The sequence below is a fragment of the Psychrobacter sp. JB193 genome (genome assembly GCF_002285555.1).
Lineage (GTDB): Bacteria > Pseudomonadota > Gammaproteobacteria > Pseudomonadales > Moraxellaceae > Psychrobacter > Psychrobacter alimentarius.
Map to the genome: position 1 here is coordinate 922,746 of NZ_NRGY01000002.1, position 57,671 is coordinate 980,416.

Below are 57,671 nucleotides of genomic sequence, written 5' to 3' on the forward strand. Positions count from 1 at the left end.
GTAGCATATGACTCTGCGCTGGATTGACTTCAATAAAAGTTGAGTGGGCAGCGCCTCGTGATAATGCTTCAAATCCTAGTACACCGCTACCAGCACAACTATCAAGTACATACGCACCATGAATATCAGCCAGCAGCCAATTAAACAACGTCTCACGCAAACGATCTGGTGTTGGACGTAGACCGTCAGCCTCGACGAAATGGACGATACGACGTTTAAACTGACCGCCAATGATACGTACATCGCCTGCTGCTGTATTTTTTTTGACTTTAGTGTTTCTCTTTGGCTCGCGGCCGTTTGAAGGTTTGGTCATAACAGGTCTCTTTCACCGTCTCTTACTCAGATGTTGACGCAGCAGCTGCTAGGGCTTCTTTTTCTTCTAATGCTTTTGCCTCTTTATCACGAATAGCATCACGCGCCGCCTTGTCTAATGCTTTTTGGTGTTTGATGGCACGAAGCTCATCTGCGGTTGGTGGCAAAATAGGATTGGTTTTACGTTGCAATACCCAATAATCAAAAAGCTCACGACCGATGGGGGCGGCCACGGCACCACCACCACCACCGTTTTCGACCAATACAGCAAGAGCAATCTGAGGATCATCTACAGGTGCAAAGCCATTGAACCAAGCGTGATCCCAGTGACGCGAATCTAGCGCGGCTTTATTATAACGTTTACCTTGGGCAATGGATTTGACCTGCGCGGTTCCAGATTTACCTGCTATACGATACTTTGGATTATAAGCGCGGCGTGCTGTACCACTTTTCACAGTTGCTTCCATTGCTTCATGCATGCGTACCCAGTCAGAGGGCTTACCATTATAATCAATTTTGCCATCAGGTTTGGTGATGACGTTGACTTTTGCTGCCCCGTCACTGCTTTTTAATAGGTGAGGGGTAATGTGATAGCCTTTGTTTGCCGTCATGGCAGTTGCATTGGCAATCTGTAGTGGCGTGGCTAAGAAATAACCTTGTCCAATACTGACTGAGATGGTTTCGCCAGGTAACCACCCTTTATCATAAGTGTCTTTTTTCCATTTGGGTGATGGCATGATTCCTGATTTTTCGTTGGGTAAGTCGATACCAGTCTGGTCACCAAACCCAAACCGCACCATCCAGTCATGAAGGCGCTGGATGCCCATCTCGTAGGCCAATTTATAATAATAAGTATCAACTGACATGACGATAGATTTTTTCAGATCCACCGTGCCATGACCGCCACGTTTCCAATCACGGAAACGATGTGAATCTCCTGGTAAGCTAAAATAGCCGGGATCGTAGATGGTGGTGTCCCAATTGCGTAAACCATAATGAATACCGCCTAAGCCTTCAAAAGGTTTAATGGTTGAGCCAGGTGGATACATACCTTGTAAGGCTCGGTTGTATAATGGTTCGTCAGGATCTTCTTGTAGTGCGCCGTAGTCTTTAAAAGAGATGCCTGAAATAAAAGGATTGGGGTCATAGCTTGGGTTGCTGACAAATGCCAGTACATCGCCATTCTTTGGATCAATGGCGACAATCGCACCGCGACGTCCATCTAGCTGTTGTTGAGCCACGGTTTGTAAGCCGTAATCTAAACTCAAAGTGATGTCGTTACCAGAGACAGGCGGCTTAGTATCTAATTGCCGTAAAATATTGCCGTGCGCATCAGTCTCTACAGATTGATAACCCGGCTGGCCCAATAGAATATCTTCATAATAGTCTTCGATACCAATTTTACCAATCAGGTCAGTACCCGCGTATTTGTCTTTATCAATGCGTTTGCTCTCTTTGTCATTGATACGGCCCACATAACCAATGACATGTGCAAACAACTCATCATAAGGATAAGAGCGTGTCAGCTTGCTTTGAATAGTGACGCCGCGAAAAAAAGGCTTACGCTCGCTAAACTGTGCCAACTGCGCCTCAGTTAAGTCGATTTTGATGGTGACAGGATCGTTCTTACTTTTGCTGATACGAGCCAAAATATCAGTAATGTCTTTGTCTGTCAGATCAAAAATAGGCGCAAGTAAATGTAGCGTGCGCTCTGGGTTTTCAACTTCGTCAGGGCTTAACATGGCTGTAAAGACAGGCTGATTGTCTGCCAATATGATACCGTTACGATCATAAATATAACCGCGGCTGGGCGGCGCAGATATCAGTTTAATGCGGTTGTTATCTGCCTGAGTGGTGTATTTATCGTGGGCGTAGACTTGTAAATAACCATAACGCATGATCAAGCCACCCAAACCTAAAAATATTAAAACCCCAAGGATAATAATACGAGAGGTAAAAACACTATTGGTCTGTTCAGTGTTGGGAGTTAGCGGTTTATTCATATAAAGTAAAAGCCCAAACAGTCGGTGAGTCAATAAAAGAGATACATGAGCGGGTTTATGAACCAAGGTGCGGTGAGCATAAAGGATAATGCGAAGGATTTCAATCACATAGACTGATCTTGTTTGCAATTATGATGCATTAATTAAGAGGCAGAAAAGTAGAGAAATAGGTATTGGCATTTACCCGCGGATTATAGCAGAACAAATAACAGGACGCAGTATTTGCCCACTTATTTTGTCACTGTCAATGGTTTCAGCAGGGATAGGCCATTTGAAAGCTTTATCAATACAGTTAAGCGGTAAAACTTGTCATCTCTAGTCACAACTTGGCTAGGGTCTACCTGTGCTAATAGGTAGCAAGTATGCTAAAATCAGGCGATTTATTTATAGTCATTTTTTTATCTTATAGACACCATTATGGGCGGAGCGTATTTCTTAATACGTTCTAATTTGCTAAAGATAGTTTATTAGCAATGACAATCAACCAGAGGCAAGATAAGTCATGGATGCAACTTCATTGTGGCAGACGATAGCTGAGCACCCAGAGTTTTTTGCCATGTTAACCATCCCACCAGTGACGGCATTTGTTACTTGGATACATGTATGGATGGCGCTTAAAATGCTGTTCTATCCCATCAAGTTTTGGGGTATCCGTATTCCAAATTTCCCGTTTTTTGGTTTACCGGGTATTGGCTGGCAAGGTATCGTCCCACGTAAGGCTGGTAAAATATCGGGCGTCATCGTTGATCAGACGCTATCGAAGCTTGGGTCGCTTGATGAGTTTTTTCAGGCAATGGAGCCTGAGCAAATGGCGGTATTCATTACCAATACGGTTGATGAAAATCTTGAGGTATTGATTGATGAGATCATGCTGGATCATTCACCAGCCTTGTGGGGCAATCTGCCTTACGCTCTAAAGCGTCGTGTCTACGCTCAAGCGCATCAAGAATTGCCCAATATTATGCAGTCCTTGGTGACTGACCTGACTTATCATGTCGAAGATTTGGTTGATATGCGTAAGATGATTGTCAATACGATGGAGAGTGATCGTCGTTTGATGGTGAATATGTTTTTAAAAGTGGGTCAAAAAGAGATCAATTTTATTTGGCATATCAGTGCTTTGATTGGTTTGGTTTTCGGTATTATTCAGATGTTTATCTTTTTGCTGGTGCCACAGCATTGGACGGTACCGTTTTTTGCTGCGATTTGGGGCTTTTTGACCAATTGGATCGCTATTTGGATGGTGTTTAATCCAGTCGAACCGCGTTTTATTCCTTATTTAAAGCTTTTTACTGTCCAACGCCATTTCCCATTTATTAAGCCACAGATACCGCATATCGCACAGTATCGCCTACAAGGCGGTTTTATGAAGCGACAAGAAGAAGTATCTGAGGTTTTTGCTGAGATCGTCGTCAAGGATTTGGTCACACTTGAAAATATCATGAATGAGATGATGTATGGTGAACGTGCTGCACAGACGCGAGATTTGATGAAATCGCATCTCTATAAGGTACTAGAGTCGCCAGTCATTAGTACTACATTGCGTGTGGGGCTGGGTCGCCGAGAATATGGTCAATTAAAAAATACCATTATTGATAAATCTATTATTGCAACCATGGTACCGCTGCGTGATCCTGAACTGAACGAAAGCCGTGCCAGTAAGATATTTGGTCTGTTCCGTGATCGAATACGTGCATTGACGCCCAATGAGTTTCAAAACTTATTGCGTCCCGCATTCCGAGAAGATGAGATGACTCTAATTATTTTAGGGGGCTTAACAGGATTCTTGGCGGGTTGGCTGCATCTTGTCTTGGTGTTTTTTCCATCCATGCAATAATCAATAAGTTTTTTATTTTTTACACACATCAAATACAGAGTGGATACAAAAACGTGACAAGTTAACGCTAATGTACCCTGCTGTAAGTCTCTGATATTGCTGTGGCCATCGTCAACAGCAATAGCGAATATCGGACAGTTTTACTACTCCAAATTACCAATCCCTAAAATAAACAATGACCGTACTAAGGTAAACAGGGTTAGACCGTATGTTAATCACAGAATTGGGTTATTTTGCCTTGCTAGCCGCCTTTATGTTGGCGATTTTGCAGGTGGTGTTACCGACTATTGGTGTCATGCGTGATCACGTTGCTTGGCAACGTCTTGCGCCAAGTCTTGCATGGGCACAATTTGCTGCCATGATTACTTCGTTTGCTGCGCTGATGGCAGGCTTTTATTATAATGACTTTAGCTTAGTCTATGTCACTCAACATTCTAATACCTTATTGCCTTGGTACTACAAATTATCAGCGACTTGGGGTGGGCATGAAGGCTCCCTACTGCTTTGGATGACCATTATGGCGACTTGGTGCGCCTTGGTGTCTTATTTTAGCCGTGGTCTACCGTTATCCATGCGTGCACGAGTATTGGTTATTTTAGCTGGCGTGCAGGCAATGATGCTTGCGATGCTTATTTTTACGTCTTCGCCATTTGAGCGCACATTGCCCAATTTGCCTGTCGATGGCGCAGACTTAAACCCTGTATTGCAAGATTTCGGTTTAATCATTCATCCGCCCATGCTTTATATGGGTTATGTGGGCTTAGTTGTGCCATTTGCTTTTTGTATGGCGGCATTATGGGAAGGGCGTTTGGATGCAGTCTGGACTCGCTGGTCGCGTCCATGGGCATTGGCTGCTTGGGGCTTTTTGACCGTTGGTATCGCGCTTGGTTCGTGGTGGGCTTATTATGAGCTTGGCTGGGGCGGTTGGTGGTTCTGGGATCCAGTAGAAAATGCTTCTTTGATGCCATGGCTGGCAGGTACGGCGTTGCTACATTCGCTGGCAGTCACTGAAAAGCGTGGTGTATTTAAAGCATGGACAATCATGCTAGCGATTTTTGCTTTTGCACTGAGTTTGCTTGGTACTTTCTTAGTACGCTCAGGAGTCATTACCTCCGTACACTCATTCGCTGCTGACCCAACGCGTGGTCTGGTCATCTTAGTGATCCTTGGTGTGATCATCGGGGGCGGCCTATTGATGTTTGCCATACGTGGCTGGCGTTTGACGGTTGAAAGTCAATATCAGCTGATTTCACGTGAGTCATTTTTAGTCATTAATAATGTCATTCTTCTGATTGCGACCTTGGTTGTTTTACTTGGTACGCTATATCCCATTATCGCTGACTCTTTTAATTTGGGTCAGGTATCAGTTGGTCCTCCTTACTTTAATGCACTATTTGTGCCTCTTACTTGGTTGCTATTGATAGCGATGGGCATGGGGTCTAATATTCGCTGGAAAAAAGACAGTCGCCCGCTTTTGGGTGCTGGCATGATCATCGCAGTAAGCAGTCTAGTATTAGCAGCGATTATTGCCTATTTTGTCAGTCTATCAGAGATGCTCAATATTGGCGTGACCTTAGCGATCAGTTTTTGGGTACTGCTATGGATGGTCGTCGATCTTAAAGACAAGACCAAAAATGCATCCAGTCGTTTGACAGGTTTGCGTCAACTACGTCTGAGCTATTGGGGTCAACAGATAGCGCATATCGGTGTGATTATTGCTGTTATTGGTGTGGCCTTTACAACTACGTTGAGCATTGAGCGTGATGTGGCATTGGCACCAAATGATAGTGTCCATGTTCAGGGCTATGATTTTGTCGTAAAAGGTTTCCGTGAAGTCAAAGGCAGTAACTTTGATGCCACACAAGCGGAGGTGGCCATTAGCAAAGATGGTCAAGAGGTGACTACCTTATATCCTGAAAAACGTAACTTTATTATCAGTATGATGCCGATGACAGAAGCTGCGATTGACGCCACTCTTTTGCGTGATGTATATGTAGCGCTTGGTGAGCCTATCGCCGAAAACAGCAATGAATGGGCGTTCCGTATTTACGTCAAACCGCTGATTCGTTGGATATGGCTGGGTGCGCTGATTATGGCGTTCGGTGCCTTGCTAAGTATTATTGACAATCGTTATCGTATTAAGAAAACCAAGACACCGATGCAAATCATGCCTGAAAAGTCTGGCGCTCGTCCCGTCACTGAGTCTGAAATACCCGTGACAAAGATGGGAGGCAATTGAGATGAGCACGTCAAACAATTCTTCTGATCAAAAAGCTGGGCACCATAAGGTAAATAACCCTAAAACCATGAATAAAAAGCAGCTTAGATTGTGGTTTTTGATTCCATTGATCGTCTTCATTGGTTTGATTGTCATGTTATATATGCGCCTAGGGCAACCGACTGATATTGTGACCAATACGGCGCTTGAGCGTCCAGTACCAGCGTTTGAGCTCCCTTTATTATCCGATACCAGCCGTATCATGACCAATGAGAACTTGCCTGACAAACCTTTCTTGATGAATATATGGGGCTCTTGGTGTCCCACTTGTGTGATTGAACATCCTTTTTTGATGCAGTTAGAAGAACGCGGTGTCAACCTGGTGGGCATCAACTATAAAGATGAGATTGGTGATGCCTTGGGATATCTAAACCGAGGTGGGGATCCGTTTTCAATGTCGATTCAGGATTTATCAGGGCAGTTTGCCTTAGATTTAGGCTTGACAGGTGCACCTGAAACGTTCGTTGTCGATGGTGAAGGGATTATTCGTCAACATATTATTGGTGAGATTAATGAGAGCAACTGGCAAAGTCGAATCGCGCCTTGCCTGATGGTACTTAATGATGCCAATAATAATAACGTCAGCCCAGATACGAAGCAGATTGGGGAGGTGTGTAAGTGAAAGCCAATGTGAAGCCCATTATCTTACAGCTGGCAAGCTTAATTATAGCGTGCCTGCTGAGTGCCACAACTTATGCTGCAATTGATGTCTACGATTTTGACTCTGAACAACAAGAGGCTCAGTATCGTGGTCTTATCGAAGAGCTGCGCTGCCCAAAATGCCAAAATCAAAACCTTGCAGGTTCTGATGCACCCATTGCCCAAGACTTAAAGCAAAAGACCTACGATATGGTAAAAGATGGTCGTAGTGATGGTGAAATTCGTTCTTATATGCAGGAGCGTTATGGTGATTTTATCAGCTATAAGCCACCTGTACGCCCATCAACATGGGTCTTGTGGTTTTTCCCACCATTGTTGCTCATCGTTTTGTTGATAGGATGGTTTTGGCAAAGCAAACGGCGTCAGCTTGTTGCCAGTGGAGAGAACGGAGTAAAGGTAGAAAGTGCCGCTGCTGCTCTATCTGTTGCCGAAAGAGCTCAACTTGACCGCCTCTTATCACGTACTGATAGTGGTAAAGAAGATGATCACGATACCACAAGCCTTGAGGACAAAAAATGACCCTATTCTCTACTGTTGGCCTATTCATTGCTTTAAGCTTACTTATCGCTCTAGTCTTCGCGGTAATTGCTATCATACCGTGGCTAAGAGCTTCACGTGCGCAACAAACTCCTGTGGACAATCAATTATTAGATATCAATGTTGCTGTGTTTCGCGAGCGTCTTGCAGAACTCAAAACAGATAAAGACAGTGGTGTCATTGATGACACCCATTATCAAAACCAAAAACTCGAGCTTGAGCGCCAGCTTTTGGATGCTCAGCGTGAAGTCACGCCCATGGTGGCACCTGGTATAAAAAGCCGGTTAATTATCATAGTTTGGGTGCCCGTATTGACAGCTATGGCCTATCTAATGGTCAGCGATCGTACGCCCGTATTTGAACTTTGGGCAAGCGAGGACAAAGTTGGTCAAGTTGCCGATGATTTATTGACGGGTAAAATTGATCAGCCACCAGCTTGGGCAATTGAAGATGGCACACAATTGATCAGTGCCATGCAGACTAATGTCTATCGCCATGCTGATGACCCCAATCGCTGGATGCGCTTGTCAGAGCTATTTCTGTCATTAGAAGCAACTGATTCAGCGATAGAGTCTTTATCGCGCGCGTATCGTTTATCGCCAGACAATGAAGAGATTGCCACTACTTATGCTCAGATTAGCTTCTTTGCCAATAAAGGCCAATTAGACGATAGTAGCCGCCGCGTGCTGCAAGATGTATTGGCTAAAAACCCAGACCATGAAGGGGCACAAATGCTAATGGCAATGGGAGAGGCACGTAGTAATAACTTTGAGCAAGCACAAGGCTGGATTAAGCGTCTGCGTGGTAATATTGCAGCCAAACCAGGCGACCATTCTCAAGCGCTACAAAGTTTAGATGAATTAAGCGCCAACGTGAGCGCGCAGCAGCAGCAAGCCTCTGAAGGTGTTGAGGTGACAGTGAGAGTTAATGCAAGCTTGCTGCCACTGGTGAAAGGTGATGATGTATTGTTTGTTGCGATACGTGATGTAAAAGGTGGGCCACCATTTGCTGCTAAGCGTCTACCTATCAGTGTGATCAAACAAGGTGAAGCAGTTATTAGCCTAAGTGATCTTGATGCCATGATGCCAGAACGTACCTTGCAATCTGCCAGATCTGATAAAGTGCAGTTAGCCGTTATCGCCCGCATCAGTCATAGTGGTACAGCAAGCGCAGAATCAGGAGATCTATCGGGTAACCCGGTTGTGATTAGTGCTGATCAAGACCAAGTCAATGTGGAAATTAATCAGCAAATACCATAAGATGTCTGCTGTTAATGCACATTGCGAATGCCTTGTTGCACGTTAAACGAGCGTGCAACAACGTTATATGAACAGATAAGTCATAGCAACTTATCACGGCAATCGTGAAAATACTTGAGGTTTGTAGAGTCACAAGGTAAGGTGGTTCTGCAATCAACCAATCCCAAAGTTTTATCAATCCCAAAATCTTATCTATTAAGGAGAGTCGCATAATGATGCGTATTATTTTGCTAGGTCCACCAGGCGCTGGTAAAGGCACTCAAGCTCAGTTTATTTCTAAAGAATTTGATATCCCACAAATCTCAACTGGCGATATGCTGCGTGCAGCGATCAAAGAAGGCAGTGAGCTTGGCAAACAAGCCAAAGATATCATGAATGCTGGCGGTTTGGTTTCTGATGACCTTATTATTAACCTAGTGAAAGAACGTATCGCTAAGCCTGACTGTGTCAACGGTTGTATCTTTGATGGTTTCCCGCGTACTATTCCGCAAGCCCAAGCGCTTGCAGATGCAGATGTCGCGATTAACCATGTGGTTGAAATCAGTGTTCCTGATGATGAGATTGTGAACCGTTTGTCTGGTCGTCGCCAGCATCCAAATTCAGGTCGTGTTTATCATATTCATCACAATCCACCTAAGCAAGAAGGAATTGACGATGTGACTGGTGAAGCCTTGATTCAGCGTGAAGACGATAAAGAGTCGACGATTCGTGATCGCTTGGCTACTTATCATGAGCAAACATCAGCCTTGGTTGGTTTTTATCAAGAAAAAGCTGAAGAGGGCGATGATGCGCCTAAATACAATAAGTTTGATGGTACACAAGGTATTGATGACGTTAAGCAGCAGATTTTGTCTGCATTAAAAGGCTAATATCCTACGATATAACAGCTGTCATAAAAATGAGACCTCGACTTTATACAGTCGGGGTTTTTTTATTGAAAGCTCATTGACAGTTTTTTTCAAATTTAATGTCAAAACATAACTAAAAAAAAGCCGCCTACCCAAATAGGTAGACGGCTTTTTGTCAAATGTATTGACTGTAGCAGTAATACATTAGCACATCAAGACTTAAGCATTGCCTTCAGCATCTACTTGAGCTTGCTGTTGGCTTTGTGCGTATGCTTGATCGAAGTTTACTGGTGCAAGCAATAGTTGCGGGAAACTACCCCGTGTCACGATATCACTGATGACTTCACGAGCATATGGGAATAAAACGTTAGGGCAGTATGCACCCAAAATTTGACCAATTTGATCTTCAGGAATATCTTTTAATAAGAAAATCCCCGCTTGATGGACTTCGGCAATAAATGCAGCTTCATCAGCATTTTTAGCCGTAACGCTTACTGTCAAAATGATTTGATAATGATCGTCATCAAGTTTTTCAGCATTGCTTGAAAGGTTGATATCAAGCTCTGGGTTCCACTCTTTGGTGAATACTTCAGCGCCTGGTACTTCAAGTGACATATCTTTTACGTAAATGCGTTCTAATGCCAATTGTGGTTGTGCGTCAGCCATGATAATTCCTCTAAAGTTAAATCAAATAATGGATCAAACGGTCGTTTTATAAAATAACATTGTAATATAAATCGAGAGTGTATCTCGACATTTTTTAGCATTGCCTTCTATTCATAATCTGTCCATCTTTACCTAGATGAAGACAGACAGTCAAGAAGAATGATCAATTAACCCGCTAGTAGTTCGTCAAGCTTGCCTTGCTGGTTCATTTGATTCAGCTCATCAAAGCCACCAACAAAAGTCTCACCAACAAAGATTTGAGGAACCGTACGATAGTTATTGGTTTTTTTCATCAAAGCTTGGCGCTCTTCACTGCTCATGTCGTGCATACCAATCTCTTCGTAGTTAACGCCTTTAGATTGTAGCAGTTGCTTAGCGTTTGAGCAGTATGGGCAGATAGGGGTCGTATAGACTTTAACAGATACAGTCATGATAAATCCTTATTTATAAGTTTATGAGGTAACCCTGTTGTTATAAACAATCATTGGATAAAAATTATTATAAGCCGTTACCGTCAGTTAGGTTTGTTGATACTCAGTATTAAAGTGGGGATAAGCCTTATAAATTCAAGTTAAGCGTATATAAAAGGTTGAACAGTAGCATAAATGCCACATAAAAAAAGACACCTCTTAGTAAGGTGTCTTTTTTACGCGCCTATTAATTAACTCATTAACGATCAACTCTCAAATAGCCGCTAGACAAATAACTACCAGTTAATAAACCATCAAAAAGTACGTATTCGGTGCTTTGTCTAATCATTTATGCAAACTTGGTTTGGCTTTGCCTTTATTTTTAGACGATACATCCTTTGGACCAACCAATGGCATACCAGCACCTTGCCAGCCACCAACGCCACCGTCTAAGCGGTAAACATTTTCTTTACCAATCATCTGAATCGCAGCGCCTGCTTGCACACCCATATCACAAATAATAATCACAGGCTGCTCAATTGCGCGAATCTCACTGACACGATCTTTTAGCTCAGAAAAAGGTATGTTGCGGCTGCCTTGAATATATCCTGTGGCAAACTTCTTTTTGTCGCGAATATCAATGATCTGCGCGTTTTGAGAGTTAACCATCATACCAAGCGTGTTGGGCGATATTTTTCTACCGCTACGTTTGTTCTCAATGGCAAAAAACAGTATAGCAAGCACGGCTAATATACCAAATAAAAACGGGTGGTTGCCCACAAATTCCAGCGCACGATCCAAACCATACCTCCAAAAAAATAAGTGTTCTATTAAGCTGAGAAGACAGCCTAACGAATTGAACAAGGCGCTATTATACCGATAAGGTCGTCTATAGTAAACGTGTGATGACCAACCTTGCGTTTAACCCTTAATAAAGCAATGCTTAGTAAGGCTTGGTATCCGCCTCTTCTCTGAGCGTAACCAAGTTTTCAACGCGGCGTTGCAAGACTGTACCATCAGCCACTGCTTGCCAAAGGGCGCAGCCTTTACTGTTATGAGTATGGCGACAGTCACGGAATTGGCAATCGCCAGCCAGTGGTGCAAGCTCAACGAAGCCTGAAATGATGTCATCAGGGGTTAAGTGCCAAATACCATATTCACGAATACCGGGCGTATCAACGATACCGCCTTGGGTTAAATCGTCTGGATTGAATGGTAGCAAGCGGCTGGTCGTCGTCGTATGTTGTCCAAGTTGGGAGTTTTCAGAGATGACATTGACGCTTTGACCTGAGTCAGGCAACAGCGCATTGATCAAACTGCTCTTACCGACGCCCGATTGTCCGGCAAAGATAACCAACTTTTTGTCTATGTAGCGCTTTAATTCATCGAGTCCTATTTGCTCATCATTATCAGCAATATTCTCAGGACAATCAACAGAGGTAAGCACGCTCTCATAACCAAGGGCGGCATATTGCGCCAGTAGCTCATTGGTATTGACACCATTTTCTTGTGCTAGCAGATCTGCTTTGTTTAATACCAGTAATGGCTTGACGCCAGCATGATGGCAAACGACCAAGTAGCGATCTATGAGCGTAGGAGCAGCAGCTGGCAGGGGCGCGAACACGATAGCAAGGATGTCAACATTGGCAGCAACCGGCTTGAGCTTATGATAACGATCTGGGCGCGAGACAAGAGAGGTGCGTGGCTTAACCGCTTCAATACGTCCAAAGCCCGTATTAGAATCCGCGCTCCAGCGCACATGATCGCCTGCCGCAAGCATAGGCAAGTTGGTGCGCACATGACAGCGCCAGATATCGCCCAATTCAAGAGTCTGCCAGAACGGCTCTGGATCATCAGGCGCAATCTCCGGCTGCACGGGTATCACAGCAGGCAAGCTGGTCACTTGGACTTCTAGCTGTTTGCCGTAATGCGCCATGACCACACCATCCATCAAACTGTCATCGATGCTGTCTTGACTTGCCAGCTGCTGCTTGTCGATACGACGAATCTGTTGTTTGGTGAGTTTGCGTTGCCGGATTAATGCCATGGGTTTTGACCTATTAAAAAAATATTGCTAAGTGTAGCGTGAAAATTTGCTAACATACAGCCTAAAGCGCCTATGACTGACAGTGGTTTTGTAATATTTTACTTATTCTAAACTCGTAGGCGCTCAGCAATTTTGTCTCAAACTTCATTGAACATAGGATATTTTATGACCACCGGCGACCATCCCAATAAGATTAAAATCAAAAATCAAGGCAAAAAAGGGTTGGTATGGATTGACCTAGAGATGACCGGACTCGATACCTTAAATGATGAGATTATCGAGATTGCTACCGTTGTTACTGATGAGGATTTGAATGTCCTTGCTGAAGGCCCTGTTTTTGCGATTAAGGTATCGGATCAAGTCTTAAATAAGATGGATGATTGGAATACCAAGCAGCATGGTCAGTCAGGATTGGTCGATCGTGTACGCCGTAGTACCGTGACGCTAGCAGAAGCAGAAGCGGAAACACTTAAGTTCTTAAACAAATGGGTCGATAGTGGTAAATCGCCCATGTGTGGTAACTCTATCTGTCAAGATCGCCGCTTTATGGCGCGTCAAATGCCAGAGCTTGAGAAGTTCTTTCACTATCGTAATCTTGATGTGTCTTCCATCAAAGAGCTTTGTTTCCGCTGGCGTCCTGATATTTTGAGAAGTTTTGAGAAAGGTGGCAGCCATTTGGCATTGGATGATATCCGTGACTCTATTCGTGAGCTAAAACATTATCGCCAACATTTCTTTAAATTGATGCCTTAAGACTAATAAGAAAAAAACCATTTGCAGAGATAGTAACGTATGACTGGTACAAATTTTTTTTGCTTGCTGCGGCGTTGCCGACAGAGGCTGCAAAAAATTTATTCCAGTCACACTCTCAATCTCAATCTCAATGTATCGCTTCTAAAATAAACTGGCTATCGGCTAAAAAATGGAAAGAAGCAGCCATCAAAAGAGGGTCTGTTGCATTAGCGACAGACCCTCTTTGTTTTAGATTAAATTGTGTTAGAGCAAATTATTTTGAAGTGAACGCACGCTACTAAACGATTTTAAAATTAAATTCTATTAAATCAAATTGAGCGTCATCGTTTGAGTTTCGTGGCGAAGTAATGACCCCAATCACGGCACTGACTGTTGGTTGACGTTTGTCTTTACCGAGCAGACGCCAATCACCAAGTACATAACGTTTTTTACCATTAGCGATTGGGTGAATAGCAGGTCTGTGGGTGTGCCCGTGTAGTAAGGCATCATTATTTGTCATGACGGTAGCGACTGCATCATCATTAACATCCATAATATAAGCCGCTTTATTGGCATTATTTTGCTGACTGTTTTTACGCATTTTATCCGCGATGGCCAAGCGTTTTTCTAAGGATTTGTTGAGCAAATACCACTGTGTCATACGATGACGCATGACTCGGCGAAACAGCTGATACTTTTTATCATCAGTGCACAAGGCATCGCCATGTTCTAAGCGATAGTATTGCTGTCCGACTGTTAAGTTATAAGGCTCTTCAATCAACTCACCACCGAATAAATGACAAAACCCTCGACCCAATAGAAAATCACGATTGCCATGCATAACCAGTATCTCACAGCCCTGTATGCGCAATTGTTTTAACTTAATGATAAGGGGCGTCAACCAATGCCCTTGACGTGCCTCATCTGACCTTTTCTCTTTTAATAGGGACAGATACACATCATCACCCAGCCATACCTCAAACCAATCACCTAAAATGAATAAGCGTTTGAGCGCGGGCAGAGCAAGGCAGTCATCAAGCAGTGCCAAAAAAGCCTGCACTAGGGCAGGCTCATCTAACGATAAATGCAGGTCGCTAATCAATACTTGCCGTACCTCATGAGGTCGGGTCGTGATTAAATGATTAAAACTTTGCATTCATCTGGGTCCTTATAACTTATCGGATAATGAGTATTACCCAACAAGCTTTATTGAGTAATACTCATGAATTCACAGTGGCTAAGCCGCTGCTACTAAATAACTATTACTGAGTAACGATAGTCGCTGAGTTAATAACGACTGGCTCTTTTGGCACATCAGCATGCATGCCAAAACGACCCGTTGGTACGCTTCTCATCTTTTCAATCACATCCATGCCGCTTGTGACTTTACCAAATACAGTATAGCCCCAACCTTGCATATTTTTGCCAGAATGGTTTAGGAAGTCATTGTCTTTTACGTTGATAAAGAACTGGCTAGTGGCTGAATGCGGATCTTGCGTACGTGCCATTGCGATAGTGCCTTTATCGTTCTTTAGGCCATTGTCCGCTTCGTTCTCGATAGGCGCATTGGTTGGCTTTTCATTCATTTCAGCGTCCATTCCGCCGCCTTGAATCATGAAACCATCAATGATGCGATGGAAAATCGTACCGTCATATTGACCTGATTTTACATAGTTTAAAAAGTTTTCTACCGTCTTTGGCGCTTTTTCTTCATTGAGTTCGATAACGATTGCACCCATATTGGTGTCAAGTTCTACTACTGGTGGCATGTCTACCATGAGATATTCCTTTTTTAATTGCAGTACCTTAAATGGCACTGTCGAGTGGTGGTTAAAAAATTGGTTGATAAAAAGTCATGGGTAGTCTAACGGCTTTTTTATCCTGTGTCATGTATCAGGCTGTTAATGCCTTTGCAAAAGCTGATAGAATAACGCAACTTTATACATTTCCGACCATTTTTAATCATGCGAGCAAATAGTGTGGTTTTATAACCCACTGTTTTTATGGCTCAAATTTTCATTACCATTTTATTTTTTAGCCAAAAGTTTGATTCGACTTTTCCATGATGCGTGATGGCACGTGTCATGAATTGACAATTTGCGTTAGGAGCAATACCCCATGAGTGAGCACTCAAGTAACCCCGTACAAAAAGATGAACAAAAAAACGACTTTATTCGTAATATCATTCGTGACGATGTCAATGCGCAAAAATACCAGCAAATCGTGACCCGCTTTCCGCCTGAGCCAAATGGCTACTTGCATCTTGGTCATGTAAAATCTATCTGTCTGAACTTCGGCGTGGCAGAAGAGTTTGGCGGTGTATGTAATTTGCGTTTTGATGACACCAATCCAACCGCAGAAAAGCAAGATTATATTGATAACATTGAAAGTGATGTTAAGTGGTTGGGTTTTGACTGGGTGGGAGAAGCGTATCATGCGTCAAGCTATTTTGATCAATTATATGCATGGGCTGTGCAGCTGATTGAGCAAGGCGATGCGTATGTAGACTTGCAATCACCTGAGCAGATTAAAGAGAGCCGTGGCTCGTTTAGTGAAGCCGGAACGCCTTCGCCCCAACGTGATGCTAGTGTTGCAGACAATTTAACACTCTTTAACGACATGAAAGAAGGCAAGTACGCGGAAGGCCAAGCAGTTTTGCGTGCCAAAATTGATATGGCAAGCCCAAACATGAACTTGCGTGACCCTGTTATCTACCGTGTCATGCATCAATCGCATCATCAAACGGGTGATAAGTGGTGCATCTACCCCATGTATGATTTTGCTCACCCGCTGTCTGATGCCATCGAAGGCATCACTCATTCATTGTGTACACTAGAGTTCGAAGATCATCGTCCTTTTTATGATTGGGTGATTGCAAAAATTGGCTTTGACGTGGCGCCGCATCAGTATGAGTTTAGCCGCTTAAATGTCGATCATACGATGACCAGTAAGCGCAAATTAAAACAACTGGTCGACGAAGGCATCGTCAGCGGCTGGGATGATCCACGTATGCCGACCATCGCTGGTATGCGCCGCCGAGGCTATACGGCAGAAGGCCTACGAGATTTTTGTGATCGCGTCGGTGTGACCAAATCTGATAGCGTCGTCGATTTTCGCTCGTTAGAATTTAGCGTTCGTCAGTCGCTAGAAACCACGACAGCACGTGGCATGGCGGTATTAAAACCATTAAAAGTGACGATTACTAACTTTGCAGAAGCAGTCAGCGAGTGGGAGTCACAAAAGGCTGAAAGCGTCAATGCACGCTTCGATGATGCTGCGCAAACCCTTTGGTTGACTCAGCCAAACCATCCTAACGTTGATATGGGCGAACGTGAAATTCCTTTCACCGAAACGCTATATATTGATCAAGGCGATTACGAGATTGAACCGCCAGCAGGTTATAAGCGTTTATCACCAGAGAAACCAGAAATTCGTTTGCGTAATACCTATGTATTGGCAGTGACCGAACATATTACAGATGACAATGGCAATATCGTTGAGTTAAAAGCAACGATTGATCCTGCGACGTTGGGTAACAATCCTGAAGGTCGTAAAGTCAAAGGCGTCATTCATTGGGTATCAGCGAGCCAAGGTGTGCCTGCAACCGTACGTATGTACGAGCAACTATTTAGTGTGGAAGACCCAGGCAGTGTGAGCGATTTACATCAAGCGCTCAATCCGAACTCATTGACTGAGCTACAAGCTGTGGTTGAGCCATCACTGGCCAATGCTGAAGCTGGCACGCGTTTCCAGTTTGAGCGTGAAGGCTACTTTATCGCTGATAGCGAGGATCATACCAGTGATAAGCCCGTATTTAATCAAATCGTAAGCTTACGTGACACTTATAAGCCTGCTTAATGTAGCAGATGGCTTAGAGTATATTTTAAGAAAACACTAAACAATAGTAGTTTGCAAACCAGCCCGTTTCTAGTACGCTAGGAATGGGCTTTTTTGTGGACAATTATAAAGTTATTGATAGTAATCTTTGAGGAAATAAGCATGGCGAATGCTGGACATGCCGCTGGTGGGACGAGCAAAAAGGGTAAGTTTGGTGAGTTTTGTTTATGGGATTCGGGTATGTTGGTTTAAGGTTTGTACAGATTGGAATTGAACTTTTAACAATGTTATTGCTTAGGTATAACGGGAATAACGGCATTACAATCCGTCACAAGACATTCATAACCAGTTTGTTAAGATAAAGTCAGTTTTTACGGATGTGCTCTGCACTTTTTATAGCTGAGCACATCGATGATAATAATAGAGCGCGAGGCCCAAGTGTCGATAGAAGCGTTCATCAACATAGCTAAGGAATAAAGCATGGCACATTTACGTTTAGGCGATACCGCACCAAATTTTGATGCTGCGACTACAGAAGGTAATATCAATTTCCACGAGTGGGCAGGTGACAACTGGGTGGTATTCTTCTCACATCCAGCAGATTTTACCCCAGTATGTACCACTGAGCTTGGTCGTGCAGCTGCATTAAATGGCGAGTTCCAAAAGCGCAATGTTAAGCCGATTTGTATCTCTGTCGATAGCCTAGAAGATCATAAGGCATGGGCAAGTGACATCGGTGAGACTCAAGGTACTGAGATGAACTTCCCAATTATCGCTGATCCTAACAAAGAAGTGGCTGAATTGTACGATATGATGCACCCAAATGCGGATAGCACACATACAGTGCGTAGTGTCTTTATTATTGATCCAAACAAAAAGGTTCGTTTGACCCTAACGTATCCTGCCAGCTGTGGTCGTAACTTTGATGAAATCATTCGCGTTATTGATGCGCTACAATTGTCTGATGAGTACAATATCGCAACGCCAGTAGATTGGAAAGATGGTGACGACGTGATCATTCCACCAAGCGTAAAAAACGAAGACATCGCAGCCAAGTATCCGAAAGGCCATAAAGAGATTAAGCCTTATCTACGTACAACGCCTGCGCCTAATAAATAATTCAAGTATGTATGGATATTTACTGAAGATATAGAGCCCTATAACGTAATGTTATGGGGCTTTTTACTATTCATATAACAAGTGGTAGTAAGGTTTTGCTATGATGACGAGAGCAGTGGATTTTATTTAAACAGTAGCTCTTACTCACTTGATCGTTTATCAGCTTGTCTATGAATGCATTGAGCGGTAAATGTGATACTTATAATATTAGGGTTCTCATCAGGAGTTATCCATTCTCTACATAAACTATAAAATTTAATCGTTCTAAGTTGCTTTTTTATTCCATTTTACAAGGAGTTTTTCATGAAAAAATTATACATCACTCGTACAGCGCCCAATCCACGTAAAGCCCTTATCTTGTTGGCATCAAAAGGAATTGATGTTGATGATATGGATGACATCGATGTGGTAGACATTGATTTTGCCAATAATGATCAAATGTCAGAGGCATTTACTAAAATAAATCCTATGCAGACGGTGCCAGTATTGAAGTTAGACGACAATACAATACTCAATGATTCGCAAGCAGTTTGCGAGTACCTTGACCGCGTCTATGGTGAGCGTTCTGTGATGGGCAATGATGTGGTACAACGCGCACAAGTATGTTCAATGCGCCGCATTGCTGAATTTGAAGTTTTGTATAACTATATGCTCGCGTTTCAACACAGTCATCCTTCAAAAGCGCAGCGCGTTGAACAAGTGCCAGAGTTTGTTGCGCCCTCTATTGCACGTTCAAACAAAGCGTTGGCTTATTTTGAAACCGTTTTAGAAGGTCGTGAGTACTTAGTAGGGGAGCAACTAAGTTTTGCTGATATCGTTTTATACCTTGGGTTGGATTTTGGCAAACTACTCAAAGTGGATCCTAATGCTCAAGGTGAAAATCTTGCGCGTTTTTATCAGAAAATGAACGACCGTTTTAGCATTGCAAACATGTCAAAAGCAAAATCCACAGATGAAAATAAATAAGACAAAATATTTACTTATTTGGAATTATTTATAAGTCACATCTTCATATAATGGTAATGACTCTTGATTTACTCAAGTTGACTGCACAGATAGTGGTGCCAATTAAAGTAAAGAGAATCATTACCATATGTTTATAAAATCAAACATTTTGTTACAATGACAAAAATCACTAACGATATAGTGAGTAGATTGTTTCGCCCCGAAAAGGTGTATATAACACTTTCTTGAACTATAAAGCGTTTAAATTGTAAAAAGAGCCATCGTAAGGCATGACTGTTATGAGATTATCTTTTAGGACACTGTCTTTTAAATTGGGAATATTACCAAGTATGTTGGTAGCAAGTTTGGCGTTAGGCGCTTGTCAAAATTCTACGTCGACTAATGAAAAAGAAAAGACAGAACATGCTAAAGCGGTCGATAAAGAGATCATGGCGTCTGATGCAGATGAAACGACTGATGAGCCTATAACAGACAATAAAAGTGCTGAACAAGCAATGATCTCTACTCTATCAGATCATCGATGGACGCTTATATCTGTGATGGGCAATGAGTCCCAGCCACTGAATGAGCTGGCAGCGGTTAAAGATGAAGTAAGACTGTCTTTCAATCAGTACCAAGGTCAGAACACCTTAAACTATAGCGTCGGTTGTAATACGATCAGTGCCAATTATCAATTACAAGGGTCGGTTTTAAGCGTTGATGACAGTATGAGTACTAAAATGCTATGTGCTGATCTGAATGCCGCTGAAAATAGCTTGATTGATCTGATGGAAGGCGATAGTCAAATAGTAGTAATAAAAAATGATGCTTCTCAAGAAGAACAGGCAATATTGACTCAGCTCACGAATGAAGAAACCACGTTGGTTTGGGAAGGTCAACTTACGGATCAAGCCAAATATAATAGTAAAGGTGAGACAGTATTTTGGGCCGTGAATGCCAAGAAAACGTCTTGTAATGACAGTACTTCTGGGATGTGTTTGCAAGTCAAACCCATTACCTATGATAATCAGGGAATTAAGAGTAGTGAAGGGCAGTGGGCGCCATTTGCTGGCGTTATTGATGGTTATCAGCCAGATGGTAAGCATGACGAAGTGCTACGCATACAGCGCTATGCTTTAGATGCGGACACAAATACTGCGGCAAATGATAACCGTCTAGAGGCACCAAGTGAGGCGTATGCTTATGTATTGGACGCTGTGATTGAAAGTGCAGTCGCTGAGTAAAAATATTTGGCCAGTCTATTCTCTACTACACTTATCATATTTAGAATTAAAAAACGCGCCTAGTAGCGCGTTTTTTTATGGCGACAGGCTTTTATCGCAGATTGCCGAGATCTTCTTCAGTCAAACGCCAGCGTCCTTTTTTCTTAGAAGCCCCGCGTCCACGCATCGCACTATTAAGTATCAACTTATTCATCGAATGACTGGAATGCGCATGACAGATTGCGCAGGCAAGTCCATCTGCGGCATCCGCTTGTGGCACTAAGTCTAAAGACAGTATTCGACAAACCATCTCTTGTACCTGCTCTTTGGCGGCCGCGCCATAACCACACACTGCTTGCTTAATTTGGCGTGCCGTATACTCTGAAACTTCTAAATCTAGGGCTACCATGGCTGCAATGGCAGCACCTCGTGCCTGACCAAGCTTAAGCGCAGAGTCAGGGTTCTCTGCCATAAATACTTGCTCAATAGCCGTATAAATTGGCTCATCCGCATATTTTAGATGATGCTGAGTAATACGCGTTAAACCATTAAAAATGCGCTTAAGGCGCTCGGGCATCTCTTTAGTGTCTGTGCGAATCGTACCTGCATCAATATACGTCAGTTTATCGCCAGTTTGCTGAACGATGCCATAACCTGTCATACGTGAACCGGGATCAATACCGATAATAATTGCCATAGTCTTCCGTCTTACTTACATTTTGTTTTATGGCTTAAAAATAAGCCGTAAGTTTGATAGTATAGCAATCAATCCCCATATACATCATATGTTAGCCATTTTAATTTGTATGGCACTTAATTTATTGGTTTTTATTTTATAGGACGACACTTTATGGGTCAGATAGTTGGTATTGCCATCGTTTGGTTTATTATCGAAATGCTATTGTGGTATTTACTTGCACAATTTATAAGTGGCTGGTGGGTTTTCATATGGTTTATTATCGCTGCAGTCATCGGTATTTCACTCATTCGTAAAGGCATGGCATCCCTTAATCCAATGGCGCAGCAAATGAAAGCTGGCGGCATGATGAATCCTGCAATGCGTCCACAAGAATCTACCATGATGAAGAGTGTGGCCATGGCTGCGGCAGGTATTTTGTTACTGATTCCAGGTGTGCTTAGTGACCTTATTGCCTTATTGGTGGTCTTACCACCAGTACAAAAGAAACTAAAAGAAGTGGCCAATAACTATGTGATGAACAATCAGCAAAAAATGATGGATATGATGGCCAAGCAGATGGGCGGTGGTCAAAATCCATTCGGTAATATGGGTGGCCAAAATCCATTTGGCGGTGCAAGTGGTATGAACAAACAAAGTCCATTTGGTCAGCAGCAGAATCCATTTGGTGATGTGTTTAAACAAAATACAACCGTCGACGGTACAGCGAAAAATATACCCAAAGATGTGAAAAAAATCACAAAGTCTGCCAATGATGAATAGTATAGTAGCGGTCTGATAAGTTTTAAATAAAAAATTGGCATAAAAAAACCCCTTTCGTTTATAGCGAAAGGGGTTTTTGATTGGTTGCTATTGATTTTCTACAAATATGCATTTATAAACAAATCAATGACGAACCGAATAGAACAACCGAAGTGCCGCCGTAAGATGGTGACCCATGAACCGTGAAGTTCAGGGCGGATGCGTCATCACCTCGGCAGGTTTCCTGATACACTGCAAGCAGTGCAGGCATACACAATGAGGCGATAGGTACCACATCCTGGTAAAGCATTATCGGCTCAGGGAATAAACATCTACTAGCCAACACTTCAGAATATAATTATCTTAACCAATGGCCTGAATGATTGCAAGCTTGATTTACAGATTGATACGTGGCTTCAGTAGAGAGTAGGGTTAACCGTAAGTTTTACTACATTTTGCAGCCAATAAGAATACAAGAAATAGGACTGCCTATTGAGTGAACATAGGGGTTGATTTTTCAGCTATTTTGAGATGTGTGTTAAGATATGAACTTTCAAATTTCCAATACAGCACTTTTCAATTCCCAATACAGTATTGTAAGCGTTCATTCACTTGAGGAGCGGTAGTCCATGACCAACAATCAGCAACAATCAGAATTTATCGACGACAATCAAACCAAGCTTGTTAATGGGCAAGATGGCGAGCCACACAAAAAAGTGCCGCGCGTTTTAATGATACTAGATGGTTTTGGACATCGTGAAGATGATAAAGATAATGCGATTGCCGCTGCCAGTATGCCCAATTTGGATAAAATTTATCAAAAATATCCACATGGGTTAATATCCGCGTCAGGTGAAGACGTGGGATTGCCAGATGGTCAGTTTGGTAATTCAGAAGTGGGACATATGAATCTGGGCGCTGGTCGTGTCCTTTATCAAGACTCTACTCGCATATCAAGCGAGGTTGCCAATCGTGACTTTTACAAAAATGAAGCGCTGGTGAATGCGGTAAAGGCAGCCAATGAGCTTGGCGGTAATGTACATATTATGGGATTATTATCGGATGGTGGCGTGCATTCACATCAAGATCACATTGAGGCCATGTGTCATTCAGCCTTAGTACATGGCGCCAAAAACGTTTTTGTTCATTGCTTCTTAGATGGACGCGATACGCCACCAAAATCTGCTGATAAATATGTTGATCGTTTACGTGCGCATATTGATAAACTAAATGCACATTACGAAGGCGGACGAGTGCAAATTGCGACTATTATTGGACGCTATTACGCGATGGATCGTGACAATCGCTGGGATCGAGTACAAAAAGCGTATGAGCTGCTCACAGAAGGCAAGGCAGATCGTCTAGCAACTAGAGCGGATGGTGCGGTACAAGCTGCCTATAAAGCCCGTGAAACGGACGAGTTTATCAGTCCGACCACGGTAATAGGGCGCGATGAGGTGCCTTATACCATCGATGACAACGACGCACTTATCTTTATGAATTTCCGTGCTGATCGTGCACGTGAGCTTGCGCAAGCCTTTGTATTACCAGATCATGAATTTTCTGGTTTTGCCCGTCAAAAGCAGCCCAAGCTTGCAGCGTTTGTGATGTTGACTAAATACTCTGATGTGTTGGCTGACAATTCAAAAACGAGCATTGCTTATTATCCAACGTCTTTGAACAATACACTTGGCGAATATCTACAAGATCAGGGTAAAACTCAATTGCGTATCGCTGAAACTGAAAAGTACGCTCACGTAACTTTCTTTTTTAGTGGCGGTCGAGAAGAAGAGTACGAAGGCGAGACACGCATTTTGGTGCCTTCTCCAGATGTGGCAACATATGATCTACAGCCTGAGATGAGTGCACCTGAAGTGACGGATAAATTGGTCGCTGCTATTGAGTCGGGCAAATACGATGTACTGGTTGTGAACTATGCCAACGGTGATATGGTAGGACATACAGGGGTTTTTGATGCAGCGGTTCAGGCTGTAGAAGCGTTGGATGTTTGTGTCGGTCGCGTGGCAGCAGCAGTGCAAGCCGCTGATGGCGACATGCTTATCACTGCTGATCATGGCAACTGTGAGCAAATGCAAGATTACGAAAGTGGACAAGTGCATACTCAGCATACTACTGAACATGTACCACTGATTTATGTAGGTGAACAAAAATTACAAGTACGTAGCGGTGGTAAATTAAGTGATATTGCACCAACTATTTTGGCATTAATGAACATGGATACGCCAGCTGAAATGACCGGTGAAAGTCTGTTAGTGCCAATATCATAAGTCAGTTTTAAGTACTATAGTCAGCGTAAAAGAAGGAAAGGGTATGTATTATCCTTTCCTTTTTTCATAAACCTGGCTCGATTTTTAATATTTTTGATGATAAAAATTATGAAGAAGGTGAGCACTGTCACAATAACCAGTAAGCTTGGCAAGGTTAATATAGGTGACACTGGTTATTAGAATTGTGAGCACTTGCAATACTACTCTAGTTTAGAGCTGCCCTTGATGCTATCTTACAAGCAAATACTCACTGTTTTTACTCAATAGCAGTTCTCTACCTTATAACTGTTCTGTACATTTTACTATCTAAACGAGTTCTCTTATGCATCCTATCTATTTTATTCGCGCATCTAGGTCCAAGCGATTGAGTAAACCTGCGATAAAGGTATCTATAGCGACTACTGCTGTTAAGCGAGCATTAACAGTAGGTGTATTTGGACTAGGGGCTACTGTATGCGCACAAGCGGCAACCGTGCCTGTTAATCAGCCTAGCGATAACCCTACGGCAAGTTTACAACTCATCAGTTTAAACGCTGATGAGATAGCAGCCGAAGATAATGGGGATGATTTATCAAGTATTGCTGATATGTTAGATGCTGCAGACGATTATGACGATTCAATAGACAGCGTGCCAGATGAGACGGCGTTAATAGATGACACAAATGACATTGATACGAATATTCCACCTGAGGTTGCCAAAGTCTCCTTAAATGCTATTTCTCCAGAGACGCTCAAAACCTTTGTGGCTGTCGTGGATTTGGTGCGCCGTGAGTATGTTGATGCGGTTAATGATGAAGAGCTATTCAACAACGCAATGAGTGGTATGCTTACAAAGCTTGACAGTCATGCTGAGTTTTTAGATGCTGAAGCTTACGAAAATCTTCGAGCATTTACAGAAGGTGATGTAGGTGATATTGGCATTAAGGTGGATTACCAGCAAGAAGTAGGGTACTGGGTCATCACAGAAGTGGTCGATGATTCACCCGCTGATAAGAAGGGGATTGCTGTTGGTGATTATCTGCATCAAGTCGGAGAGTTCAAGCTGGATGAAGATAAAGAGAGTAATGATATTGAGCAGCTTTTAACTGGAATCGCTGGTACACAAGTTGATATTGTCACCTCAAAAGCTGGTCGCCGCAAGCATACGACCACATTGCAGCGTAACCATAGCCACCCTCAAATCATTGAAACAGAGCTTGTCGATGGTATTGCGATGATTAAATTACCTGCCTTTCAGAACAACAGTCGCGAGAAGTTATTGGAAGGTTTAATCAACCTAGATTCTCCTGTCACTGGTATTCTGCTCGATATGCGCGACAATCCAGGTGGCGTGTTGACCTCCGCGATAAATGTCGCCAGTTTGTTTATGGAAGATACTGACGTGGTACAAGTACAAGCGCGTCAAGATGGCTCCCGTGTATTGTCCACTAAGGGTGATGCGATACTCAAGCGCTTACCAATGGTTGTGTTGCAGAATCGCTATTCAGCATCTGCAGCAGAAGTACTGGCTAGCAGCTTACAGGCACAAAAGCGCGCCACGATTGTGGGGGAAGTCAGCTATGGAAAAGGCTCCGTACAGTCAGTCGTACCGCTTAATGATGAGCAAGCTGTCAAGCTCACCGTCGCCAACTATATGACCGCGGCAGGTGGTAAAATTGATGGGATTGGTGTCAAACCAGATGTGACTTTATCAGGCAATGAAAACACTTGGGAGCAACAAGCGCTGGATTTGCTAAAAGCGCGTGTGCTTGAGACAGGCATCCGGTTTGTCCGAAAGCCTGCATCAGAAGTCAACGTGGCAGAAGGGAATATAACCAAGTAGAACATGGCAGCGTTATGGCTGCGATGTTCTTAAATTATTGTCATAAAATACTATTAATCAACTTCATCTTCGGCGATGTCCAGTTTTTTCATGCGATAGCGTAAAGATCGAAAAGTCGTTCCTAGTAATTTGGCTGCCTGAGTTTTATTCCAGCCAGCTTGTTTTAAGGCGGTAATAATCAGCTGTTTTTCTTGTTCTTGTAGGTAGTGCTCTAACCCTTGAAGGGGCAGTTGCACGTCAGCCAGTTCGCTCAAGTTTGCCTTTTCACCTACATCCGGTTGATTTGATGCTTGAGTAATTGTCTCTACATCGTGACGGAGATTTGCATTGCTAAATGCTTCTGTTTGGCGACTAGCTTGACGCTGTACCATTGAAGGATAATGTTGCATATTAGTACGGTACGGGTGTAGATTAGTCGTCGGTTGCTCAGGGTTTATGGTCTTATCTGTGGATCGGATAGTGTCTTTGTTATCTTCTATTGATTGAGTGGTAATAGGTGCACTGTCTGTTTGATCAAGGCGCGTATCACTATCAGAATGATTATGACGAGCTTGAGAAGCGATTGGTTGATAACCCATACCGTCTTCTAGATCAGGAAGTCCCAAATGACTGATATCAATCAAGGATGTTTCTGCTAGAGTCACTGCACGCTCTAGTACATTACGCAGTTCACGGACGTTTCCAGCAAAATTATGCTGTTGCAATCGCGCGCGCGCCTCAATTGTTAACGAGGGCGGTGTTTCCAATTGCCATTCATGAGCAATCATTCCTAAGAAATGCTCAGCCAAAACAGGTATGTCATCACGGCGAGTATTGAGTGTCGGCAACTTTAATTCAATCACGTTGATGCGATAATACAAATCCTGTCTAAACGCACCCTCTTGTACAAGTTGACTTAAATTTTTGTGAGTGGCAGAGAGTATGCGAATATCAACGGGTATCTCTTTTGTGTCACCAATGGCTCTCACAGTTTTTTCTTGAATAGCACGCAGCAACTTGACTTGCATTGCAAGTGGCAAATCCGCGACCTCATCTAAAAATAACGTGCCACCATTTGCCTGTTGAAATAGGCCTTGTTTGTCAGCCACGGCACCTGTAAAACTGCCTTTTTTGTGACCGAAAAATTCTGACTCCATTAGCTCGGATGGTATCGCACCACAATTCACTGGCACAAAACTGCCATCCCTACGCGGACTGATATCATGAATCAGTCGAGCAACCACTTCTTTACCTGTACCTGACTCGCCTGATAAGAATACAGGGGCTTGTGAGCGTGCCAGCTTTAATATGGTATTTTTCAAAGGTGTCATCACGGCAGAATTACCGATCAGTCGAGCGTCTAACAGTTTTTGTTCAGGTGAAGATTCTGGTGTGACATTTGCCTCATTGTCTTGATGGATAACCTTTAAAGCGCTTTCTACCAGTTGACGTAGACGCGGTAACTCAAGCGGTTTATTAACAAAATCAAATGCCCCAAGCTTCAATGCCTCTATGGCAAGATCCATACTGCCATGCGCTGTAATAACAGCGATGGGACTGTTAGAGCTGTTACTGATTTCTTTTACCAATTCTAGCCCCGATCCATCAGGTAGCTTCAAATCAGTCAAACAAAAATCGTAATTGTTTTCTTGCCAATATGCTCTTGCTTGCGCCAACGTATAAGCCACATCGCTTTTGATACCCATTTTGGTCAACGTTATCTGCATTAATCGGCACAAATCCACTTCATCATCAACGACTAGTGCGGTAGTTGTCATACATCATCTCATTGTCTTCAATAGCTATTAAATGTTAAAAATCGACATACCATTCGGATAAAATATCTGATAGGAAGAGAATTTCTTACTCACAAAACACTTGTATTGACATTGCTTTTAACCATTTATACATAAGTATCAGAGTTGACAGCAGGCGCTATTAAGCGGAAGCAGGTTTTCTCGTGCTCAGGAACGTAAAGCAGACGGGCTTGGTTGGCCTCACAAAATGCTTGTGATAAATACAGCCCCAATCCAGTGCCTTTTTGATCCGTGGTAAAAAATGGATTGAACAGATGCTGCAACTCTTCGGCTTTCACGCCTGTGCCACCGTCCAATGCATCAATTATAACATCGTTATCGACACAATAAACCTCAATCTCTACATAAGCATGGGGGTGAGCATAGCTACTGTGACGCAGACCATTATTGATTAGATTGATTAAAACTTGCTCTAACTGATGGGTATCGAACGAGATAATAGGCTGTGTCTTTACGTGTAAGAAAACATCATGACCTTTGAAGTAGTTTTCCAAAAATACTGGAAGCCACTCAGCCAATACAATGGATTGCTGATTCGCCTTTTGTTGACGAGACAGTTTTAGGACATCTTCGATAATACGGTTCACACGTTTCGTTTGCGAAAATATCATTTTATAAAGCTCATGATTGCCCGCCATGTCAAGGTAAGAGGAACTGCTCTCTTGATTATCACTTGCAGCATTTTTGGCATCGAGTTCAGCCATATCTTCCATTAGCAACTGACTGGCTTGCGATATAGCAGCCAACGGGTTTCTGATTTCATGAGCAATACTGGCAGTTAGCTGCCCCAAAGAGGCCAGTTTTAACTGTTGCGCGCTGGCGTGTTCTCGGCGTAAATCTTCTAAAATAATGAGTTTGCTGTCGTCTTTTAATGGCGTGATTTGCACACGTAGCTTCCCAAATACAGAAGCATTTGCTATGGCAGGCAAGTCATAGGTAAAGCTGCGTGATTGACCGCTTGCTACTGACAAGCACGCTTTGAGCAGCTGTGTATGTTGTTTACTAAGCTTTTGCTGAAAGTTATTGAGTAGAGCCTGCCGTTTATCATTTTGTGTATTATTGATAGCTGTAGAGAGGTCTTGGGCGGCTGGGTCATGGGCCATACTCAGCAATTGATGTGCAGCAAGGTTTGCTAAAACAATACGTTGTTTGTCAATGACAATGACGCCGTTTACCATTTGTGTGATAACTTCTTGATTGATGACATTGAGTCGTTCAACTTCTCTGGCATGACTTGCTGCTACTTTTTCAAGCTGTACTAAGCGCTGTGAGAGAGACCAACTCAAAATACCAACTGCCAAAAAGCTGGCTGACATGAGTAGGGCGTCGCTTAGATTGGCCAAACTCATACTATTGGCAATGGCATAAAAAAACTGTTGATAAATAACAAAGATGATTGCCAGTAATGTGATGATTAACGCTTGTGAGCTATGCAGTAGCATAAAGCTGGCTGCTACAACAACCATGTATAACATGGTCAACTGTAAATCAGGTGCGCCAGCGGTATAAAGAAGTAAACTTAAAATGACGACGTCTAACACCAAACCAAAGGCTAGCTGACGCCGCATTTTTTTGGACACAACGTAAAACAAACCCAGCAAAATTAGGCTCAATAACACGTAAAAACTGAGTACCGTTTGCTGCAAGAAGCTTGGTAGCAATGAGCTATTATCAGTGCGCGCATTGATGTATACCATCAACATAAAAAACACGCTGACAATAAAGCGATAACTGCTATAGATCAGTCCCAATTTACGTAATTGCGGAAGAGGCAGCGTATCATCACGATGTAAGTACTGGATGACAGTCGAGACGATGTCAGTAACAGGTTTCATAATTGAACCGTTATAGAAGAGTTGCTAAGAGGATTATTGAGAAAGCTACGGTTGAATCAAACCATGGCGAATGGCCAAATGCGTCAACTTAACATCGCTATCAACGCCAACTTTTTCATAAATACGATAACGATAAGTGTTGATGGTTTTTACACTGACAAACAGCTGATCGGCGATTTGCTGAGGGCTTTGACAATTAACCACCATCATTGCGACCTGCTTTTCACGATCACTGAGCAAATCAAAAGGTGAGTTTGCATTATCTGATAATAAAACATCTGCTAATTGTTCAGCGACATCCTGACTAAAGTAGCGTCCGCCTTTATAAACTTTTTTGACGGCTCTGATCATCTCATCTAGCGGTGTGCCTTTAGTAATGTAACCATTGACACCGGCTTTAATGAGCATAGAAGGGTAAGGCTGAGATGCCATACTACTCACTGCCAATATTTTAAGTCCTAAATCAAGTTGAATTAAACGTTTGGTTGCTTCAAGACCACCAATATTAGGCATATTGACATCCAGTAAAATCACGTCAGGAAGCAATTGCTTGGCAAGCTTGATGGCCATATCGCCACTATCTGCTTCGCCCACAACCTCGATATCGGCACTATCTGACAACATACGGCTAATACCCATTCGTACCAAATCATGATCATCTACTACCAATACTTTAATCATAACTGTGCCTTTTATTATTTGTCAGAGTGAGAGTTGTTACACATACTGAATGATAGATAAATTTATGTCATCTAAATGATTGTTTCAATTTTTGAAAACGTGAAGTAATGTTAATAAATTATAAAGATATCATTCTTTAACATAACAGAACGTGAATGATTATAGCGGTTAAAATGAGCATACATTGCTGAAATGTGAACCAATGTTTCTAAAATATAAATTAGTTGTAGCAAAGTTTGAATTAGTTCAAAATAAATTACTAAATTGGCTTTGAAGATTAGACTTCAATTCAAACCATGATACACTAAAAATACCAAAACTCTATACGAGTACTTACAAACACATCCATAAACGCTACGTACGTTCTAGGCGTCAGAAAGCATGTCACTGACGTGATAACGGAAGCAGGAGGCATAATGAAGCAACTACCATTAACCAAACAGCAGCTAATCGCCGCTATGATTTCATTGAGTTTGGGCAGTGTTGCACAAGCCGCACTTACTATTAATGGTAGCACTGATACTGGCTCTAGTGCTCGCATGAGTTGGGGTGGGGCGGATAGCTTATCAGAAGCACGCAACATCATGTATAAATCCAACGGTTCTGCCATTAAAAAAGTCGATAATGGCTATGGCACGACCAACCTCACTAACACCAATAGCAATAACTTTGCTAGCAACAGTAACCGCTATAACACCACGTACCGCGGTGCATTCGGAAGTAGTGACATGATTCCGATCAGTACTGATTCGCGTAGTGTGGCTGTAATCGATGCTGAGACTGGTGAGTCTATTTATGAAAAAGATGCTGACATTGCGCGTCCTATGGCTAGTATCAGTAAATTGATGACCGCCATGGTGGTGCTGGATGCTGGTCTTGATATGCGTGAAGAGATCACGCTTGATCCTGAAGATTTCGTAGGTCCAAAACGCGCGAGCTCGAATCTTAAATCAGGTGATCGTCTAAACCGTGCCGAAATGCTATTGATGGCATTGATGAAATCAGAAAATCCAGCGGCAAAAAGTTTGGCGCGTAATTACCCAGGTGGCTATAGTGCCTTTATACGTGCAATGAACCGTAAAGCTCAAGATTTAGGGATGACCACGGCTTTCTTTGGTGATCCGACTGGTCTTGATAAGCGTAATGTTGCCTCATCAAATGATCTGGTCAAAATGGTACGTGCAGCTGGTAATTATGATGTGATTCGTCGTTTCTCTACGACCAAAAGCTATGATTTCTTTGTATCGAATTACTCTAATGGTAACCGTACTTATAAAGCCAATAATACTAGCATGCTGGTTCGTGCTGGCGATTATCCGATTGGTATCTCAAAAACAGGCTTTATCAATGAAGCCGGTCGTTGTGTCGTTATGGAAACACGTGTGAATAATCGTCCAGCGATTATCGTAATTTTAGGGGCGAACAGCTCAGCCACGCGTTGGGGCGATGCCAAAAATATCCTAAACAGTTTAGCGACTCGCCGCACCGTATAAGTTCACAGACTTAACGTTAATTAAAAAGGCTGTTATATCATATAACGGCCTTTTTATTGCGCTGAGATTAAGGATAAATTATATGACCCAATCAATCATTTCTACTATACCAAAGCTGTATCTACTGACCAACGATGATGAATTTGAGCTTCTCTATCAGAAGTTAGAAGCAGCGCTGGCAACAGGCCTTATCGGATTATTACAGGTTCGGCGCAAACAGGTATTGCAATTGCCAAATGGCAAGTTGAGGCTCTATGAAGAAGCTTCTAAGATTGTTGATTTGGCTCGCGCCCATAACGTACCAGTTGTGATCAATGATGACATTGAATTAGCGGCAGCACTTGGCGTTGGGGTACATCTTGGTCAGCAAGATGGCAATATCGATGATGCTAAACGGCGATTAGCTCCAAACCAAGTCATTGGTCGTACTTGCCATGGTGATGTAGCTCTTGTTAAGGAAGCGCAAAACGATGGCGCAACTTATGCAGCAATGGGCGCAATATTCACTTCTACAACCAAACCAAACGCCAATATTATTTCTCGTCAGCATCTAACTGATGGCTGTCAAGAGGATATAAAGATATGCGTAATAGGCGGTCTAACGGCAGAAAATGTGTCAGAGCTAACAGGTCTGCCAATCACTTATGTAGCGGTCGTGGGAGATGTGATGGATTTGTCTGTGGCGCAAATTGCTAATCGCTGTCAGCAATGGCAGCAAGCATTTTCGAATTGGAAAACGCCTGCAGTATGATAGTTTGAGCTTAAGCGGCATGCTCCATGCATAGAGTCGCGTAAGGTAAGGCTTCCAAACGTTGTGCTTCGATTGGCTCTCCGCATACTTCACATTCACCATAAGTGCCGTTTTCAATACGGCTTAAGGCATTTTCGACATAGATTAGACTTTGGCGTGCCTCGCTCTTAAGGTTTTGACGCATATCGTTTTGGCGATAAGAAATTGCCTGATCTTCCCAATGTTCATTGAGATCATCTTGTGGGTTTTGAATGTGATCTTCAATTTTATCGATTCGAGTCTCATACTCTTCTTTTAAGTTTAATAAACTTTCTTTAGCATGGTTTAAGTCAATACTCATAGTAATTTCCTAATGGGTTGTTTTTATTATTTACACGCCTAGCATAAAGGGCTTTATCGGCAACTACCACCACGAAATGTTACGGATGATTAAAGAGACGTTTAAACTTTTATGACTTTTTTGTCTACATAACTTGCATACAGGGCTGGTACAAAAACTAATGAGGTTTCAGTTTACTAGACGTTTTTTTATGGCTCTTGACAGAAAACTGGTAGAATACATCGCCGTCAATTCTTGCTGGTTTAGCCCCTTTAATAAAAGGATAAAATAAGCATAGATATGAGCGATAAAAAGTTTAAAAACGAATTGATAGAATCTACAGAATTTGCGAAATCAGCGGGTAATATGAATGTAAGAAGTAAGCGCTGATAAGCACCTTTCACAAAAACACTTTAGTAATGATAGTCACCTTAGTTTTTCAATAGACAGATTAATCGATAGATTGATGTATAGGAGCAGGTAATGAATTTTTTGCGCATGAGTGAGCTAAGCTTAACGGATAAAGTAGTGTTGATTCGAGAAGACCTAAATGTACCCATTAAAGATGGTAAAGTCACGAGTGATGCACGCCTGCAAGCAAGTTTGCCTACCATCAAATTGGCATTAGAAAAAGGCGCTGCTGTTATTGTTTGTTCACACTTAGGGCGTCCAACCGAAGGCACGCCTGAAACGATCTATTCATTGGCACCCGTGGCAGATTATTTGACAGACAAACTTGGATCACAGTTATCGACGCCCGTTAGTCTCAATCGCGATTATCTAACGCAAGGCGTGTCTATTAAAGCTGGCGAAGTCGTACTACTCGAAAACGTGCGCTTTAATACAGGTGAAAAGAAGAACGATGCCACTTTGGCCAAAAAATACGCCGACTTATGCGATGTGTTCGTAATGGATGCTTTTGGCACAGCGCACCGTGCGCAAGCATCAACTGAAGGTGTCACCCAAGCCATGCGCCAAGCCGACAAAACCGTGTGTGCAGGCCCACTATTGGCAGCTGAACTTGATGCATTGAGCTTAGCACTTGAAACGCCCGCGCAACCAATGTTGGCTATTGTTGGTGGATCAAAAGTATCTACAAAGCTAGAGGTTTTGCACAGTTTGGCAGAAGTTTGCTCACAAATCATCGTCGGTGGCGGCATTGCCAATACTTTCTTAGCCGCTCAAGGTCATAGTGTTGGCGCTTCTCTCTACGAAGCGGATTTGGTTGATACTGCTCGTGAGATCATGACTAAAACTGACATTTTATTGCCAGAGTACGTGGTCGTCGCCGATAAAAATGAGATTGATTTCGATGATTTCACTGGCTCATTGCAAAAGGCAACCGCCACTATTAAGTCGGTCGATATGATTGGCGATAACGATATGATATTGGATATTGCACCAGAAAGCGCCACTCAGCTTGCTGAAGCAGTTATCAATGCGAAAACCATTTTATGGAACGGGCCGGTAGGTGTTTTCGAAGTAGATGCTTTTGGCAATGGTACGCGAATTCTAGCCTCAGCGGTAAAAGACAGTGCCGCTTTCTCAATTGCAGGCGGCGGTGATACCTTAGCAGCCATTGATAAATATCAGATAGCCGATGGGGTAAGTTATATGTCTACAGGTGGTGGTGCTTTTCTAGAATTTGTAGAAGGCAAAGTACTCCCAGCCGTAGAAGCGTTGCAAATCGCAGTATAATCCTTTAACGGATTTCTTGATTTATTAACATTAGATGTACAGTTGGTGGTAGGTATCTAAGTTAGGCTATAAAAATAATGTGGTGACAAGCTGATTTTAAAATTTATTAGTAAGCGTTTTGGAAGTGGCTGGTCATTGATTATTATTAAGTAGTAATTATTTGTTTCTATAATGAAAATTATGATTGCATGTCTCATTTGTGCTCTATAAAATAGCGCAACCATGTATTTTGACATGCTTTATTGATGAGAGGTTTATTATGTTAAAACGTCATTTATTACTTGCTAGCGTATTGGCTGGTACTTTCGCAGTTACTGCTTGTAGCCAACAAACAGAAGACAATGCTGAAGCTGCTGTTGAGTCTGCTGGTGATGATACCGCTGCAAACGCTAACGCTGCTGCTGCTGAAACTCAAGAAACAGCTGCTGAAGCTGAAGTTGCTGCACAAGATGCAGGTGCTGAAGTTGCTGAAAGCGCTGAAACTGCTGGTGCTGATGCTACCGATGCACTAGCAAATACTGGTGAAGCGGTTGTGGTAGGCGCAAATGAAGCCGTTGCCAATACTGCTGAAGTGGTTGCCGATGGCGCATCTGCTGTTGAGAATAAAGCCAGTGAAAATGCAGTAGAAGCAGAGCAGCAGTACTAAGCATTTAATGAATGACCAAGCAAGTCGCAGATCTATGATTCGCTAAAGCACAATAAAGGTCGTTCATTTCCTTATAAGCCCTCAAAATACTAGAAAAGCCTTGGTAATTACCAAGGCTTTTTGCATTGCCAATTTTTAATTTCATTTATTGTCGTTAAGTGCAAGGCTTGTGCACAACAAAAGCTAAATCTGCAAATAGATAGATAAACAAATAGTGTGGCAACGGCTACGAAGACCGCGCATTTTTTGCTATAATTGTCGCGCACTAATGACCCTGTATTGCTTATTCCAAAGACGAAGGATAACTGTGCGTGACTTATCACGCGTTAATCGTTATCACGTCAAAGGTTTCGGGTTAGTGATTCTCACGTTTTATTCCAAAAGCGGTTGTTTGAAAAGTTGTTTTTAATTCATTATTCAAAATTTAATCAGAGAGCGTTTTATGGCTTTAATATCCTTGCGTCAACTTCTAGATCATGCTGCTGAACATAACTATGGTGTGCCTGCCTTTAATGTCAATAATTTAGAACAGATGCGTGCAATCATGATGGCTGCGGATGCTTGTGACTCACCTGTCATTGTCCAAGCCAGTGCTGGTGCCCGTAACTATGCAGGATCCGCATTTCTGCGTCATCTGATTATCGCAGCTATCGAAGAATGGCCACATATACCAGTGGTCATGCATCAGGATCACGGTATGTCTCCTGCTATTTGCCAACGCTCAATTCAACTTGGTTTTTCATCCGTGATGATGGATGGCTCGCTTGGTGAAGACGGTAAAACGCCGATGGATTATGATTATAATGCCAGTGTTACCCGTGAAGTAGTTAAGATGGCACATGCTTGTGGTGTTTCCGTAGAAGGCGAGATTGGCTGTTTGGGAAGTCTTGAAACAGGTATGGCAGGCGAAGAAGACGGCTCTGGCGCAGAAGGCGTATTGGAGCACGATCAGCTATTGACCAGTGCTGACGAAGCTGAACAATTTGTTAAAGATACCAATGTCGACGCACTGGCCATTGCTATTGGTACCAGTCATGGCGCTTACAAGTTCACGCGCCCACCAACAGGCGATATTTTATCTATTGAGCGCGTAAAAGAAATCCATGCCCGTATTCCGAATACTCACCTTGTGATGCATGGCTCATCGTCAGTGCCACAAGAGTGGCTAAAAGTGATCAATGAAAATGGCGGTGATATCGGCGAAACTTATGGCGTACCTGTTGAACAAATCGTAGAAGCGATTAAGCATGGCGTACGTAAAGTGAATATCGACACCGATTTGCGTTTGGCGTCAACTGGTGCTATTCGTAAATTCCTTGCAGAAAATCCAAGTGAGTTTGATCCACGCAAATACTTCAAAGCCTCTATGGTAGCCATGTCTGATATCTGTACCAATCGTTTTGAAGCATTTGGTTCAGCAGGTCAAGCCCATAAGATTCGCCCGATCAGCCTTGAAGGTATGGTTAATTTTTATCAGTAATTCAGACCAAGAAAAGCTGGTTATTGACGATAATATGGCATGCTCATGGCAGCCCCTATAAGAGGTAGTAGTGATGATTGGATTGATTACCGGACAGGTGCAGTATCTGATGGCACCCATGGTTTGTATCATGACGACCTCTGGTGTGGGTTATGATATCGAGCTGCCATTACCGTCATTCTGTCAATTGCATCTCAATGAGCAGGCCAGTATTTGGACGCATTTTCATGTGCGTGAAGATGCGCAACTGCTTTTCGGTTTCATTGATCGTAAAGAGCGCGATGTCTTTCGTCAGTTGATTAAAATCAATGGCGTAGGAGCAAAAATGGCGTTAGCCATGCTGTCTGCGATGTCAGCTGCTGAACTGAAGATGCATGTGGAACAAGAGTCAGAGACAGCCTTGACTCGTATCCCAGGTATTGGTAAAAAAACAGCACAACGCCTACTGATTGAACTCAAAGATAAGCTTAAAAACATCGAAGTTGATAATACCTCTCTAGAGTTTACACATCAGCCTATAGTTGTGTCTCACGAAGGCAGTATCGTCGCTGAGGTAGAAGGCGCATTGATCAGCTTGGGTTATAAGGAAAGAGAAGCTCAGCAAGCCATCAAAGCGGCAAAAAGTAATGGCGATGTGTTCGCTGATACTCAAGGACTTCTAAAGGCCACGTTAAAACAGCTCTCCGGCTTTTGATGTTCCCAAATTCGATTCGACGAAAGCCATTATTGATAAGTATCAAAACAATAAGCGACATTAGATGTCGCTTATTTTCGTTCTGGTAAGGGTTTTATGAGGTTTCGCATGACTTATTCGTAGCGTTTGGTTATGCTATTTGGTACTCAATTTTTTTAATATAATGATAGAACTTATGATGCAAGATCGTTTAATTAATCCGCTAGAAGGAGCCAGTGATGCTCCAGACGCCAATATTCGCCCAGCATTACTGGCAGAGTATATTGGTCAGCCGGTTGTACGTGAGCAAATGGAAGTTTTTATTGGTGCTGCACGAGGTCGTGATGAGGCGCTGGATCATACGTTGATTTTTGGTCCACCAGGTTTGGGTAAAACGACGCTTGCCAATATCATCGCTCGTGAAATGGGTGGCAATCTGCGTTCGACTTCAGGCCCTGTCCTTGAGCGACCAGGTGATTTGGCAGCGATGTTGACCAATTTAGAAGCAGGTGATGTGTTATTTATCGATGAGATTCACCGCTTAAGTTCGGTGATTGAAGAGATACTTTATCCAGCCATGGAAGATTTTCAACTTGATATTATGATTGGTGAAGGGCCTGCTGCACGCTCTATCAAGCTTGATTTACCTCCTTTTACATTGGTTGCAGCGACGACAAGAGCAGGGTTATTGACATCGCCTTTACGTGATCGCTTTGGTATTGTTCAGCGTCTTGAGTTTTATAATATTGCTGATCTGACAACGATTGTCAGCCGAGCAGCTCGTCTCATGCGTGTACCAATGAGTGAAGACGGTGCGATTGAGATTGCTCGTCGTGCTCGTGGTACTCCTAGGATTGCCAATCGCCTGTTACGCCGTGTGCGTGATTATGCCGAAGTTAAAGGTGATGGTAGCATCAACGGGGCAATAGCGGGTAGTGCGCTGGATATGCTAGCGGTTGATAGACGTGGTCTTGATCATTTAGACAGACGTTATATTGAAATACTGCACGAGCGTTTTGATGGGGGACCTGCGGGCGTAGAAGCCGTCGCAGCAGCCATGGCGGAAGACCGCGGTACGCTTGAAGATGTGATTGAACCTTATCTCATTCAACAAGGATATGTACTGCGTACCGCTCGTGGACGTGTATTGACTCAAATGGCCATTGACCAGATGTTATAGTACTGCACTGTAAAAAATGACAGATGATGTGTTTATATACTGCAGTGGCAATAAGGTTAAAGGGTTGGTAAAAAATGCGCGTGCTTCCATTAATAGCACACGCATTTTTTATTGGGATAAGAGTTATTTAGGCAGAAGCAGGTATAGGGTGGGGCCAAATCTTACCTGGATTTAAGATATTGTTGGGATCAAGGGCAGCCTTAATTGCTTGCATTAGCACCAAAGCGTTTCCATGCTCTTGCTGCATATATTTTTGTTTGCCTTGACCAATGCCGTGCTCACCTGTACAGGTGCCATCCATCTCAATAGCACGCTTGGCGAGTCGACCTATAATATCTTCAGCTGTTGCTATTTCTGTAGGATTATTCGTATCGACCAGTAACAGAACATGGAAATTACCATCACCGACGTGCCCCACGATAGGCCCAATCATACCAGATGCTTCGATATCCTTTGCCGTCTCACTGACGCACTCAGCTAGACGTGAGATAGGCACGCAAGCATCGGTAGATAAGGCACTGGCTTTAGGTCTCAGAGCAGAACTGGCATGATAAGCATTGTGCCGTGCTTGCCAAAGACGTTTGCGCTCAGCTTCATTGGTGTCCCAAGAAAAATCTTTACCACCAAACTCTTCGATGATCTCCGTAAATATTTGCGCTTGCTCTTGAACACTTGCTTCTGTGCCATGAAACTCTACAAGTAACGTTGGAGTTTCGGTCAGACTCAGATTATCATACTGATTACAGGCTTTGATTTGCAAGGCATCAAGCAGCTCAATACGAGCAATAGGCAAGCACATTTGAATGGTCAGCATCACGGCTTGACAGGCGTCTTCAATGGTTGGAAAATGACAAATGCCGCTGCCAATACACTCACTGATGCCAAATAGTTTGAGCGTAATCTCTGTGACAATACCAAGCGTTCCTTCTGAACCTATCATTAATCGCGTTAAGTCATAACCGGCCGCTGATTTTTTGGCGCGTGTCCCTGTTCGCACAATGTCGCCATTTGCCGTGACCACCTCTAAAGCAAGTACCACGTCTTTCATGGTGCCATAACGTACAGCATTGGTACCTGACGCGCGAGTGGCAACCATGCCGCCAATACTGGCATTAGCACCAGGGTCTATCGGAAAAAATAATCCAGTATCACGTAAGTAATGATTCAATTGTTCACGCGTCACGCCCGGCTGTACAGTAACGGTCAAATCCTCATTGTTGACCTGCAAAATAGCATCCATGGCATGCATATCGATGCAAAGTCCACCAAAAGGTGCATTTAATTGACCTTCTAAAGAAGAGCCAATACCAAAGGCAATCACTGGCATATGGTGTTGATTGCAAATCTCTACCGCAGCAGCGACGTCATGTTTATCCTGTACAGTCAATACGGCATCGGGCGGCTGATTGGCAAGCCATGTCATGGTATGACCGTGTTGCTCACATACTGCTGTATTGGTACTGAGCTGTTGACCGAAGCGGATTTTTAAATCAGCAATCGCAGTACCATAATCTGGTTTTATACTGTCGTTCATAATAGAGTCTGGCAGAGAAGACATGACTGGCTCCTACATGTAAAAGGTATTTTCAGCCAAGCAAACAAAATATAAAGCTGAGTGATCACTTACTTTATATTTTGTTTGAAAGATAAGCAAACGAAGAGGTAGAAACCACACTCAAACGGAAGGAGCGTTTATTATAAAATATCGTGAAGTCATAACAATTCACGAACACTATTGTCATAAAGTACTATCGTCGTAAAATATTGTCGCCGTGAATAGTATCAATAAATTAAGCTAGAATACGCCAAACCACCATTAAGAGTGCCAACAAATAAAAGAGTGGTGCAAACCATCCAACTTGTGTTGCAATCGCAATAAACACCGCAAATCCTGCCAGTGTTATCCAGTCACGGCGGCGATCATTGAGCATATCAGCCCGTATTTGCTGTATTTCTCGCAGTTGACTGTCTTGACGTGAGCCTTGTGAGGCCAGACTTTGTAATCCTTGATCGAGTAATTTAGGAATATCAGTGGTGGATAACAAAAGCTCTGGCAACTGTGCTCTTAGCTGTTGCAAGTTACGCATAGGATCTAGTTGTTCTTTAATCCAGCTGCTTAAAATAGGTTTGGCAAGGGACCAAATATCAAGATCGGGATAGAGATCGCGCCCAAGTCCTTCCACATGAACTAAGGTTTTAAGGAGCAGCATTAACTGTGGTGGAATACTCATATGATGGCGACGCGCAATGTCCAAAATCTGCATCAATACACCTGCAAAATCGATGTCATTAATGGATTTTTGTAGCATTGGACCGACTGTGCGTTTCATATCGCGCATCAATGCATGCTTATCGGTATTGGGCGGTATCCAGCCAGCACGGCTGACAATATCGACCATTGCCGTAAAGTTGTTATTCATGACTGCCAATAACATACGCGCTACGATCAGTTGATCGTCTTTTGACAAGGTGCCCATAATGGCGCAATCGAGTCCGATATAGCGCGGCTCATGACCTAAGTCTACTGCTGACATATCAGTACTGAGTGTTTTTACAGGGGGTGTTTCTACAAAAATATTGCCCGGATGCATATCGGCATGAAAAAAATTGTCACGAAAGACTTGAGTAAAAAATATGGTTAAGCCTTTTTCTGCCAGTGCGGCACGGTCATAACCAAGCTTATCAAAAACTTCTACTTGTGAGATAGGAACACCTTGAATACGTTCCATTACTATCACATTTTTGGCAGCATCGTAGACTTCAGGCACATACATCAATGCCGAGCCTAAGAAGTTGTTACGCATTTGCGTGGTGTTGTCTGCTTCAAGCGTCAAATCTAGCTCGTTGAGCATGACTTGACGGTAATCTTCGACAATATCGATGATATGTATCGCTCGTGCTGCTTCAATACGCGCGGATGCCCAATTGGCAAGCTCACGTAATAGCTCAAAGTCATCAACGATGGTGGTACGAATATCGGGACGCACCACCTTGATAACTACTTCACGCCCATCATGCAAAGCAGCGGTGTGCACCTGAGCGATTGAGGCGGCCGCTAAGGGTTTGACGTCGAAACGGGCAAACAACGTCCCGATACTTTGGCCAAGACCATGTTTGGGATCTTGTATTTGCTCAATGGCGACATTGGAGTCAAATGGTTTGACCTTGTCTTGTAGTTGTACCAGCTGCGCAATGATTTCAGGCGGTACCAGATCACGACGGGTAGAGAGCAGTTGTCCCAGTTTTAAAAACAGGGTACCCATGTCTTCAAGCGCAAATTTAATGGCATTGGGTTGATTTTTTTTACCCCAAGCGGCTGGGTGCAAGCGAATTAACCGTGCAACAGGTTGCAGCTGCGGCGCTTCTTCTACAGAGAGGTGCGTGTCAATACGGTAAGTTGCGGCAATACGCCAAAGCTCTAGTAAGCGTGCGCGATGAGATAATAGCATGTGATATAGGTACTCTAAAGAAAGTCGAAAACAGAACGGGGCTGTACTTATTTATAGAAAATGCTTAGTCAGTAGTAATAATCATCGATTATTCATCCATTGAGCCTGCTCATTTTTGATAGCAGCCAATCTGGCTTCTTCACGCTCAATATCAGAACGCAGCTTTAGCAGTTGCTGCTTGAGGTCATTCACTTCTGCCGCCTCAGTGGGATCGGCTGCACGGTTACCTGCGACGTCATTGGCCCAATCACTCACATCATCAAAAGCGCGTTTGGCACTATGGCGCCAGCTGCCTTTGAGCTGCGATATCAGCAGATGCAACTGACTTGCCATCGGTCTACCAATAAAAGGCTCTAGTTGAGCTGCGACATCTGGATCAAAGCCTGCCACCAATTGCTTGAGTTGCATCAAGACCTTATAGTCACCAGCAATTGGTAAATTGCCTTCAGCACCGCGCATTAGATTCAGTAATTGCGCTGGGTTATCAACGCTGATGACACAGTCAGGGCAGCTATGACCCATCCGCGCGCGCTCCATACTGGCTTTTTGGCGTTCATCCATCTGACCACTTGGTTCAAATACGCTCTCTGTCATCACAGGCTCGAACCGCAGCCGATCATGAGTGAATAAGATATCTAAGTCAATGTCAGGCACAGCCATGTTTAGTCGTAGCACTTTTCCTGCGAGCGGTGCCAATCCAGCTTTGGTAATCTCGTCACTTGCAATAGCAAAGTTAATTAGCTTTTCGGCACCCGCCAAAAGTAGGACAGTTAGCATAAGGCTCTCGCATCTTTGGTTGAGCGCCTGTAAAAGACGCATCGTTTATAGAATCAGTGGTTACGACCAGTTGAGATTGTCAGTTTTATTCTCTTATTGATTTTTTATCATTACGCTTTAAAACCACGATGCACAGCGACAATACCAGCGGTTAGATTATGATAATCACAGTTCTCAAATCCAGCCTGTTGCATCATTTGTTTCAACGTCTGCTGATCAGGATGCATACGGATTGATTCAGCCAAATATTGATAACTCTCAGAGTCATTGGCAATAATTTTACCCATCATTGGTAATGCGGTAAATGAGTACAAATCATATGCTTTCGACAGTGGCTCAAACACAGGTTTTGAGAATTCTAAGATTAGTAATCGACCGCCTGGTTTGAGTACACGATACATGGCTTTTAGAGCCGCATCTTTGTCGGTGACGTTGCGTAGACCAAAGCTGATGGTGACCAAATCAAAACTCTCATCATCAAAAGGCGCTAAGGTTTCAGCGTTTGCTAGGACAAAATCTACGTTGTTGCAGCCAGCATTGATTAAGCGCTCACGACCTACTTCTAGCATGGCAGCATTGATATCTGATAATACAACGTGCCCGTTTCTACCCACTTCACGGCTAAAGACTTTGGCTAAGTCACCCGTACCGCCAGCGATATCAAGTACATGCTGACCAGAACGCACGCCTGATAAGCTGATCGCGTAGCGTTTCCATAGGCGATGAATACCAAAAGACATCAAGTCATTCATGATGTCGTATTTTTTGGCAACAGAGGTAAAGACATCAGCCACACGTGCTTGTTTTTCTGCCTTATTAACTGTTTTATAGCCGAAATGCGTTTCCTCATTGCCATCAGTATCAGGCGTATGCGGGTTATTGATGTCATCACGCTGATTAAATAGTGTTTGCTTAGGAATTTGAGTGTTGGCGCTGCTGCTGACGGTATTATTTATAGGTTTATTCAAACTATCATTATTTGTATTATTGTTTGGCATAGTGGTTTGTTGGCCTTGTGGCGCTCCAGTTGGTAGATCTTGTACTTTGGTAAAATCATTGGTATCGAATGGGTGAGCGCTGTCTTTTTTCACGGTTTCAGCAGCTTTGGTAGGTAAAGCAGATTGTCTTGCTTGAGCTTGTGCACTGATATTTTGGTTATGAGCAATGCTGTCTTTGACCAGTTTGTCTTGGAGGTGACCATTGGTAGACGTCGTCTGGTCATGAGGTACGTTATTGTTATTGGTAGTATCGGTCATAGCATTGTCCTTTATTCAGTATTGTGACTGTATTTTATGCAGGTTGTTTTTATGCAGATTTCTTATAAAAGGTATAAAGTAATCGTCAAGTCAGCGAGTTATAAACTCTATGATACACCAAACGCTAATGGCTTACCGCCATTATCCGTATCATGCACTTGGTCAATGATTTCAAGCTCGCGCTCACAAAACGGTTCAATGAATCCGCCAACACTGTCTAGTGGACGCATCGCGACAAACCCAGCGTTAATAAAATCATATAAAGGATGATAGTTATAACGGTAGGCAGTACCTTTGGCTAGAGCAAAAGCTTTTTGCAACATAAAAGAGTTAATATACTTATCTGTGCGATAGCAAACTTCTTTTAAATGCCCAATTTGCACACGTCGAGCGTCTGCTTCATCGACAGCACGATAAGCGGCCAACATATTGTCTTCATTGACGGCCAAATCTTGAGTCAATAGCCACTCGGCCAAATGCAAGTCCAATTCTATCGCTAAAATAGCAGCTTGTATCGCCATACTGCCTGTTTCTAGGGCCGCCGCTGGTGCTAAACGTTCAACTTTTTGCGCTTTAGGAACAATGCGCTCTAATTGCTTGGCCAGTAGTTTAAACTCATCCCCGCCATACAATTGGGTTAAAAAATAATCCGCCATCAGTTGGTTCTGCGGCTGCTCAAACAGTGCTTGATGAGTGTGCTGAATACGAGCACGTTGCCAAGCTTGTACCTCATCAAGTTTGGTATTTAATGCCACGTCTTGATGATAAGGTAATGCCCAAAAACGGGCCAAATGCTGCTGTAAATCGGCTAAAGCTGCCATGACAAGTAAACCTACGTAAAATTAAAGAGAAATAAAAAATGGCAATCATATGATGGTTATTCTTATGCTTATCGTTGTCTATTAAAGCACGCATCTAAGATTGTGTTCACCTTAAAAGAAAACAATGCAGAATACAAATGCCAAACTGTTACATAGCATCGTTATTTACTGAATGAGTCGAGTGCTATGATTAAGCTGACATGCTTTCAATTATAAAGGGATTGTAGTTATGAGCCAAAAGAATAATAAGACTGAAGCTGCGATACCGCAAGCGGTCAGTGCTCAGTTTAGCGAAGACGTTATTGAGCAGCGTTTAATACCAAACCCTTTGAGCCAGTTTTCTATGGACAAAGATACTCTTAGATTGGCTTTGGTTACTGCTCAATATGCTCTGCGAGCAACGCGGCAACGAGCCCCAGTCACCACCAATAAGCCAACAGGGATATTGGTACTGGTTAATGGGATGGAGCAGGCGGGCAAGGGGACAGCCGTCAAGCAACTTCGAGAGTGGGTAGATCCAAGGTTACTAAAGGTGGAGGCGACCGTTGGTGGCTGTCCTCTAGCGTATCAACCGATTTGGCAGGCACACACCAAGATGATGCCGCGTCATGGTGATGTGATGGTATATTTTGGTAACTGGTATGCAGATTTACTCTATAACACCATGCGTATGGCCATAGCAGAAAGTAAAGATACGGATGAAAGCTCAGAAGATAACGAGTATAAAAAGGTAGGTTGGCAAGCCTATTTTCAGCAGCAACTTGTCAAACTGCAAACGTTTGAAAAAGACTTAGTGGCCAATCAAACCAAACTACTTAAGTGTTGGTTACACGTCGACGTTGAAACGCTACAAGCTCGCCTGAACGATACAGAAGCAGACCCACAGTTTTTGTATCAAATTGATTGGCACAATGAAAAAGTGATTGAAACCTTTAACGAGGTAGCCGTAACGCTACTACGACAGCAAGATGATTGGATTATCATAGATGGCAAAGATAAATCTCAAGCGGCCAATCATTTTTGTCATGAAGTACTACAAGCAATGCAAAACGCGCTAACGAGTAGTCAGCCAAGTACGACAAAAAGTCAGGTAAAGCAATCACTGTCCAATAAATCAACGCTTCATAAGTCAAAATCTGATAAAACACTTGAGTCAGCGTTTGAACCAGTCAAAATACCTGCGTATTTAAAAGATATCGAAAATTCAAAAATAGAGAAAGCTGACTATCAGAAAGCGTTAACAGCAAAGCAAGCACGTCTTGCCGAACTGCTTCGTGCTCGTAATGGTCATCACGTGATTTTTGCATTTGAAGGCATGGATGCGGCGGGTAAGGGTGGCGCCATCAAAAGATTGGTTGCGCCTCTGGATCCTCGTGAGTATCAAATTTATAATATTGGCGCGCCAATGCTATATGAAACAGAGCATCCTTATCTATGGCGTTTTTGGACAAAACTGCCAAATCAGCAAACCGATCGCATCAGTCGTATTGCCATTTTTGATCGTACTTGGTACGGGCGCGTATTGGTTGAACGTGTCGAAGGGTTCGCCGCTGATGAGGATTGGCAGCGCGCTTATGATGAAATCAATCGTTTTGAGGCAGATCTTGCAGCAGTGGGCACAGTTGTTATCAAATATTGGCTTGCCATTGATAAAAAAGAGCAGCTAAAACGTTTTGAAGCCCGCGAAGAGACACCGCACAAACAATTTAAATTAACAGAGGATGATTGGCGCAATCGTGATAAATGGTCAGACTATGTTCAATCTGCCGCTGATATGCTGGCACGTACTGACACAGCTGATGCTCCATGGTGCGTGGTAGCAACCAATAACAAACGTCAAGCGCGTTTAGAGGTTCTAGATCACGCGATTAAGCAGCTATCAGCAACCTATGGCCTATGATAGCTGCTTAATGTCTATTTTATAACTGAGATTTTATCGCTACGTATACGTGACAGTCAGGCTTTTCATCTCGAAACAGCCCACGCAAAAAGGGTATAATTGAGCATTGAACGAAGAAATTATCCATACAACGCATGGATAGTTACAAATCTCGCAATATCATCATGCATTGTGCGCTTATATTTAATATAATAGGCGCGTTATGACTTCTGTTAGACATGAAACAATCTTATTGGACAGAATGTTCTTATCGCTGGATATGGTTGACCTAACTGTGTTGGTCAATATTGCAACAGACGCAATTACCGTATCATTAGCACCATTACAATAGTATCACTACGAAATATCTAAGCCGCAAGATGCTGTAATCAGATGATTTGGCAACGCTACTTGCGGCTTTGTGACATATTGGGTGATGTGTTTTTTGCTTTATCTCGTCTTTTTGATTTAAGTAAGAGAAATAAGTAGATCGAATGTTAAAAGTAAACAAAATCGCTGGATATACAGCGTAATATCATCAACCGCATATAATTTCAATCAGCTTACGCAGGACGTATCAACGTATGGGTATTAGCAACAGTTCTACAGAACCAGCAAAATCAGTTGGCTCTATGAGAATAAATCTATTTTTTGCCATTTTACTGATTGCGATGACCGCCTACTTTTTGTGGTGGGGTCTAGATTACACAATGCGTCAACAGATGACGCTTTTTATTGTTGCGACCGCTTTTGGTGTCTTTATGGCATTCAATATTGGTGGTAATGATGTCGCTAACTCCTTTGGTACCTCTGTTGGTGCAGGAACACTGACGATTCCGCAAGCCTTAGGTATAGCAGCGATATTTGAGGTCTCTGGTGCAGTACTGGCAGGTGGTGAAGTGACCGACACCATTCGAAGTGGAATTGTCGATTTAGACGGGTTGTCAGTGTCACCCAACCAGTTTATTTACGTCATGTTATCAGCACTTATCGCTGCCGCATTTTGGTTGTTGTTTGCAACCAAAAAAGGATTACCTGTTTCAACCACTCACGCCATTATCGGCGGTGTCATTGGTAGCTCAATCGTATTAGGTATCACGTTAGGTGGTACTGATATGGCTCTATCTACAGTAGATTGGGGCACTGTTGGGACTATTGCTATTTCTTGGGTATTATCTCCTTTATTAGGTGGCGTTTTTTCTTACCTTTTATACGGACAAATCAAGAAAAATATCATTGAATACAATGATAGAACAGAGGCACACATTGCAGTGCTCAAAGGGGACAAAAAGACCTTAAAGCAAAACCATAAAGAGTTTTTGGACGGCCTCACTGAGTCAGAGCAACTGGCTTATACGTCAGCGATGCTGCGCGATCAAGAAATCTATAAAGATGATGATTGCGTTGTTGAAGATTTGGAAACCGACTATTATAAGCAGTTATATGAAATCGAAAACGAGCGTGGCAGCCTTGATACGCTAAAAGCACTCAAGCAATGGGTGCCTATCATTGCAGCGGCTGGCGGGGCAGTGATGACGTCTTTGGTCGTGTTCAAAGGTCTTAAAAACGTCAATAGTGGTATGACGACGCTGCAAGGTTTTTTAATCATGGGCATGATTGCGGCGCTCGTATGGTTAGCAACCTTTATTTATACCAAGAGTATTCGCGGTAAGCATAAAGAAGATTTGACCAAAGCGACGTTTATTATGTTTAGCTGGATGCAGGTCTTTACTGCTTCTGCTTTTGCCTTTAGTCATGGCTCTAATGATATCGCTAATGCCGTGGGTCCTTTTGCTGCCATCATGGATGTCATTCGTACCAATAGTATTTCTACAGAAGCCGCTGTACCACCTGCTGTAATGTTGACATTTGGTGTGGCGCTTATCGTGGGTCTTTGGTTCATCGGTAAAGAAGTCATTCAAACAGTAGGTACAAACTTGGCAAAAATGCATCCTGCTTCTGGTTTCTCTGCTGAGCTGGCGGCAGCGGCTGTTGTTATGGGTGCCTCTACCATGGGTCTACCTGTATCGAGTACGCATACGCTAGTTGGGGCTGTACTTGGTATTGGTATTGTCAATAAAGATACTAACTGGGCGCTTATGAAGCCAATTGGCTTGGCGTGGATTATTACGCTACCTGCTGCAGCTATCATGTCTGCCATCAGTTATCTGGTATTGAGAAGCATTTTCTAAAGCAGCGCTCAACAACGTAAGTCTCATGAATGTCAGCGATTAATAGCTGATTACTTACCAAAAAAAACGCCTAGCGCTATCTTATCGCTAGGCGTTTTTTATATCCGCTTAATGGTTAAGCTGTGCCAAACTGCTGGCGTTTTTTGGCAAAAAAGCGATCTAAGCGATCCATCGCATTTTCTAAATCATTCAAATTTGGCAAGAATACCAATCGAAAATGATCAGGCTTGTCCCAATTGAATCCCGTACCTTGTACCATTAATACGTTTTCTTCGATAAGTAAATCCATCATAAATGCCATATCATCTTCGATAGGATAAACCTTAGGATCAATCTTTGGGAAACAATAAAATGCGCCTTGCGGCATGGTACAAGAAATACCTTTAATTGCATTGAGTCGCGATACCGCAAGCTCACGCTGTTTGTATAAGCGACCAGTTTTTGAAGTCAAATCTTTCATGCTTTGATAGCCGCCCATCGCTGTTTGGATGGCATACTGCCCTTGGACATTAGAGCACAAACGCATAGATGCCAGCATATCCAAACCTTCGATGAAGTCAGCAGCATGTTGCTTGCGACCGGATACCATCATCCAGCCTGCACGAAACCCTGCAATACGGTGTGATTTTGACAAGCCGTTATATGACAGAACAAGTACATCGTCAGTCAAGGTGCTCATCGGTGTGTGTACGGTATCGTCATAGAGAATACGATCGTAAATCTCATCAGCCATGATGATCAAGTCATACGCTTTGGCGACTTCGATGATTTGCTTGAGTAAGTCGTCGCTATATAGCGCACCTGTTGGATTATTAGGGTTAATCACCACAATGCCTTTTGTTTTACTGGTGATTTTAGATTTTATGTCTTCGATGTCAGGTTGCCAGTTGTCTTCTTCATTGCAACGATAATGCACCGCTGTACCGCCAGATAGATTGGCCGCTGCAGTCCATAGAGGATAATCAGGCATTGGAATCAATACTTCGTCACCATCGTTCATCAAAGCCTGCATGGTCATGACAATCAACTCAGAGACGCCATTGCCAAGATAAACATCACGAACATCGACTGCTGATAACAACCCTTTTGATTGGTAATATTGCAGTACCGCTTTACGTGCTGAAAAAATACCTTGTGAATCTGAGTATCCTGTTGCTTCAGACAAATTCATAGCCACATCTTGCAAAATTTCATGAGGCGCTTGTAGGCCAAAAGGTGCAGGGTTGCCGACGTTAAGCTTTAAAATGCGTTTGCCTTCAGCTTCCATTCTATTAGCAGTTTGCAATAGGGGACCACGAATGTCATAGCAAACGTTTTGTAATTTATTAGATTTTTTTATTGTGTTCATAGAGTGACCATTCATTGCATTGTTTGGTGAATGTTGACGAGTATCAGAAAGTGATGCTGATGTATTTACTAAAATTTTATTCTTATTATCGGTTGGCAAACTTGCTGACATAACGCTATTCAGATTTGCATGCTGTTGTGACTGATCATCGGTAGATGCTGCACTATTGGCAGCATCATTCTGATGTTCCCCGCGTAATAGGTAGCCTTCGCTGCACCCCAAAATACGTGCAAGGGTTGGTAATTTGGATGAGACAATACCGTTTGTTCCACGCTCCCAATTAGAGATGGCACCACGGCTGACTTTGGCACCTGCGGCTGTCATTGCTTGTGCCAATTGTTCAGCAGTAAAACCTTTATCGCGGCGCAACTGTACTAGACGCTCAGCCTGTGTACTATTGCTTTTGTCATCGACCATAATTACCTCAGTGCTTTTAATCCATTGATTTGTAATAAAGAACTGGTTACAGAAATAGAAAGTGTGTTTTAGCGCCATATCAATGCAAGATATTATTGCATAAATTATGATAACGCAAGCCTACATGCAAGTTATTTTAAAAATCATATTAATTGCAAGAATAACTTGCATTGAATGCTTGAATATCTCATCTCAAGTCCTAAGATTTTTCAAAACGGTTTTTATTAAAGTTATATATCGAGATAGTTGTCCACCCTTTGGTACTCAATCTAAATTTGCTTCTTTCATAAGCCCTATTATTCGTTGTTATCAGTATCATTCTTGTACAGCACGACTTGAATATTGGATAGATAACCAAAAGATAGAGGTTATCGTTTAATAGAACGGTGATGCTTTGATAGCAGGTTAAACGTAGTAGAGCAGATAATAAATATTTAAATAAGGACACATTATGCAAGACAATCAATTAAGCAAAGAAGAAATCAGCCAACTGACCGATGCTGACTGGAAAGAGCGTTTAAGTGCTGATGAGTATCACGTCATGCGTGAAAAAGGCACAGAGCGTCCATTCACAGGTGTTTATAATGATGCGACTGATGATGGCGTCTACCGCTGTAAAGGTTGCGGTGCCAGTTTGTTTGATTCAAGCAGTAAGTTTGATGCGGGTTGTGGTTGGCCAAGTTTCGACCAAGGCGTCGATAACAGTGCTATAGATGAACATGTCGATAATTCATTGGGTATGACTCGTACAGAAGTGACTTGCAGTAACTGCGGCGCACATTTGGGTCATGTGTTCCCTGATGGACCACGTGAGACGACTGGTATGCGCTATTGCATTAACTCAGTGGCTATCGATTTGGACAAATCTGAAAAATAGTTTTGATACCAACTATGATTTGATAGTAGCTTTGAGATGACGCCCTAAAAGAGCAAATAAAGGAAGCACGCGTTGCTTCCTTTTTAATTATTGGCGCTGTATATTAATATTATTAAAGAATAGCGTTACCAATCAAACAGTATTACCTATCAATCAATTTAAGGATAAATGATGAGCACAATTTATGATTTCACCGCCGAGAATATGGATGGAACGTCGCAAGCATTTTCGGATTATAAGGGTAAGGTATTGCTAATTGTTAATACTGCAAGTAAGTGTGGCTTTACGCCGCAATTTGAAGGATTAGAGGCACTGTACCAACGATACAAAGAGCAAGGATTGGTAGTCGTGGGCTTTCCTTGTAATCAGTTCGGTAGCCAAGATCCAGGTAGTAATGAAGAAATTGGTGCTTTTTGTCAAAAGAATTATGGGGTCAGCTTTCCAATGATGGCGAAGGTCGATGTCAATGGGGCAGATGCGCATCCAATCTTTAAATGGCTCAAAGACCAAAAGGGTGGCTTGTTAACTGATGGCATTAAATGGAACTTTACGAAGTTTTTAGTGGACAGTAATGGTCAAGTCGTCGATCGTTATGCGCCAACCACCAAGCCTGATGCAATCAAAGCCGATATCGAACAAGTATTAACTGGCAAATAACATCATAAGATAAAAATAGTTGGTTTTGTATGAAAATATAAAACCAATAAAAACAGATGCTTGCTATAAATACTGATAAAAATATGCAAAATATTTAAAAAAGTAGGAAATAGCGTTTGACAGCCATGCGTAAATCTATATAATACACACCCACAGCAAGGGGACTTAAACAACCCTAGCTGATTAAGTTAACTTAAGTGTGACAGCTTATATTAACGAAGCAATACAGAAATTCTATTTAAAGAATTTCTCTTGCAGAGCTAAAAAAGCAGTGCTTTTTTAATACGCTCTTCAGGGTGATTAGCTCAGTTGGTAGAGCGTCTGCCTTACACGCAGAATGTCGGCGGTTCGAATCCGTCATCACCCACCACTTATTAGCAAGTGGTTAAAGAAGCTAAAACGACCTAAGCAGCGGTAGTTCAGTTGGTTAGAATACCGGCCTGTCACGCCGGGGGTCGCGGGTTCGAGTCCCGTCCGCTGCGCCATATTTAAAACGAATTTAAACTTACGAGTTTAAGCAAGTTTCGCCTCAAACATAACTTTGTTTGGGGTTTTTTTGTGTCTGTAGTTTTTATCTCTTGTCTGAATAGCAAAAATTTCAAACATATCTCTTTGGTATTTTTCAATATCTTGTCCATATCAAGAAAACATTCCCAAAGTTTTCTACGGCTTTCAATTCTTCTTCTTGGTTTTAGTCATCAATATTACCTTTTATACCATAACTTATACGACTTTTTCTCAAGTCGGTTTCCTGTAACGTGACGTTGACAAGCATACTGCCTAGTTGATATATCTGTGCGACTCATAAAGTGATATATGGCTAAGGGACAAGTTATGAGTAAAAATAGGAAGTGGGGGATGGATATCGGTCAACGACACATTATCATACAGCGCCGATATGAGGCTCTAGGTGCACTCAATGATTTATTAATCGCTATTTGGTTTTTAATTGGAAGCTTTTTCTTTTTAAATGAATCACTGACTCAAGATGGTACTTGGTTGTTTATCGTAGGAAGTGCGCAGCTGATAATTAAACCACTTATCAAGTTGATGAGTCTGGTACATGTCAAAAAGGCATTTAATAAGTTAAATCAGCACAATGATTATGATCAGTAGCGTTGTTTTAGCAAATGATATTAAATGGGTGCTTTCTCTATATTTCTTAAATCAAGACAGGCATCACCTTGTAGCAAAATGATCAGATGAATGGAGATAAAGTGATGAATCGTAATAATCAAAAACAGATGAATCCTTATGTGAAGTTTACCTTGATGATTCTGACATCAACCGTGGTGATGTATATCATGATGTACTTCAACACCTATGAATGGAATCATATTTATTTTAGTGAGACTAGAGCCTATATGGCGCTATATATGGGTGCAGGAATGGCAGTTATTATGCTGGCATTTATGGCTAATATGTATAAAAAGACCAAGCTTAATTTGCTGATTTATGGTCTGAGCGTGATAATGTTTGCTGTGGGTATATGGGGCGTTAGATCTCAAGCCACTGTTAATCAAGTCGATTGGATGAAAGCTATGATACCGCATCATTCTATCGCCATCTTGACTAGCACGAGAGCAGATATAGAAGATCCGCTTGTACGACAACTCGCTGATAATATTATCGAAGCGCAAAAAAGTGAAATTGAAGAGATGCAAGCACTAGTCGAAGAATTAGAATAAACTATTTGAAACAAGTCATTTTTATAAGTGATACTTACTACTTTTTCAAACTGTTAAATCTCAATGGTTTACTGATTTTTATAGGCATTACGATAATCAAATTGTAGTGATTACTATAGTGATTAAGGATACAACATGAAAAACATTATACATTCACGCCTTCCTGTTCTTATGGTAACCATCAGCACTGCATTGCTGTTCAGTGCTTGCCAGCCTGCTAATGAAAATACAAATGTGGCTGAGAAAGAAGCAGTCGCGTCTGACCAGAATACGGTAGCAGATACTCCTTCAATGGATGCTCATGCTGGACATGACATGTCAGATGATACGATGACAGATATGCACCAAGCATACAACGAATCCATGACTCATATGCATGATGAGATGATGGCTGGTATGAAATACAATGATCCAGATGCTGCATTTGCTCAGGGAATGCTTGGTCACCACATTGGCGCAGTTGACATGGCAGAGATTCAGCTCAAATATGGTGCCGATGAAGAAATGCTACAATTGGCACAAAACGTCATTGATACTCAAAAAGTAGAAATTGAGCAAATGCAGAGTTGGCTAGCTAGTAATCCTGATGCTACTGAACCAATGACTGACACGAAAGCTGTGCAAAAAGCATACGCTGATGGTATGGACGCGATGCATAGTGAAATGATGGCTGCTATCGCTGATACCAATCCTGATAGAGCTTTTGCTCGTGGTATGTTGTCACATCATGTTGGGGCAGTTAATATGGCAACTGTAGAGCTTAAATATGGTAAAAATGAAGAGATGCGCAAACTGGCGCAAGCGATAATCGATGCTCAGCAGCCTGAAATTGAGCAAATGCAAGACTGGTTAGCCAAGAATAAAGCGTAAATGTCTTTGAATGTTTTTTTGTAATTAATTAAATACTCATACTTCATTTAGCTCTATCAGTAACTTAGCTCTAAAAGTGCTTTGTCTGATTTAAAATAATTAATAATAAAGTTGACGTAAGCTACCCCTGTCGATTAAGTGCTCGCTATCACCAATAGATTGCATGAGCGTTTGGTCATCGGCTTTATGGGTAAAGTGTGAACCATAATTGGTACCAGCCTATACTGAAACATCTAATAATTACTTGAATATACACATGAGTGTAAGTTTTTTATCAAGTAAAAAACTTAATTACTAATTTGCATCTTTCTGTGTAGAATATACTCTAATATTAATTATACCTTTTGGTAATGACTTAAGTTTATTATAAGTTTCTATTTCATTCTGCGTTAAATTGATAGCTGAAAAAGTAATATTGGCATGCTGATAGTCCTTAGATTTATAAGTGAAATCGGCATCATACAAGCTGTCATTCGTATCAGAAGGTTTAAAATGATAATTTAGGTATTCAATGTTGAGACTATTCAAGTCTGATTGTAATTTAGTAGGTTCAAACTGCTCAATGTTGTCACTGATATATATATCTTCAAGTTTTGTACTATTTGGTTCTGTAAAAATAGTTGTATGAATGCTTTCATTATAGAAAGTATACCTTATCCATTTATTAGTTTTAGGATAAAGAGGTTCATAAATTCCAAGTATATTTGATTCTGTCACTATGTCTGTCTCATAAGAAACCAGTCTCAAAGCTGCTTTTATTGTTTCTAGCAAATTTGGATTCTTATTATTGGTCATCGATAGTGTTTCATTTGATTGCATTAGCGTATTGTGTAGTGCCATTGAGTCTTGCATAGGTTCATCTCCATTTTGAGCATTTTCTGAAACCCCACAACTTGTTAATAAACAAATAGCTAAGATAAATAGAAAAATTTTTATCATTTATAGATTCTCAGTATCTGCTATTTAGACAGGTTAGAATGATATGAATATTTGTTAATCACATTAGAAGCAGTAGTTCCTTCAATTAATATCCATTCTGAACTAAGGTATATATTCTGACCTATTTTAAGGCCTTTATGTTTGTACAAAAACGGTTGACCATATTTTTTCTTAAACTGATCATACCAAGAATACGGGTTTACAAACATTGCTCCTGTCAAAGGTACTTTCTGTCCATTGATATATGAAGGTTCAAATAAGAAGTTAGCTGTTCCAATAGGTGTAGTGATATAACCCTTACCACTAGGCGTATCAATGTTTGCGTCGTCTAAAACATCTTTTGCAGCTTCTGCACATGTGTCGTTCATGTAAGCAGTATATTTCTCATCACCTGATATAACCTTCTTCTTAAATTGGTCAGCTTGCTTTTTAATTGCTATTAACTGTTTTTTGCTTATTCTAAATTTGTAGAGTCTTGAAAGTTCAGTAATTGGGTAGCTTGTAGTAGCCGGACGTCTTCCACTAAACTCATCAATTCCTGCTGCTAACTCTCGCTTTGTTGGTGTTGCGACACCCTTTGGCCCAAAACTATATACTGTTATGATCTTTCCATTTTTCACTGTGAAAAAGAATGCATGCCCATAATCAACATTGAGATTTTGAGTATTATTACGAAAAGCAGTAGCTATATGATTGACTTCAAAACCAACTACTAAATAATACTGATTCGAAATTACTTGAACTCGATTGTTTGAAACCATAGGCAGAGTACGGTTAAGAGTGGTTTTACTATATTTACTCATTAGCTTTAACCCCATTATCATTTTGCCAATCAAGCTCTAGATGAACCTCAATCTCATCCTCACTATTAGAGTGGAAACGCTCTGACCAGCCATATTCGTTAGTGATGCCTCTGAATTCTTCGCCAGTTCGTTTGTTAGTAGCTGTATACACTGTATGAGCGTAAGGCTCATCATCATCATCCAAAAATTGATAAGCCAAATTATAAACTCCATCCATCAGCGTCTTAGCCTTAGGTATAATGTTAGGCAACCCCGTCAACCCCAACCCATCGCTCCCACCCCCAGCCTTACTATGTTTACCACCTTTCTCCGTAAACTGTTTTGCTGCAATAGTAATATCAGCACCATCCAATGTAATACTAGCGCCGCCCACCGTCAGCGTAATCTTATTAGTCGCTACCACTTCTACCTCTTTGGTGGAGGAGGCGATGTTTACATCTTGCTTAGCCGTTGCTTTAAGTTTGCCTGTATGTGCAGACAGGGTAATATTATCTTTTGCATTGGTCATACTAAACTGACCATCTGCTATGAGATTTAGGGATTCACTACTGATTTGTTGATGACTATCACCACTACTGATCGTCATATCTTGCTGAGTGGTAATGATCATCTCACCCATCGACCGCTGGATCAGTAGGTCTTCACTGACGTAGCTGCTATCAGCTGCGCTATCGATAAGGGTGTAGGGCGTTTGTTGATGGGTTTTGGTTTGCTGCTCTTTAGCGATTGATTCAAGCTGCGTTTTAATGACACTGTGATCATTAACCGATCTATCCAAGCCCGTTGCCAATTGTGTTAAACGCTCTGCTAAATGCTGACCGCCTAATGATGTTTGGGTCAACGTCGGAGTATGGTGCTGGTAGTTGTGTTGTTCTGATTGCGCGT

General features: G+C 42.3%; 51 protein-coding genes, 2 tRNA genes and 1 other RNA gene (2 of these 54 cut by a window edge). 31 read left to right on the top strand and 23 right to left on the bottom strand.

The annotated features are described in order from the left end of the window. Both rsmD and mrdA read right to left on the bottom strand, forming a co-directional pair. On the bottom strand, positions 1 to 313 hold the beginning of the coding sequence (rsmD, locus tag CIK80_RS11960; RefSeq protein ID WP_062845078.1) for a 16S rRNA (guanine(966)-N(2))-methyltransferase RsmD. Its footprint begins 377 nt before the window's first position; only the first 313 of its 690 coding nucleotides appear in the window; its start codon is at positions 311 to 313; the stop codon falls past the left edge of the window. Positions 314 to 335: 22 nt separating this feature from the next. Further along, the gene (gene mrdA / locus CIK80_RS11965; RefSeq protein WP_062845077.1) at positions 336 to 2,315 is read right to left on the bottom strand and encodes a penicillin-binding protein 2; all 1,980 of its coding nucleotides are present in this window, start codon (positions 2,313 to 2,315) and stop codon (positions 336 to 338) included. 502 nt (positions 2,316 to 2,817) lie between these two features. On the opposite strand from mrdA, the gene CIK80_RS11970 reads away from it, so the two are divergent. The 6 genes from CIK80_RS11970 (at position 2,818) to adk (ending at position 9,755) form a co-directional block, all read left to right on the top strand. Next, a complete protein-coding gene (locus tag CIK80_RS11970) occupies positions 2,818 to 4,152 on the top strand; it encodes a hypothetical protein (RefSeq protein ID WP_062845076.1) in 1,335 nt (444 codons plus the stop codon). Positions 4,153 to 4,360: 208 nt separating this feature from the next. Then, positions 4,361 to 6,391 carry a heme lyase CcmF/NrfE family subunit gene (locus CIK80_RS11975; RefSeq protein ID WP_095570180.1) on the top strand — a complete coding sequence of 677 codons (2,031 nt, stop codon included), beginning with the start codon at positions 4,361 to 4,363 and terminating at the stop codon, positions 6,389 to 6,391. Position 6,392: 1 nt separating this feature from the next. Next, a complete protein-coding gene (locus CIK80_RS11980; protein WP_095570181.1) occupies positions 6,393 to 7,052 on the top strand; it encodes a DsbE family thiol:disulfide interchange protein in 660 nt (219 codons plus the stop codon). Then, on the top strand, positions 7,049 to 7,609 hold the full coding sequence (locus tag CIK80_RS11985; RefSeq protein ID WP_095570182.1) for a cytochrome c-type biogenesis protein: 561 nt from the start codon (positions 7,049 to 7,051) through the stop codon (positions 7,607 to 7,609). The genes CIK80_RS11980 and CIK80_RS11985 overlap by 4 nt, the downstream gene beginning before the upstream one ends. Then, positions 7,606 to 8,886, top strand: a complete 1,281-nt coding sequence (gene ccmI / locus CIK80_RS11990) for a c-type cytochrome biogenesis protein CcmI (protein ID WP_095570183.1) — start codon at positions 7,606 to 7,608, stop codon at positions 8,884 to 8,886. Before CIK80_RS11985 ends, ccmI begins: the two co-directional genes overlap by 4 nt. A 212-nt stretch (positions 8,887 to 9,098) precedes the next feature. Next, a complete protein-coding gene (gene adk, locus CIK80_RS11995) occupies positions 9,099 to 9,755 on the top strand; it encodes an adenylate kinase (protein ID WP_095570184.1) in 657 nt (218 codons plus the stop codon). Between the two features lie 198 nt (positions 9,756 to 9,953). On the opposite strand, the gene secB is transcribed toward adk, so the two are convergent. The 4 genes from secB to rsgA all read right to left on the bottom strand — a co-directional run bounded on the left by secB (position 9,954) and on the right by rsgA (position 12,857). Beyond that, complete coding sequence (gene secB, locus CIK80_RS12000) at positions 9,954 to 10,400, bottom strand: protein-export chaperone SecB (RefSeq protein WP_062845071.1); 447 nt, start codon at positions 10,398 to 10,400, stop codon at positions 9,954 to 9,956. Positions 10,401 to 10,567: 167 nt separating this feature from the next. Then, entirely contained in the window at positions 10,568 to 10,831 is a 264-nt protein-coding gene (gene grxC / locus CIK80_RS12005; protein WP_062845070.1) for a glutaredoxin 3, read from the bottom strand. A 324-nt stretch (positions 10,832 to 11,155) separates the two neighbouring features. Then, entirely contained in the window at positions 11,156 to 11,611 is a 456-nt protein-coding gene (locus CIK80_RS12010; RefSeq protein WP_062845069.1) for a rhodanese-like domain-containing protein, read from the bottom strand. A gap of 142 nt (positions 11,612 to 11,753) precedes the next feature. After that, the gene (gene rsgA / locus CIK80_RS12015) at positions 11,754 to 12,857 is read right to left on the bottom strand and encodes a ribosome small subunit-dependent GTPase A (protein ID WP_062845068.1); all 1,104 of its coding nucleotides are present in this window, start codon (positions 12,855 to 12,857) and stop codon (positions 11,754 to 11,756) included. 165 nt (positions 12,858 to 13,022) lie between these two features. Between rsgA and orn the strand changes: the two genes are divergently transcribed. Further along, positions 13,023 to 13,610 carry an oligoribonuclease gene (orn, locus tag CIK80_RS12020; protein WP_062845067.1) on the top strand — a complete coding sequence of 196 codons (588 nt, stop codon included), beginning with the start codon at positions 13,023 to 13,025 and terminating at the stop codon, positions 13,608 to 13,610. Positions 13,611 to 13,887: 277 nt separating this feature from the next. Here orn and CIK80_RS12025 read toward each other — a convergent pair whose 3' ends face one another. Together CIK80_RS12025 and CIK80_RS12030 are read right to left on the bottom strand one after the other, a co-directional pair. After that, the gene (locus CIK80_RS12025) at positions 13,888 to 14,745 is read right to left on the bottom strand and encodes a UDP-2,3-diacylglucosamine diphosphatase (protein ID WP_095570185.1); all 858 of its coding nucleotides are present in this window, start codon (positions 14,743 to 14,745) and stop codon (positions 13,888 to 13,890) included. 106 nt (positions 14,746 to 14,851) lie between these two features. After that, a complete protein-coding gene (locus CIK80_RS12030) occupies positions 14,852 to 15,367 on the bottom strand; it encodes a peptidylprolyl isomerase (RefSeq protein ID WP_062845065.1) in 516 nt (171 codons plus the stop codon). 340 nt (positions 15,368 to 15,707) lie between these two features. On the opposite strand from CIK80_RS12030, the gene CIK80_RS12035 reads away from it, so the two are divergent. The 4 genes from CIK80_RS12035 (at position 15,708) to CIK80_RS12055 (ending at position 20,734) form a co-directional block, all read left to right on the top strand. Then, a complete protein-coding gene (locus CIK80_RS12035) occupies positions 15,708 to 17,447 on the top strand; it encodes a glutamine--tRNA ligase/YqeY domain fusion protein (RefSeq protein ID WP_095570186.1) in 1,740 nt (579 codons plus the stop codon). 459 nt (positions 17,448 to 17,906) lie between these two features. Next, a complete protein-coding gene (locus CIK80_RS12045) occupies positions 17,907 to 18,545 on the top strand; it encodes a peroxiredoxin (protein ID WP_062845062.1) in 639 nt (212 codons plus the stop codon). 303 nt (positions 18,546 to 18,848) lie between these two features. After that, entirely contained in the window at positions 18,849 to 19,511 is a 663-nt protein-coding gene (locus tag CIK80_RS12050; RefSeq protein WP_095570187.1) for a glutathione S-transferase family protein, read from the top strand. 278 nt (positions 19,512 to 19,789) lie between these two features. After that, positions 19,790 to 20,734: an META domain-containing protein gene (locus CIK80_RS12055; protein ID WP_095570188.1), complete on the top strand. Its 945-nt coding sequence runs from the start codon at positions 19,790 to 19,792 to the stop codon at positions 20,732 to 20,734. A gap of 91 nt (positions 20,735 to 20,825) precedes the next feature. Here CIK80_RS12055 and ruvC read toward each other — a convergent pair whose 3' ends face one another. Continuing rightward, complete coding sequence (ruvC, locus tag CIK80_RS12060; RefSeq protein ID WP_095570189.1) at positions 20,826 to 21,410, bottom strand: crossover junction endodeoxyribonuclease RuvC; 585 nt, start codon at positions 21,408 to 21,410, stop codon at positions 20,826 to 20,828. A gap of 153 nt (positions 21,411 to 21,563) precedes the next feature. Between ruvC and CIK80_RS12065 the strand changes: the two genes are divergently transcribed. Next, positions 21,564 to 22,172, top strand: a complete 609-nt coding sequence (locus CIK80_RS12065) for an FxsA family protein (protein WP_095570190.1) — start codon at positions 21,564 to 21,566, stop codon at positions 22,170 to 22,172. A 140-nt stretch (positions 22,173 to 22,312) separates the two neighbouring features. On the opposite strand, the gene ssrS is transcribed toward CIK80_RS12065, so the two are convergent. Continuing rightward, positions 22,313 to 22,508: non-coding RNA, 6S RNA (gene ssrS / locus CIK80_RS12070), on the bottom strand. A gap of 272 nt (positions 22,509 to 22,780) precedes the next feature. Here ssrS and gpmI point away from each other — a divergent pair. Both gpmI and CIK80_RS12080 read left to right on the top strand, forming a co-directional pair. Beyond that, positions 22,781 to 24,439 (top strand): 2,3-bisphosphoglycerate-independent phosphoglycerate mutase, encoded by a 1,659-nt coding sequence (gpmI, locus tag CIK80_RS12075; protein ID WP_062845057.1) that lies wholly within the window; start codon positions 22,781 to 22,783, stop codon positions 24,437 to 24,439. 364 nt (positions 24,440 to 24,803) lie between these two features. Next, positions 24,804 to 26,261, top strand: coding sequence for a S41 family peptidase (locus CIK80_RS12080; protein ID WP_257011764.1), 1,458 nt, complete (start codon positions 24,804 to 24,806; stop codon positions 26,259 to 26,261). A gap of 53 nt (positions 26,262 to 26,314) precedes the next feature. On the opposite strand, the gene CIK80_RS12085 is transcribed toward CIK80_RS12080, so the two are convergent. From CIK80_RS12085 to CIK80_RS12095, 3 genes are all read right to left on the bottom strand, one after another. Then, positions 26,315 to 28,018: a sigma-54 dependent transcriptional regulator gene (locus CIK80_RS12085; RefSeq protein ID WP_095570192.1), complete on the bottom strand. Its 1,704-nt coding sequence runs from the start codon at positions 28,016 to 28,018 to the stop codon at positions 26,315 to 26,317. A 125-nt stretch (positions 28,019 to 28,143) separates the two neighbouring features. Beyond that, positions 28,144 to 29,892 carry an ATP-binding protein gene (locus CIK80_RS12090; RefSeq protein WP_095570193.1) on the bottom strand — a complete coding sequence of 583 codons (1,749 nt, stop codon included), beginning with the start codon at positions 29,890 to 29,892 and terminating at the stop codon, positions 28,144 to 28,146. A 45-nt stretch (positions 29,893 to 29,937) separates the two neighbouring features. Continuing rightward, positions 29,938 to 30,573, bottom strand: a complete 636-nt coding sequence (locus tag CIK80_RS12095) for a response regulator (RefSeq protein WP_062845054.1) — start codon at positions 30,571 to 30,573, stop codon at positions 29,938 to 29,940. A 416-nt stretch (positions 30,574 to 30,989) separates the two neighbouring features. Between CIK80_RS12095 and CIK80_RS12100 the strand changes: the two genes are divergently transcribed. Together CIK80_RS12100 and CIK80_RS12105 are read left to right on the top strand one after the other, a co-directional pair. Next, positions 30,990 to 32,066: a serine hydrolase gene (locus CIK80_RS12100; RefSeq protein WP_095570194.1), complete on the top strand. Its 1,077-nt coding sequence runs from the start codon at positions 30,990 to 30,992 to the stop codon at positions 32,064 to 32,066. Between the two features lie 82 nt (positions 32,067 to 32,148). Next, positions 32,149 to 32,817 (top strand): thiamine phosphate synthase, encoded by a 669-nt coding sequence (locus CIK80_RS12105; protein ID WP_095570195.1) that lies wholly within the window; start codon positions 32,149 to 32,151, stop codon positions 32,815 to 32,817. Between the two features lie 10 nt (positions 32,818 to 32,827). On the opposite strand, the gene CIK80_RS12110 is transcribed toward CIK80_RS12105, so the two are convergent. Next, positions 32,828 to 33,157, bottom strand: coding sequence for a TraR/DksA C4-type zinc finger protein (locus CIK80_RS12110; RefSeq protein ID WP_095570196.1), 330 nt, complete (start codon positions 33,155 to 33,157; stop codon positions 32,828 to 32,830). A gap of 462 nt (positions 33,158 to 33,619) precedes the next feature. Between CIK80_RS12110 and CIK80_RS12115 the strand changes: the two genes are divergently transcribed. The 5 genes from CIK80_RS12115 to ruvB all read left to right on the top strand — a co-directional run bounded on the left by CIK80_RS12115 (position 33,620) and on the right by ruvB (position 38,813). Next, positions 33,620 to 34,834 (top strand): phosphoglycerate kinase, encoded by a 1,215-nt coding sequence (locus tag CIK80_RS12115; RefSeq protein WP_095570197.1) that lies wholly within the window; start codon positions 33,620 to 33,622, stop codon positions 34,832 to 34,834. Positions 34,835 to 35,093: 259 nt separating this feature from the next. Next, positions 35,094 to 35,480, top strand: a complete 387-nt coding sequence (locus tag CIK80_RS12120; RefSeq protein WP_095570198.1) for a hypothetical protein — start codon at positions 35,094 to 35,096, stop codon at positions 35,478 to 35,480. A 442-nt stretch (positions 35,481 to 35,922) separates the two neighbouring features. Then, on the top strand, positions 35,923 to 36,960 hold the full coding sequence (gene fba / locus CIK80_RS12125) for a class II fructose-bisphosphate aldolase (RefSeq protein ID WP_095570199.1): 1,038 nt from the start codon (positions 35,923 to 35,925) through the stop codon (positions 36,958 to 36,960). Between the two features lie 73 nt (positions 36,961 to 37,033). Beyond that, positions 37,034 to 37,654: a Holliday junction branch migration protein RuvA gene (ruvA, locus tag CIK80_RS12130; RefSeq protein WP_095570200.1), complete on the top strand. Its 621-nt coding sequence runs from the start codon at positions 37,034 to 37,036 to the stop codon at positions 37,652 to 37,654. Between the two features lie 178 nt (positions 37,655 to 37,832). Continuing rightward, positions 37,833 to 38,813 (top strand): Holliday junction branch migration DNA helicase RuvB, encoded by a 981-nt coding sequence (gene ruvB, locus CIK80_RS12135; protein WP_062845046.1) that lies wholly within the window; start codon positions 37,833 to 37,835, stop codon positions 38,811 to 38,813. 127 nt (positions 38,814 to 38,940) lie between these two features. On the opposite strand, the gene CIK80_RS12140 is transcribed toward ruvB, so the two are convergent. The 5 genes from CIK80_RS12140 to CIK80_RS12160 all read right to left on the bottom strand — a co-directional run bounded on the left by CIK80_RS12140 (position 38,941) and on the right by CIK80_RS12160 (position 45,116). After that, positions 38,941 to 40,371 carry an FAD-linked oxidase C-terminal domain-containing protein gene (locus CIK80_RS12140; protein ID WP_095570201.1) on the bottom strand — a complete coding sequence of 477 codons (1,431 nt, stop codon included), beginning with the start codon at positions 40,369 to 40,371 and terminating at the stop codon, positions 38,941 to 38,943. 232 nt (positions 40,372 to 40,603) lie between these two features. Further along, positions 40,604 to 42,262, bottom strand: coding sequence for an AarF/UbiB family protein (locus tag CIK80_RS12145; protein ID WP_095570202.1), 1,659 nt, complete (start codon positions 42,260 to 42,262; stop codon positions 40,604 to 40,606). Positions 42,263 to 42,343: 81 nt separating this feature from the next. Then, positions 42,344 to 43,039, bottom strand: coding sequence for a hypothetical protein (locus tag CIK80_RS12150; protein ID WP_095570203.1), 696 nt, complete (start codon positions 43,037 to 43,039; stop codon positions 42,344 to 42,346). A gap of 110 nt (positions 43,040 to 43,149) precedes the next feature. After that, a complete protein-coding gene (gene ubiE, locus CIK80_RS12155) occupies positions 43,150 to 44,187 on the bottom strand; it encodes a bifunctional demethylmenaquinone methyltransferase/2-methoxy-6-polyprenyl-1,4-benzoquinol methylase UbiE (RefSeq protein ID WP_257011781.1) in 1,038 nt (345 codons plus the stop codon). A 215-nt stretch (positions 44,188 to 44,402) separates the two neighbouring features. After that, positions 44,403 to 45,116 carry a hypothetical protein gene (locus CIK80_RS12160; protein WP_095570204.1) on the bottom strand — a complete coding sequence of 238 codons (714 nt, stop codon included), beginning with the start codon at positions 45,114 to 45,116 and terminating at the stop codon, positions 44,403 to 44,405. Positions 45,117 to 45,345: 229 nt separating this feature from the next. Between CIK80_RS12160 and CIK80_RS12165 the strand changes: the two genes are divergently transcribed. The 3 genes from CIK80_RS12165 to CIK80_RS12170 all read left to right on the top strand — a co-directional run bounded on the left by CIK80_RS12165 (position 45,346) and on the right by CIK80_RS12170 (position 49,187). Next, positions 45,346 to 47,016, top strand: coding sequence for an ATPase (locus tag CIK80_RS12165; RefSeq protein ID WP_095570205.1), 1,671 nt, complete (start codon positions 45,346 to 45,348; stop codon positions 47,014 to 47,016). 202 nt (positions 47,017 to 47,218) lie between these two features. Continuing rightward, entirely contained in the window at positions 47,219 to 47,347 is a 129-nt protein-coding gene (locus CIK80_RS15525) for a hypothetical protein (RefSeq protein WP_257011765.1), read from the top strand. Positions 47,348 to 47,579: 232 nt separating this feature from the next. After that, on the top strand, positions 47,580 to 49,187 hold the full coding sequence (locus tag CIK80_RS12170) for an inorganic phosphate transporter (RefSeq protein ID WP_062845040.1): 1,608 nt from the start codon (positions 47,580 to 47,582) through the stop codon (positions 49,185 to 49,187). Between the two features lie 115 nt (positions 49,188 to 49,302). Here CIK80_RS12170 and CIK80_RS12175 read toward each other — a convergent pair whose 3' ends face one another. After that, positions 49,303 to 50,952, bottom strand: coding sequence for an aminotransferase class I/II-fold pyridoxal phosphate-dependent enzyme (locus tag CIK80_RS12175; protein WP_257011766.1), 1,650 nt, complete (start codon positions 50,950 to 50,952; stop codon positions 49,303 to 49,305). A 451-nt stretch (positions 50,953 to 51,403) separates the two neighbouring features. Between CIK80_RS12175 and msrB the strand changes: the two genes are divergently transcribed. From msrB to CIK80_RS12210, 7 genes are all read left to right on the top strand, one after another. Continuing rightward, positions 51,404 to 51,829, top strand: a complete 426-nt coding sequence (msrB, locus tag CIK80_RS12180; RefSeq protein ID WP_062845038.1) for a peptide-methionine (R)-S-oxide reductase MsrB — start codon at positions 51,404 to 51,406, stop codon at positions 51,827 to 51,829. A gap of 171 nt (positions 51,830 to 52,000) precedes the next feature. Beyond that, positions 52,001 to 52,486, top strand: coding sequence for a glutathione peroxidase (locus tag CIK80_RS12185; protein ID WP_095570206.1), 486 nt, complete (start codon positions 52,001 to 52,003; stop codon positions 52,484 to 52,486). Between the two features lie 294 nt (positions 52,487 to 52,780). Continuing rightward, a tRNA-Val gene (locus CIK80_RS12190) sits at positions 52,781 to 52,856 on the top strand. 38 nt (positions 52,857 to 52,894) lie between these two features. Next, positions 52,895 to 52,971: transfer RNA gene (locus CIK80_RS12195), tRNA-Asp, on the top strand. A gap of 349 nt (positions 52,972 to 53,320) precedes the next feature. After that, positions 53,321 to 53,602: a YrhK family protein gene (locus CIK80_RS12200; protein ID WP_095570404.1), complete on the top strand. Its 282-nt coding sequence runs from the start codon at positions 53,321 to 53,323 to the stop codon at positions 53,600 to 53,602. A gap of 104 nt (positions 53,603 to 53,706) precedes the next feature. Further along, positions 53,707 to 54,174 (top strand): DUF305 domain-containing protein, encoded by a 468-nt coding sequence (locus tag CIK80_RS12205; protein ID WP_257011767.1) that lies wholly within the window; start codon positions 53,707 to 53,709, stop codon positions 54,172 to 54,174. 135 nt (positions 54,175 to 54,309) lie between these two features. Next, the gene (locus tag CIK80_RS12210) at positions 54,310 to 55,044 is read left to right on the top strand and encodes a DUF305 domain-containing protein (protein WP_257011768.1); all 735 of its coding nucleotides are present in this window, start codon (positions 54,310 to 54,312) and stop codon (positions 55,042 to 55,044) included. Between the two features lie 294 nt (positions 55,045 to 55,338). On the opposite strand, the gene CIK80_RS12215 is transcribed toward CIK80_RS12210, so the two are convergent. The 3 genes in view from CIK80_RS12215 to CIK80_RS12225 are tightly spaced (at most 20 nt apart) and all read right to left on the bottom strand, a layout consistent with a single transcriptional unit that may run on beyond the window. After that, a complete protein-coding gene (locus tag CIK80_RS12215; protein ID WP_143516796.1) occupies positions 55,339 to 55,983 on the bottom strand; it encodes a hypothetical protein in 645 nt (214 codons plus the stop codon). 20 nt (positions 55,984 to 56,003) lie between these two features. Next, entirely contained in the window at positions 56,004 to 56,786 is a 783-nt protein-coding gene (locus tag CIK80_RS12220) for a hypothetical protein (protein WP_143516797.1), read from the bottom strand. Beyond that, a protein-coding gene (locus CIK80_RS12225) for a DUF2345 domain-containing protein (protein ID WP_095570210.1) crosses the window boundary here: on the bottom strand, positions 56,779 to 57,671 show its 3' portion. It continues 1,804 nt past the right edge of the window; 893 of the gene's 2,697 nt are visible here — the last part of the coding sequence; its start codon lies beyond the right edge, outside the window — the gene reads right to left on this strand; its stop codon occupies positions 56,779 to 56,781. Before CIK80_RS12225 ends, CIK80_RS12220 begins: the two co-directional genes overlap by 8 nt.

Coding starts and splice junctions, on each gene's coding strand:
- mrdA (WP_062845077.1), bottom strand. CDS start 2,315: ATGAATAAACCGCTAACTCCCAACACTGAACAGACCAATAGTGTTTTT.
- CIK80_RS11970 (WP_062845076.1), top strand. CDS start 2,818: ATGGATGCAACTTCATTGTGGCAGACGATAGCTGAGCACCCAGAGTTT.
- CIK80_RS11975 (WP_095570180.1), top strand. CDS start 4,361: ATGTTAATCACAGAATTGGGTTATTTTGCCTTGCTAGCCGCCTTTATG.
- CIK80_RS11980 (WP_095570181.1), top strand. CDS start 6,393: ATGAGCACGTCAAACAATTCTTCTGATCAAAAAGCTGGGCACCATAAG.
- ccmI (WP_095570183.1), top strand. CDS start 7,606: ATGACCCTATTCTCTACTGTTGGCCTATTCATTGCTTTAAGCTTACTT.
- adk (WP_095570184.1), top strand. CDS start 9,099: ATGATGCGTATTATTTTGCTAGGTCCACCAGGCGCTGGTAAAGGCACT.
- secB (WP_062845071.1), bottom strand. CDS start 10,400: ATGGCTGACGCACAACCACAATTGGCATTAGAACGCATTTACGTAAAA.
- grxC (WP_062845070.1), bottom strand. CDS start 10,831: ATGACTGTATCTGTTAAAGTCTATACGACCCCTATCTGCCCATACTGC.
- rsgA (WP_062845068.1), bottom strand. CDS start 12,857: ATGGCATTAATCCGGCAACGCAAACTCACCAAACAACAGATTCGTCGT.
- orn (WP_062845067.1), top strand. CDS start 13,023: ATGACCACCGGCGACCATCCCAATAAGATTAAAATCAAAAATCAAGGC.
- CIK80_RS12025 (WP_095570185.1), bottom strand. CDS start 14,745: ATGCAAAGTTTTAATCATTTAATCACGACCCGACCTCATGAGGTACGG.
- CIK80_RS12030 (WP_062845065.1), bottom strand. CDS start 15,367: ATGGTAGACATGCCACCAGTAGTAGAACTTGACACCAATATGGGTGCA.
- CIK80_RS12035 (WP_095570186.1), top strand. CDS start 15,708: ATGAGTGAGCACTCAAGTAACCCCGTACAAAAAGATGAACAAAAAAAC.
- CIK80_RS12045 (WP_062845062.1), top strand. CDS start 17,907: ATGGCACATTTACGTTTAGGCGATACCGCACCAAATTTTGATGCTGCG.
- CIK80_RS12050 (WP_095570187.1), top strand. CDS start 18,849: ATGAAAAAATTATACATCACTCGTACAGCGCCCAATCCACGTAAAGCC.
- CIK80_RS12055 (WP_095570188.1), top strand. CDS start 19,790: ATGAGATTATCTTTTAGGACACTGTCTTTTAAATTGGGAATATTACCA.
- ruvC (WP_095570189.1), bottom strand. CDS start 21,410: ATGGCAATTATTATCGGTATTGATCCCGGTTCACGTATGACAGGTTAT.
- CIK80_RS12065 (WP_095570190.1), top strand. CDS start 21,564: ATGGGTCAGATAGTTGGTATTGCCATCGTTTGGTTTATTATCGAAATG.
- gpmI (WP_062845057.1), top strand. CDS start 22,781: ATGACCAACAATCAGCAACAATCAGAATTTATCGACGACAATCAAACC.
- CIK80_RS12085 (WP_095570192.1), bottom strand. CDS start 28,018: ATGACAACTACCGCACTAGTCGTTGATGATGAAGTGGATTTGTGCCGA.
- CIK80_RS12090 (WP_095570193.1), bottom strand. CDS start 29,892: ATGAAACCTGTTACTGACATCGTCTCGACTGTCATCCAGTACTTACAT.
- CIK80_RS12095 (WP_062845054.1), bottom strand. CDS start 30,573: ATGATTAAAGTATTGGTAGTAGATGATCATGATTTGGTACGAATGGGT.
- CIK80_RS12100 (WP_095570194.1), top strand. CDS start 30,990: ATGAAGCAACTACCATTAACCAAACAGCAGCTAATCGCCGCTATGATT.
- CIK80_RS12105 (WP_095570195.1), top strand. CDS start 32,149: ATGACCCAATCAATCATTTCTACTATACCAAAGCTGTATCTACTGACC.
- CIK80_RS12110 (WP_095570196.1), bottom strand. CDS start 33,157: ATGAGTATTGACTTAAACCATGCTAAAGAAAGTTTATTAAACTTAAAA.
- CIK80_RS12115 (WP_095570197.1), top strand. CDS start 33,620: ATGAATTTTTTGCGCATGAGTGAGCTAAGCTTAACGGATAAAGTAGTG.
- CIK80_RS12120 (WP_095570198.1), top strand. CDS start 35,094: ATGTTAAAACGTCATTTATTACTTGCTAGCGTATTGGCTGGTACTTTC.
- fba (WP_095570199.1), top strand. CDS start 35,923: ATGGCTTTAATATCCTTGCGTCAACTTCTAGATCATGCTGCTGAACAT.
- ruvA (WP_095570200.1), top strand. CDS start 37,034: ATGATTGGATTGATTACCGGACAGGTGCAGTATCTGATGGCACCCATG.
- ruvB (WP_062845046.1), top strand. CDS start 37,833: ATGCAAGATCGTTTAATTAATCCGCTAGAAGGAGCCAGTGATGCTCCA.
- CIK80_RS12140 (WP_095570201.1), bottom strand. CDS start 40,371: ATGTCTTCTCTGCCAGACTCTATTATGAACGACAGTATAAAACCAGAT.
- CIK80_RS12145 (WP_095570202.1), bottom strand. CDS start 42,262: ATGCTATTATCTCATCGCGCACGCTTACTAGAGCTTTGGCGTATTGCC.
- CIK80_RS12150 (WP_095570203.1), bottom strand. CDS start 43,039: ATGCTAACTGTCCTACTTTTGGCGGGTGCCGAAAAGCTAATTAACTTT.
- CIK80_RS12160 (WP_095570204.1), bottom strand. CDS start 45,116: ATGGCAGCTTTAGCCGATTTACAGCAGCATTTGGCCCGTTTTTGGGCA.
- CIK80_RS12165 (WP_095570205.1), top strand. CDS start 45,346: ATGAGCCAAAAGAATAATAAGACTGAAGCTGCGATACCGCAAGCGGTC.
- CIK80_RS15525 (WP_257011765.1), top strand. CDS start 47,219: ATGACTTCTGTTAGACATGAAACAATCTTATTGGACAGAATGTTCTTA.
- CIK80_RS12170 (WP_062845040.1), top strand. CDS start 47,580: ATGGGTATTAGCAACAGTTCTACAGAACCAGCAAAATCAGTTGGCTCT.
- CIK80_RS12175 (WP_257011766.1), bottom strand. CDS start 50,952: ATGGTCGATGACAAAAGCAATAGTACACAGGCTGAGCGTCTAGTACAG.
- msrB (WP_062845038.1), top strand. CDS start 51,404: ATGCAAGACAATCAATTAAGCAAAGAAGAAATCAGCCAACTGACCGAT.
- CIK80_RS12185 (WP_095570206.1), top strand. CDS start 52,001: ATGAGCACAATTTATGATTTCACCGCCGAGAATATGGATGGAACGTCG.
- CIK80_RS12200 (WP_095570404.1), top strand. CDS start 53,321: ATGAGTAAAAATAGGAAGTGGGGGATGGATATCGGTCAACGACACATT.
- CIK80_RS12205 (WP_257011767.1), top strand. CDS start 53,707: ATGAATCGTAATAATCAAAAACAGATGAATCCTTATGTGAAGTTTACC.
- CIK80_RS12210 (WP_257011768.1), top strand. CDS start 54,310: ATGAAAAACATTATACATTCACGCCTTCCTGTTCTTATGGTAACCATC.
- CIK80_RS12215 (WP_143516796.1), bottom strand. CDS start 55,983: ATGATAAAAATTTTTCTATTTATCTTAGCTATTTGTTTATTAACAAGT.
- CIK80_RS12220 (WP_143516797.1), bottom strand. CDS start 56,786: ATGAGTAAATATAGTAAAACCACTCTTAACCGTACTCTGCCTATGGTT.